Raw genomic sequence first — 56,749 nt, 5'->3', positions numbered from 1 at the left:
GTGCGGGCCGTGTTCGGGCGCTACGGGTACAGCCCGGCGGACGACTCCCCGTTCGCCAACCAGATCTTCGACCCCGACGCCGTCGACGCGTACTACGTGGCGCCCGAGCACGTCCGCCGCCGGCTGGACGACTACCACCGCAACACCAACTACGCGGTCGTGGACCTCGAACTGATCCAGGACCTGTACGCGCGGTCCTACCGCGAGCAGGTGCGGGGCGACCAGCCGCGGCTGGTCATGATGAACGTCAGTCGGATCGCCTCGCTGTCGCAGGAGGCCGACGCGGTACGGGTGGCCGTGGAGCACCTGCCCACCGGGGAGCGGACCGAGTTCGAGACGGACGCGGTCGTGTTCGGCACCGGGTACCGCCCCGCCGATCCGCTCGCCCTGCTCGGCCCGTTGGCCGACCAGCTCAAGCTGGACGACCAGTCCCGCCCGCACCTCGACCGCGACTACCGCCTCGTCACCACCGACCGGATCCGCGCCGGGATCTACCTACAGGGCCCGACGGAGCACACCCACGGCCTGGCCTCGACGCTGCTCTCGGTCACCGCGGTGCGCGCCGGCGAGATCCTCGCGGCCGTCACGGCCGCGGTTCCCGCCCAGGTCCTCACCGCGTCCGCCCGCTGAGCGGGATCCCGGAGGCTTCCGGGAGGCCGGGCGGGTGCCCAGGAGAATGGAGACGCACGAGATGTACGTTCCGAAGATCTACCAGTCCCCGGACGCCGACGCCGTGCGGCTGATCCGCGAGTACCCGCTGGCCCTGCTGCTGACCAACGGACCCGCGGCGCCGTTCGCCACCCACCTGCCCGTGATCTTCCCGCCCGCCTCCGAGCCCGAGAAGATCGTGTCACTGAGCGGCGGCACGCTCTACGGCCACCTCAACCGGGCCAACCCGCACTGGGAGACGCTGTACGAGGAGCAGCACGCGACCCTGGTCTTCCAGGGCGCGAACGCCTACGTCTCCGCCGCCGTCTACGAGCGCACCCCGGCCGCCCCCACCTGGAACTTCGCCACCACCCACGTCCACGGCCGCATCCACCCGATGCCCGCCCGGGAGGACGCGCTCGACGTGGTGCGCTGGACGGTGGCGGCCTTCGAGGCCAAGCACGGCCTCGGCTGGGACCCGGGCCCGTCGCTCGACTACTTCGACAAGATCGTCGACGGTGTCGGCGCCTTCCGCTTCACCGTCGACTCGGTCGACACGATGCTCAAGCTCAGCCAGGAACAGGCCGCCTGCACCAGGGACAAGGTGGCCGCGCACTTCGCCGCCAGCCCGGTCGGACTGCAACGGGAGGTCAGCCACCTGATGAGGACCGCCGCCCCGACCGCCACCACCGGAGAGTGAGTGAGAACGTGACCGAAACCGCTGATGTCCTCATAGTCGGCCTGGGTGGGCTCGGCAGCGCCGCGGCCTACCACCTGGCCGCGCGCGGCAGCCGGGTGATCGGCATCGACCGGTTCGGGCCCGCGCACGCGCGCGGTGCGAGCCACGGCGAGAGCCGCGGGGTGTGGAAGGCGTACTTCATGGGCGCCGGGTACGTCCCGCTGCTCGACCGCGCCTACGACCTCTGGGACGAGCTGGCCGAGATCCGCGGCGAGACGCTGTTCCACCGCACCGGCGGGATCTGCGTCGGCCCGGCCGACGGTGCGCTCGTGCCCGCCGCGCTCGCCTCGGCCCGGGAGGCGGGCCTGGAGTTCGAGCACCTGGAGAGCGACGAGATCCGCTCGCGCTTCCCGCAGTTCAACCCCGGACCGGGTGACGTCGCCGTGTGGGACCCGTCCTCGGGATACGTGCGTCCCGAGCAGGTCGTCACCGCGCACCTCGACCTCGCCCGCAAGCACGGCGCCGACCTGCGGTTCGACGAGAAGGTGCTGGACTTCTCGGAGACCGGCAGCGGTGTGCGGGTGCGCACGGAGACCGGCGTGTACGAGGCCGACCGCCTGGTCGTCGCCGCCGGTGCCTGGGCCCCGCAGCTGCTCCCCGAACTGCGGCCGCACATCAAGGTCCTGCGGAAGGTGATGCTCTGGTTCGATCCGGTCTCGCGGACCGAGGACTTCTACGCCGGCCGTCAGCCGTACTGGGTCTGGGAGGGCGAGAACGGCACGGTCGGCTACGGCCACCCGGCCGTCGACGGCCCCTCCGGCGGCGTCAAGGCCGGGATCCACAGCGGCGGCGAGCCCGCGGACCCCGACTCCCTCGACCGCCACGTCAGCACGCGGGACGTCGAGGCCGTACGGGAGTTCCTGGCCAAGCGGATCCCGGCGCTGCCCGGCCGCTACCTGCGCAGCCGCGTCTGCATGTACGACAACTCGCCCGACATGGGCTTCATCATCGGCCCGTCGGCCCAGAGCGACCGGATCACCGTCGCCGCCGGCACCTCGGGCCACGCCTTCAAGTTCGCCCCCGCGCTCGGCGAGGTGATCGCGCAGCTGGCCACGGAGGGTGCCAGCACCCACGACATCTCCCTGTTCGACCCGCGCCGCCTGACCGACGCGAAGGCGTGACCGGCGCGGCCCGCACCGTGCACCGGGGCCTGACGATCGCCATCACCGGCACGCGTCAGGTCGAGTCGCGACGAGACGCCCTGGCAGAGCTGTTCGAACGGGTGCTCGCGCCGTTCGCCGACGGACCGGCCGCGGACCGCGGCTGGCTGCTCGGCGGCGCCGCGGGCGTCGACACCTCGGCGCTGCGCTTCCTGGCCGGTCGCGACGCCGGCCGGCTGGTCGTGGCCGTCCCCGCGCGGTGTGCCGACCAGCCGGCGGACGCACGGGAGGCGATCGAGCAGGCGCACGCCGCGGGCCGCGTCGAACGGATCGTCGAGCTGGACCACCCCGAGGGCATCGGCCCGGCCGCGTTCACCAGACGCAATCGCTGGCTCGTCGACCACAGCGACCTCGTCATCGGCTTCCCGCTGACCGGCACCGATGACGGGTCGGGCACCTGGGAGACGCTCACGTACGCGGCCGGACTCGGCAGGCCCTACCTCGTCGCCCCGCTCACCTGACCCACCCAATCCCCAACCCCTTGAGGAGAACCACATGCCCATGATCCGCGTACAGATGTTCCCCGGCCGTACCGCCGACCAGAAGGAGGCCCTCGTCAAGGAGGTGACCGAGGCGATCCAGGGGAGACCCCATCACTGCGGCGTTGTCGTCGGTTGACAACTCCCCCAAGCTCTCGGCTTCGCTCGAGCAGGGGGCGCCCCCATCGCGTTGCCGCCCCCCTCCGCCTTGCATCTCGACGCACCAGACCCCACTCACCTGCACAGAAAGGTGACCGCCACCCAAGTACGGCCTGATCCGCCGGACAGGCCCTAGGCCCGACCTGTCACACGGTCAGCCGCCGCCGGGGCACGCAGAGTCGCCCCGGCCGGCGTGGGGCCGGGGGGGTCAGCGGCCCTTCTCAGCAGGCTCCAGAATCGCCACACACTCCACATGATGCGTCATAGGAAAGAGATCAAACGCCCGCAAAGACCGCACCCTGTACCCGCCCTCCCGGAAGTACCCGAGATCCCGCGCCAGCGCCGCCGGATCGCAGGCCACGTACGCGATGCGGCGCGCGCCCAGTCCCGACAGGTGGCGTACCGTCTGCTTGCCCGCGCCCGCGCGGGGCGGGTCAAGGACGATCAGGTCCGCTTCGGTGATGCCCGTGCGCGGGAGGACCGATTCGACCTTGCCCTGTTCGATGCGGACGCGGTCGAACGCCGCGAGGTTGTGGCGGGCGTCCTCCACCGCGCGCTTGCCGGACTCGATGCCGAGGACCGCGCCCGCCTCGCCGACCCGGTCCGCGAGGGCGCCCGCGAACAGGCCGACCCCGCAGTAGAGGTCGAGGGCCGTGTCGCCCTTGCGGGGCAGCAGGCCCTGCATGACGGCGAGCATCAGCGTCTCGGCGGCCTTCGGGTGGACCTGCCAGAAGCCGCCGCTGCCGACGCGGTAGGTGCGGCCGTCGGCCCGCTCCCTGACGAAGGCGCGGCCGTGGACGCGGTGGACGCCGCCGTCCTTCTCCCCCACCCGCATCACGGAGACCGGCTTGTCCAGCTCCACGATGGGCAGGCGCGCGCCCGGCTTCGGGGCGAGGATCACCTGGCGGTCCTGGGAGCCCGTCGCCGCGATCGCCTCGATGGACGCCATGCCTGACCAGTCGCGCTTCTCGATGCCGAGTTCGGAGACTCCCTCCGCCGCGATCATGCAGTGTTCGATCGGCTCGACCTCGTGCGAGCGGTGGCGGCGCAGGCCCGCGTTGCCGTCCTCGTCCACCGCGTACTGCACGCGCGTACGCCAGGACGGGACCTCGCCGGGCGGCAGCTTGTCGCCCTCGGCCGGCATGACCGTGCCGTCCCAGCCGGCCTCCTCGGGGGTCAGGCCCGCGAGGCGCTTGAGCTGTTCGGCGATGACCTCGCCCTTGAGGCGGCGCTGCGCGCCCGGCTTCGCGTGCTGCCAGTCGCAGCCACCGCAGCGGCCGGGGCCGGCGTAGGGGCAGGGCGCTTCGACGCGGTCCTTGGAGGGCTCCAGGATGGTGACCGCGTCGGCCCTGAGGAAGCGCGCGCCCTCCTCGCCCTCGGTCACCCGTGCGATGACCTTCTCGCCGGGCAGCGTGTGCCGCACGAAGAGCACCTGGCCCTCGGCGGTACGGGCGATGCAGTGGCCGCCGTGCGCGACGGGCCCGATCTCGACCTCGTACTCCTGGCCGACCAGCGACGCGGCCGCCTGAGCGTTCCCCGCCTGCGGATTCTTCGGTTCTGCCTGCATGGCGGGGTGACTCCACAACGTAAAAGTGAGAGGGGAACGGCCGGACTACTACAGCCCACCAGTCTACGTGGGCGTCGTCCGGCCGTTCACCACAAGCGGCGCGGGAACGCGTGACGTGTCACGCCTTCTTGCTCGGCTCCCGCTCCTTCATACGCCTCGGCTTCTCCACCGGGCCCCGGCGCACCGCGCCCGGCGCGTTCCACTCCTGGCGCTTGCGGGCCCGCTTCTTCGCGGCCTCGGAGGAGTCGAGCTGGTAGGGGACCGACGTCACCATCACGCCCGGCGTGAACAGGAGGCGGCCCTTGAGGCGCAGCGCGCTCTGGTTGTGCAGCAGGTGCTCGTACCAGTGGCCGACCACGTACTCGGGGATGATCACGCTGACCACGTCGCGCGGGCTCTCCCTGCGCAGGTTCTTCACGTACTCGATGATCGGCCGGGTGATCTCGCGGTAGGGCGAGTCGAGGACCTTCAGCGGCACGGTGATGCCGCGGTGCTCCCACTCGTCCTTGAGCGCCTTGGTCTCGGCCGGGTCGACGTTGACGCTGAGCGCTTCGAGGGTGTGCGAGCGCATCAGCTTCGCGTACGACAGGGCGCGCAGCGTCGGGCGGTGGATCTTGGAGACCAGGACGATCGAGTGCACGCGGGAGGGACGCATGTTGTCGTCGGAGGGGGTCTCCGGGGCGGCGATCTCCTCGGCCACGCGGTCGTAGTGGCGGCGGATCGCCGTCATCGTCACGTAGAAGATGCACATGCCGAGCAGTGCGACCCAGGCGCCGTGCGTGAACTTGGTGACGAGTACGACCACCAGCACGAGGCCCGTGAAGAAGGCGCCGAAGGTGTTGATCGCGCGGGAGCGGATCATGTGGCGGCGCTTGTTCTGGTCCTTCTCGGTCGCCAGGTGGCGGTTCCAGTGCCGGACCATGCCGATCTGGCTGAGCGTGAAGGAGACGAAGACACCGACGATGTAGAGCTGGATGAGGCGGGTGGAGTCGGCGCCGTAGATGACGACGAGCAGGGCCGCCGCGCCCGCGAGGAGCACGATGCCGTTGGAGAACGCGAGGCGGTCGCCGCGGGTGTGCAGCTGGCGCGGCAGGTAGCGGTCCTGCGCGAGGATCGAACCGAGCAGCGGGAAGCCGTTGTACGCGGTGTTGGCCGCGAGGAAGAGGACCAGCGCGGTGGCGGCGGCCAGGATCATGAACAGGAAGCTGCCGTGGCCGAAGACGGCCTCGGCGACCTGGGAGATCACCGGGTTCTGGACGTAGTCCGCGCCGACCGGGACTCCGTTGTGGATGAGGTCCTTGCCCGGGTATTCCGCCATGCGGACCTCGGTCACCATGGCGAGGCCGATGATGCCGCAGAACATGGTGACGGCGAGGCCGCCCATGAGCGCGAGGGTCGTCGCGGCGTTCTTGGACTTCGGCTTGCGGAAGGCCGGGACGCCGTTGCTGATCGCCTCGACGCCGGTGAGGGCGGCACAGCCCGAGGAGAAGGCCCTCAGGAGCAGGAAGACCAGCGCGAAACCGGCGAGGCCCTGGTGTTCGGGCTTGATCTCGTAGTCGGCGGTGGGGGCCTTCATGGTCTCGTCCAGGACGATGCCGCGGAAGGCGCCCCACGCGATCATGATGAAGACGCCCGCCACGAAGACGTACGTCGGGATGGCGAAGAGCTTCCCGGACTCCTTCACGCCGCGCAGGTTCATCAGCGTGAGCAGGACGATGACGGCGACCGCGCAGAGCACCTTGTGCTCCACGACGAACGGGACGGCCGAGCCGAGGTTCTCGATGCCCGAGGAGATCGACACGGCCACGGTCAGGACGTAGTCGACGAGCAGGGCGCTCGCGACGGTGAGTCCCGCCTTGGGTCCGAGGTTGGTGGTGGCGACCTCGTAGTCACCACCACCGCTCGGATAGGCGTGCACGTTCTGTCTGTACGACGCGACGACGGTGAACATCAGCACCACGACCGCGACGGCGATCCACGGGCTGAAGTGGTACGCCGACACACCCGCGATGGAGAGGACGAGAAGGACCTCTCCCGGTGCGTACGCAACGGAGGAGAGCGGGTCGGACGCGAATACGGGGAGTGCGATGCGCTTCGGCAGGAGCGTTTCTCCGAGCCGGTCACTGCGCAGTGCGCGCCCGATGAGGATCCGTTTGGGCACGTCGGTCAGTTTGGACACGCAGAGGATCGTAAGCGTTCGAATGGGCGCCCGCCCACCCACCACCCCCATCTGCCCCGGTTATCTGTCCTGTGCGATCCTGCGCCGCGGCCCGCGCCTCCGCTCGCCGGATCGCCCCGGACGGCCACCAGGTGGCGCGGCCGAGCAGCAGCAGCGCGGCCGGAAGGATCATGACGCGGATCACGAACGCGTCGAGCAGCACGGCCGCCGCGAGGACGAACCCCATCTGCTTCATCTCCAGGATGTGCAGCATCACGAAGCTCGCGAAGACGGTGACCATGACGATCGCCGCGCTGGTGACGACCTTGGCGGAGGACGCGATGCCGTCGAGGACCGCCTGCCGGGTGGGTACGCCGTTCAGGGCGGCCTCGCGGATCCGGCTGACCACGAAGACCTGGTAGTCCATCGAGAGCCCGAAGAGGATCACGAAGAGGAAGAGCGGTACGCGCGAGGAGATCCCGCCGAGCGACTCGAAGGAGAGCAGGTCCTCGGCCCAGGTGCCCTGGAAGACGAGGACGAGCAGTCCGAGCGCGGAGGCCGCGGAGAGCAGGTTGAGTCCTACGCCCAGCAGTCCGAGGACGACCGAGCGGAACGCGTAGACCGTCATGCCGAAGGTCATCAGGAGCAGGAAGCCGAGGACGAGCGGCAGCTTCTCGTTCTGGTGCTGCACGTAGTCCACACCGCGCGCCACCTCGCCGGTGACGGCCGTCTCGACGCCGGGCAGCTTGCCGACGGTCGCGGGCAGATAGGTCTCGCGCACGTGGGCGAGCGAGTCCTCGGCCTTCTTGGAGTACGTGGGGTGCGCCGCGTTGAGTTCCAGGGTCGTGGTCCTGCCGTCCTCGGAGGAGCGCAGGAGCGGAGCACCTGAGGGGCGCGAGAAGAGCGGGTCGGCCTGCGCCGCGCGGTCCAGCGCCGTCAGGGCCCGGCGTACGTCGGCGGCCCGTGAGGCCTCGGCCCGCACCACGACGAGGTGCCGGACCCGCTGCTCGGGGAAGTCGTCGAGCAGCCGGTCGTATCCCTTCATCGCCGGTATCTCCCGCGAGAAGCTGTCGCGCGCCGGGTTCTTGAGGTTCATGGTCAGGGCGGGCAGCGCGAGCCCCAGCATCACGAGGACCGAGAGGCACAGGGTGAGCGCGGGGCGCTTGCGGGCGGGCGCGAGCAGGGCGCTCCAGGCGCGGCCGGGCCCCTTCTCCCCGTACGCGCGCACCGGCTTGCCCTGTGCCAGGCGCTTGGCCTCCCGGCGTTCCGTGCGCCGCCCGAGCATGACGAGCAGCGCCGGCAGCACTGTCACCGAGCTGGCCACGGCGACGGCGACGACCAGGATGGTGCCGGTGGCGAGCGAGTCGAAGATGACGTCACGGGCCAGGTAGAGCGCGGTGGTGGAGACGATCACGGCGAGTCCGGAGACGACGATCGCGCGCCCCGCCGTCGCGGCGGCGGCCTCGACCAGCGCCTCCGAGGTGAGGCGGCCGCCCGCGCGGGCCCGCTCGTCACGTTCGCGCTTGAGGTAGAAGAGCGTGTAGTCGACGCCGACGGCCATGCCGATGAGCAGGATCATGCTCATTCCGACGCCGGTGTCGGGCAGGAGGTGCGAGGCCAGCATCGCCAGCCCCATGGTCGCCGCGATCGAGGTGATCGCGAGCAGCAGCGGTACGCCGACCATGACGACCGAGCCGAAGACCACGGCGAGCGTGATCAGCGTGATGGGCAGTGTGATCGCCTCGGAGAACTTCAGGTCCTCGTTGCGCTGGTCGTCGACGCCCTTGCTGACGGAGGCGTCGCCGGTCTCCTCGATCACCAGGTCCGGGTGGGCCTTGGCCACCTGCGCGGTCTGTTCCCGCAGCGGGGGTACGTGCTCCTGATCCTCCTGCTCGGAGCCGTTCAGCTCCACCTGGATCCGCAGTACGCGGCCGTCGGCCGAGCGCACCGGGGCGGCCACGGAGGCGACCTCGGGCAGGGCCTTCATACGGGCGGTGATGTCCCGCACGGCGGCTTCGGCCTGTGCCTTGTCCAGCCGCCCCGGCTGTCCGGTCTGTCCCGGCCGTCCCTGCCGTCCCGAAGCGGCCCGGATCAGCACCTGCTCGGTGGGCCTCAGCTGGACACCGCCCTCGGCCGCCAGGGCCTCGGCCCGGCCGGCCTCGCCGACACGGAAGTCCTCCGTCGTGGCGCTGTTCATCCCCGCGGCGATCCCGCCGCCCAGACACAGCACCACGAAGACGAACCAGCCGATCACCGCCCGCCACGGGTGCAGCGCGCTCCATCGGGCCACGCGCACCGTGGCCGATCGCTTCCTCATGTCCATCCCCGCCCGCTCTCTCCGTCTGCCATGTGTAAGTGGAGACTGACAGGTGAAGGAATGAGCCGTCAACTGTCATTCGAGAGTTCGCTGACCCGGATTGACAGCGGAACCCGTCATACGTAAGCCTTGACTGACAGGTATCGGGACCAGCGCGAAGGCGGACCATGGACAGCGAGGAGCTACTGGCTTTTCTCGCGGCGGTCGGCCACGCGCAGCGCATCCGGATCATCAGCGAGCTAGCCGCCGGCCAGCTGTACGTCAGCGAACTGGCCCGGCGGCTCGGGGTGTCCCGCCCCCTGCTCTACATGCACCTCGAACGCATGGAGAAGGCGGGCCTCGTCGTCGGCCGCCTGGAGCTGTCCGACGACGGCAAGGCGCTCAAGTACTTCGAACTGGCGCCGTTCGACGTGCGGTTGAACGTGGATACGATCGTCGCGGCCGTCCAGCGAGGCCGGACGGGCGACGAAGGACAGCAATCGGACAGAGGGACGCCCTAGTGGACGACGTGATCATCCCGGTCGCATTTTTCCTGATACTCGCCGGCGCGATCGTCGCCGTCGCCTACTTCCAGACGCAGCGCAACCGCGAGCGCGACCGGCAGTACGCCGAGGCCATGCACGAGTACCGCGAGGCGGTCGAACGCGCCAGGTCGGAGCAGGAGGCGACCCGCTTGCAGCTCGTCGATCTTGGCCACCGGCTGCGGAGCGTCGAGGGGCTGCTGCGCAGCGTGGACTGAGCGCCGGGCCACCCGTCCGGGACGTGCACGGGGGTGCCCTCGGCGGACCGCGCGTGTGTAGCTTGGGCTCCGGTCTGAGACGCTTTTACCGTTCAACCTGAGCACAAAGTATTGACACAGCCGGAAGGACGGTCGTGCACATCGTCATCATGGGCTGCGGGAGAGTCGGTTCCGCTCTCGCGCAGACCCTGGAACAACAGGGGCACACGGTCGCCGTGGTCGACCAGGACCCCACGGCCTTCCGCCGTCTGGGCTCCGGATTCGGCGGCCGCCGCGTCACCGGCGTCGGCTTCGACCAGGACACCCTGCGCGAAGCCGGCATCGAGGAGGCGGGCGCCTTCGCCGCCGTCAGCAGCGGCGACAACTCGAACATCATCGCCGCGCGCGTCGCCCGCGAGATGTTCGGCATCGAGAACGTCGCGGCCCGCATCTACGACCCGCGCCGCGCCGAGGTCTACCAGCGCCTCGGCATCCCCACGGTCGCCACGGTCCGCTGGACCGCCGACCAGATGCTGCGCCGTCTGCTCCCCTCGGGGGCCGAACCGCTGTGGCGCGACCCCACCGGCGGCGTCCAGCTCGCCGAGGTGCACGCCTCACCGGCCTGGATCGGGCACAAGATCAGCCGGCTCCAGGAGGAGACCGGCGTCCGCGTGGCCTTCCTCACCCGGCTGGGCGAGGCGGTCCTGCCGTCCTCGCAGACGGTCCTCCAGGAGGGCGACCTGGTGCACGTGATGATGCGCACCGATCAGGTCGACAAGGTCGAAGCGGCGTTCGCCGAAGGCCCCGAGGAGGGCGGTCACTGATGAGGGTCGCCATTGCCGGAGCCGGCGCGGTGGGCCGCTCCATCGCCGGTGAGCTTTTGGAGAACGGCCACGAGGTCCTTCTCGTCGACAAGGCGCCGACGGCCATCTCCGTCGAGCGCGTCCCGCAGGCCGAGTGGCTGCTCGCCGACGCCTGCGAGATCACCTCCCTGGACGAGGCGGCGCTCCAGCGCTGCAACGTCGTGATCGCCGCGACCGGCGACGACAAGGTCAACCTCGTCGTCTCCCTGCTCGCCAAGACGGAGTACGGCGTCCCGCGGGTCGTCGCCCGCGTGAACAACCCCAAGAACGAGTGGCTCTTCAACGAGTCCTGGGGCGTCGACGTCGCGGTCTCCACGCCGCGGCTGATGTCCGCGCTCGTCGAGGAGGCGGTGAGCGTCGGCGATCTCGTCCGGCTGTTGCGCTTCAGCCACGGCGACGCGAACCTCGTCGAGCTGACGCTGCCGCCCGAGTCGGCCCTCGCGGGCACGCGCGTCGGCGACGTCGAATGGCCCGAGGACACCTCGCTGGTGACGATCATCCGCGGTACGCGCGTCCTCGCGCCGACGCCGGACGACTCCCTGGAGGCGGGGGACGAGCTTCTCTTCGTGGCCGCGCAGGCGCGTGAGGAGCAGCTGGAGGATCTTCTTTCGGTGCGTCGCGAGAGCTAGCCCCGGGGCTCTGTACGTGGATGGGGGCGCCCGGTGATTCATACCGGGCGCCCCCATCTCGTGTGTTTTTCTGCGGGTCCGTCGGGGCCGGGCGCGCAGTTCCCCGCGCCCCTTACGGGGCGCTTTCCTGGCCCCGCGCCGCGGTCTTGCGCTCCTTCTCCGCCTTCTCGGCGGCCTCCATCTCGGCGAACACGTCGATCGGCGGCGGGGCCTTCGACAGGAAGACCCAGGTGAGGTAGACGGCGAGCAGGAACGGCGGGATCTTCAGGGCGACCAGGACCCAGCCGAACTGCGTGGTGTCCGCCCACCAGTACAGCGGGAAGAGGATCGCGCACTTGGCGAGCAGGATCAGGCCCCAGGCCCAGCTCGCCTTCGCGTACGCCTTCTTGCGGCCGGGGTTGCGGGTGCGCCAGGAGAGGTTCTCCTTGAAGACCGGGCCGAGGATCAGGCCGATCAGCGGGACGCCCGCGAGGGTCGTGATGATGTAGGCCAGGGCGAGGCCCAGGGTGTAGAGCATGCCCGGCAGGTAGAAGTCCTTGGCGTTGCCGGTCATCATCGCGAAGACCACGCCGAAGGCGACCCCGAAGACGCCGCTGAAGGCGTGCTTGACGGTGTCCTTCATGACCAGGCGGACCACCACGAGCACCACGGACACGGCGAGGGCCGCGATGGCCGCCATGTGCAGGTCCTTGTTGATCGTGAAGATGGTCACGAAGAGCAGGCCGGGAACGACCGTCTCCACCATGCCCCGCACGCCGCCGAAGGCCTCGAAGAGCGCTGCCTCGGTCACGGCCCTGGAGTCGGCGTCCTCCTGCTCCGCTTTCCCTTGGTCCGTCGGCTTGTCGAGGGACGTCACCGGCTACTCCCGTCCGAGCGGTCTGAGTTCGTACTTGGGGTTGAAGAGCACCCGGCGGCCCCGGCTCATCGAGATCCGGCCCGATGCGATCAGCTTGCGCCCCGGCTCTATCCCGACGATGGAGCGCCTGCCGAGCCACACCACGTCCAGCGCCGCGGAGCCGTCGAACAGCTCGGCCTCCAGCGCGGGGACCCCGGCTCGTGGACGCAGGGTGACCGTGCGCAAGGTACCAGTAACGGTGACTATCTGGCGGTCCTGGCAGTCACAGATGCGGACGCAACCCGCCGTCTCGGAGTCCTCACGCAGCTCCTCCGACTCCAGATCCTCCTGGGAGGAGGACAGCCGGTCGAGCATGCGCCGGAAACGGCCTGCCGGCTTTTCGGAACCAGGAACAGCACTCATACAGAAAGCGTACCGGGGGGCACCGACACGCCGGAAAGGGGTGCGCTCATCTGTGCTTGTGCCCGCTCACGGCTTATGCCCGCTCACGGCTGACTTCAACGCTCGAAGCGGTATCCCATCCCCGGCTCCGTGATGAAGTGCCGGGGATGCGCCGGGTCCGCCTCCAGCTTGCGGCGCAGCTGCGCCATGTAGACCCGCAGGTAGTTGGTCTCCGTGCCGTAGGAGGGCCCCCACACCTCCTGGAGCAGCTGCTTCTGGCTGACCAGGCGGCCGGTGTTGCGCACAAGCACCTCCAGGAGGTGCCACTCGGTGGGGGTCAGGCGCACGTCACGGCCGCCGCGGTTGACCTTCTTGGCCGCCAGGTCGACGGAGAAGTCCTCGGTGTCGACCATGATGTCGTCCTCGCCCGCGCCGGTGGGCTCGGCCCTGCGGACGGCGGCGCGCAGGCGGGCCAGCAGCTCGTCCATGCCGAACGGCTTGGTCACGTAGTCGTCGGCGCCCGCGTCCAGGGCCTCGACCTTCTCGTCCGAGCTGTGCCGCGCGGACAGCACGAGGATCGGGACGCGCGTCCAGCCGCGCAGGCCCCTGATGACCTCCACGCCGTCCATGTCGGGCAGACCGAGGTCGAGCACGATCACGTCGGGGTGGCGGGCGGCGGCCAGCTGGAGCGCCGTCGCGCCGTCGGGGGCCGCGTCCACCTCGTACTTGCGCGCCTTCAGGTTGATCACGAGGGCACGTACGATCTGCGGCTCGTCGTCGACCACGAGCACCCGGGTCATGCCGGCCTGCCTTTCTGGCTTCTGGTTCGCGGTCACTGGGTGACCTGGGCGGAGGGATCGGGGAGGTCCGCGCGGTCCGGCGGCCGCCCGGCCACCGCTCGCAGGGTGAGGACCATGGTGAGGCCGCCGCCGGGGGTGTCCTCGGCGGCGAGGGTGCCGCCCATGGCCTCGGCGAAGCCGCGGGCCACGGCGAGACCGAGGCCCACGCCCGCGCCGCGCGGAGCGTCACCGTAACGCTGGAAGGGCGCGAAGATGCGGTCCTTGGCGGCATCGGGGACGCCGGGGCCGCGGTCGACCACGCGGACCTCCACGCGCTCGCCCAGGGTGCTGGCCGACACTTTGACGGGCTCGCCCTCGGGGGCGTATTTGACGGCGTTCTCGACGATGTTCGCGACCGCCCGCTCCAGCAGGCCCTTGTCCACGGCGACCATCGGCAGCGTCTCGGGGACGTCCAGCTCCGCGCTGCCGTCGGGGACGCCGCCGAGCGCCATGGGGACGACCTCGTCGAGGTCGATCTCGCGGATCAGCGGGGTGACCGTGCCGGTCTGGAGCCGCGACATGTCGAGCAGATTGCCCACGAGGTGTTCCAGGCGGTCGGCGCCGTCCTCGATGCCGGCGAGGAGTTCGGCCTCGTCCTCGTCGGACCACTCGACGTCGTCGGAGCGCAGCGAGGTCACGGCCGCCTTGATGCCGGCCAAGGGCGTACGCAGGTCATGGCTGACGGCGGCGAGCAGCGCGGTGCGGATGCGGTTGCCCTCGGCGAGGGTGCGGGCCTGGTCGGCCTCGGACTTCAGGCGCTGGCGGTCCAGGACGACGGCGGCCTGCGCGGCGAACGCGGCGAGCACCCGGCGGTCCTCGGCGGGCAGGACACGGCCGGAGAGGGCGAGGGCCAGATGGTCGCCGACCGGCATGTCCACGTCGGCGTCCTCGGGGCGGAGCAGCGGGCGGCCGTCGCCGACGCTGCCCGCGCAGGTCCAGGGCGCGGTGTCGCCCGCGCGTTCCAGGAGCGCCACGGACTCCATGGCGAACGTCTCGCGGACCCGCTCCAGGAGGGCTTCCAGGCTGGTCTCGCCGCGCAGGACGCTGCCCGCGAGGAAGGAGAGTATCTCCGACTCCGCGCGCAGCCTGGCGGCCTGGTGGGTGCGGCGGGCGGCGAGGTCCACCACCGAGGCCACGGACACCGCGACACCCACGAAGACGGCGATGGCGACGATGTTCTTGTTGTTGGAGACCGTCCACAGGTGCAGCGGCGGCGTGAAGTAGTAGTTGAGGAGCAGGGAACCCACAGCCGCGGAGGCGAGCGCGGGCAGCAGTCCGCCGAGCAGGGCGGCGGCGACCGTCAGCGTCAGGAACAGCAGCATGTCGTTGGCGAGGCCGAGGTCGGCGTCGACGTGGGTGAGCAGCAGCGTCAGGAGCGCGGGGCCGCCGACACCCACGAGCCAGCCCCAGATGATCCGGGAACGGCCGAGGCGCGCGCCGCGGGCGACCGGCAGGCCGCGCCCCTTGGCGACCTCGCCGTGCGTGACGATGTGCACGTCCAGGTCGGGCCCCGAGTCGCGGGCGACGGTCGCGCCGACGCCCGGCCCGAAGACGTACTGCCAGGTCTTGCGGCGGGACGAGCCGAGGACGATCTGGGTGGCGTTGACCCCCCGGGCGAAGTCGAGCAGCGCGGCCGGTATGTCATCGCCGATGACGTGGTGGAAGGTGCCGCCGAGGTCCTCGACCAGGGTGCGCTGGACGGCCAGTTCCTTCGGGGAGGCGGCGGTCAGGCCGTCGCTGCGGGCTATGTAGACGGCGAGGATCTCGCTGCCCGAGCCCTTGGCGGCCATCCGGGAGGCGCGCCGGATCAGCGTGCGCCCCTCGGGTCCGCCCGTCAGTCCTACGACGATGCGCTCGCGGGCCTGCCAGGTGGAGCGGATGTTGTGCTCGCCCCGGTACTGCTGGAGGTACTCGTCGACACGGTCGGCGACCCACAGCAGCGCCAGCTCGCGCAGGGCGGTGAGGTTGCCGGGCCGGAAGTAGTTGGAGAGGGAGGCGTCGATGCGGTCGGGCTTGTAGATGTTGCCGTGGGCCATGCGGCGGCGTAGCGCCTGGGGCGACATGTCGACCAGCTCGATCTGGTCGGCGCGGCGCACCACTTCGTCGGGCACCGTCTCGCGCTGGCGTACGCCGGTGATCGACTCGACGACGTCGCCGAGGGACTCCAGGTGCTGGATGTTCACCGTCGAGACGACGTCGATGCCCGCCGCGAGCAGTTCCTCGACGTCCTGCCAGCGCTTGGCGTTGCGGGAGCCGGGGACGTTGGTGTGGGCGAGTTCGTCGACCAGGGCGACGGCGGGGGCGCGGTCGAGGACCGCGTCGACGTCCATCTCGGTGAAGGCCGTGCCGCGGTACTCCAGGTCCTTGCGGGGCACCTGTTCGAGGCCGTGCAGCATGACCTCGGTGCGCGGACGGTCGTGGTGCTCCACGAAGCCGACGACACAGTCGGTGCCGCGCTCCACGCGCCGGTGCGCCTCGGAGAGCATGGCGTACGTCTTGCCGACGCCCGGTGCCGCACCGAGGTATATCCGAAGCTTGCCGCGTGCCATGGCCCCATTGTCTTCCCGAAACAACTGTGTACGCAGCGTCGACCTTACGGCCAACAATTCCGGCATCGCGGACAAGGGGGTGCGGGGCCGGCGTCCTTGACAGAACCCTGATGCCCGCCGGGGTCAGTGCTCTCAGCGCTCTCAGCGCTCCACAATCTCCCCGTCGCGCAGTTCGAGGACCCGGTCGGCCAGATCGAGCAGCGCCGCGTCGTGCGTGGCCACCAGGGCGGTGACGCCCTCGCCGCGGACGACCGCGCGCAGCAGTTCCATCACGGTGAGCCCGGTCTCCGCGTCGAGCTGCCCGGTGGGCTCGTCGGCGATCAGCAGGGAGGGCTTGTTGGCGAGGGCGCGGGCGATCGCCACGCGCTGCTGCTGCCCTCCGGAGAGTTCGCCGGGCCGCTGCCGGGCGTGGTCCGCGAGGCCGACGAGCGCCAGGAGCAGGGCGACGCGTTCCTCCCGCGCGCGTGGGTCGGTCCTTTTCAGCCGCAGCGGGACGCCGACGTTCTCGGCGGCGGTCAGGATGGGGATGAGGCCGAAGGACTGGAAGACGAAGCCGAGACGGTCGCGGCGCAGCTCAAGGAGGCCGCTCTCGGCGAGGCCCGCGAGCCGCACGCCGTCCACGGTGATCTCCCCCCGGTCGGGGGTGTCGAGTCCGCCCACGAGGTTGAGCAGGGTCGTCTTGCCGGACCCGGAGCGGCCCTTCAGGGCGACGAGTTCGCCGTGCGGGACGGCGAAGGAGACGCCGCGCAGGGCGTGCACGGCGGCGGCCCCGGCGCCGTACGTACGGTGGAGGTCCTCGACGAGGACCATGGCCTCTGGCACGGAATGCTCCCCCTCAACGCCGCTTTCGCCGGTCGGTCCCGCTCGTCCCTGTCTCGCATGTCCCTTTCGGTGTCCCGTCGTCCGGTCGCTCCGTCCCGTCCGGCCACACCCCCACATGGTCGGGCTCCGCCGTCAGCCGCACCCGTCCCCGCAGCCCGTACCGCTCGACGTACTCCTCCGGCAGCTGCAACCGCCCCGCCCGGTCGAGGACCGTGAACTCCTCTCCCCTGCCGTCTCGTTCACGGAGCGTCTCCGTAGAGGTACGGCCGTCGCGGATGCGTACGGTGCGACGGACCTGGCCGGAGACGAGCGGGTCGTGGGTGACGACCAGCACGGTCGCGCCCAGGTGTTCGTTGGCGCGGCGCAGGGCCGCGAAGACGCTCTCCCCGCCGGCGGTGTCCAGCTCCCCGGTGGGTTCGTCGGCGAGCAGGACGCGCGGGGAGTTGGCGGTGGCGACCGCGACGGCGACGCGCTGCTGTTCGCCGCCGGAGAGTTCGGTGGGCCGCCGGTCGCGGCAGTGCGCGACGCCGAGGACGCCGAGCAGTTCGGCGGCCTTCTCCTGGCGTGCACGACGCGGCACGCGCGCGTACTTCATCGGCAGTGCCACGTTCTCCAGCGCGCTCAGATAGGGCAGGAGGTTGCGCCCGGTCTGCTGCCAGACGAAGCCGACGGTGTGCCTGCGGTAGCCGAGGCGTTCGCGGCGCCCCATGGCGAGCAGGTCGTGGCCCGCGACCTTCGCGCGGCCCGCGGTGGGCAGGTCGAGTCCCGAAAGGATCGACAGGAGGGTGGACTTGCCCGACCCCGAGGCGCCGACCAGGGCCACGCACTCGCCTTCGGCCACGCTCAGGTCGAGGCCCTGGAGCGCCTGCACCTCGACCTCTTCGGTGCGGTAGACGCGGACGAGGTTGTCGCAGACGATCAGGCCCTCGTCGCCCGCGGGGCGGCGTGCGGCGCGGGCCCGTGCCTCCAGGGCGGCCAGCTCGGACGCGGTTCCTTCGTAGGACGACGGTTCAGTCATCGGCTCTCCCGAGTCTCAGGACGGCACCGAGCCCCCGGCGCCGCCCGAACCAGGTCTCCACGCCCACCGCCAGAGCGACCAGGGCGACGAGCCCCGCCCCCAGGGCCGCGGTGAACAGGGCGTCGACGTGCGGGTCGGGCGCGGTGGGCCCGCCGGTGAACTCCCGCAGGTCCAGGGCGGGGCCGAGCAGTGAGGGCAGCGCGAGGCCGAGCGTGACGCCGCCCACGACGGCCGCGAGCACCATGGGCAGCAGTTGCAGCAGGTGCAGCGCGGACGTGGCACGCCCGCCGAGGCCGAGGGTGCGCAGATAGGCGGCGGTGCGCCCGCGCGCGGGAGCGGACAGCAGCAGTTCGAGGACGAGGGCGAGCAGCGCGAGGAGCACGGCGAGGGCGGTGCAGGCGGTGTGCGCGGTGGTCACGGCGGCGATCAGCCCGTCGTCGTCGGCCTCGGCCTGCTCCTCGGCACGGATGCGGAGTTCGCCGGTGGCGGCCCCGGGGGCGGCGCGCGGCACGAGCGAGCGCAGGGCTACGGGGTCCAGGCGCTCGCCGTACAGCAGCAGCGCGGTCTCCTCGAACTCCGGGGCGGCGAAGGCCTTGAGGTCCCTGTTGTCGGCGAGGAGCAGGTGCTGCCGCGCCTGCGTGGCACCGCGTACGGGCCCCAGCGCGGGGTCACGCTCCACGGCCCCGGGCAACGGCCCCATCACCCTCAGCCGTATCTCCTTGCCGTGCCGGGTGAAGGTGAGCAGACCTCCCGCGTGCCCCTCGGAGGCAAGCACCGGAATCTCCCCGTCCGCGCCGCCCCGCCGACCGCCCCCGCCCGCGCCCGCGTCGCCACGCCGACCGTCCCCACCGGCGAGCCCCGCCCCCTCCAGCGCCCGGGCCGCCGCCGAATCCTCCGCCGCCTCCCGCAGCTTCGCGCCGTCCACGCCGATCAGGCTGGAGATCCCGTACCGCCCGCCGTCCGTACCGCTGACGGGATCCACCCGCAGCTGCCGCACCGCCACCGTTTCCCGCACGCCACGCGCGCGTGCCAGCCGCGCGGCCATGCCGGGATCGCGTCCGGCCCCCAGGAAGGAGGCGTCGGCGCCCACCTGCCAGGCCACCGCGGAGCGCCGCCCCTCCGTCAGCGTCCCGGAGACAAGACCGCCGAAGACGGCGCCGGCGAGCGTCACCACGAGGACGAGCAGCGCGAGCCCGCGCGCGGGGGCCTCCTTCGCGGCGCGGGACAGCGCGACAAGCGCCACGACCCCGCGCCCCCTGGCCGCCGTCCGCGCCATCAGCCGCACCGGCCAGGGGTAGCACCGCACCAGCACGGCGACCGCCACGAGGCCGAGCAGCACGGGTACGGCGGCGAGCAGCGGATCGGGCCCCGCGGCGCCCTCGGTGCCCCGCGCCCGCAGCGCGGACACGCCTCCCGCGGCGAGCAGCAGCACGACCGCCTCGGCGACCAGCCGCCGCCCGCCCCGGCGCGGCGCCCGGTCCCGCAGCACGGCCCGGTCCCGCACCGCCCACCACGTGAGGCAGGGCAGCAGCACCCAGCACAGCACCGCGACCCCCGCCCCCGCGCCGTACGCGGGTGAACTCCCGGGCCCCAGCGCGGCGAGCGCGCAGCCGCCGCCGAACCCGAGCAGCACCGCGGGCGCACTCCACACGGCGCGTGCCAGAGCGACGCCCGAGGCGGAGGCGCCCCGCGCCCGCAGCAGCCGATCCGTGTCGAGCCGTCGCCGCACCACCAGCAACGACGTCACGACGACGGCGGAGAGCCCCACCCCGAGCAGGGAGGCCGAGGCGAAGGCGATGACGACGGTGGCCTGCCGCCAGCGCCGCTGGAACTCCTCGACGACGTCCGGCAGTTCGGTGTCGGTCTCCAGTTCGGTGGCGGGGTGGGCGCCGATGAGGCACAGCTTCCCGCCGTACGCCCCGAATGGGCAGTACGACTCCCGTGCGGCGAGGGGGTACCGGGCCATGGCCCGCTGGAAGTCCCGCTCCCCGCGCCCCACGAAGCGGGCGGCCGCCCCGCCGTCGAGCACCAGCCGCATGTTCCAGTGGACGGTCAGCTCGGCGCCCGCCTGGTTCTGAAGCAGCTCGACACCGCGGGGCGCGATCAGCGCAGCGGCCTCAGGCCCCCCTCCCGCCACCGCGGGCAACGGCCGCGCCAGCAACGGCTGTTCACTCCAGAGGCGGCGCCCGCCCTCGGCCCGGAAGACCCCGACGACGCGGCCCACGGCGTTGACGTTCTCCAGGGCGCCGGCCTTCAGCCGCACCCGCTGCCCGACCCGCAGCCTCAGCGCGTCGCGCGTACGCGTGGACACGGCGATTTCGACGACCTCGCCCCGCTCGCGGGGCCCGCGCCCGGCCACGTACGCCGTGCGCCCCGGCGCATCGGAGGCGTAGATCAGGGAGAGCGTGCTTCCCGCGCCCCTCACCGTGGGCAACCGGATCCGAGTCGAGTCGTGCACGAGCCCGCGTCGCAGCGCTCGGGGTGAGGAGTTCTCAATGACCTGCGCGTACCGTGCGAGGTCCCCGCCGAGGTCGCTCTCGGCCCCGATCCGCACCTCCTCCGGATCGAACCGCGCGCTGTGCACCACCCCCGGCGCGTCCCGCTGCGCCTGCTGGAGCCGGGCGCCGAGCGCCGCCCCGCCCAGCCGCTCCAGCGCTCCCGGCCCACCGGCGGCGACAGCCACCAGCAGCCCGGCCAGCAGGGCGAGCCCCACCCGCAGCCACGCGCGCGTCACGGCCCCTCCCCCACCCGGAGCACCCGCGCCAGATCCACCCGCCCCAAGATGCGCGCGGCCCCCGTCACCACCCCGCAGATCACCCCCGCGGCCACCCCGGCCGTAACCGCCACCCGCACCCACGGCACCTGGGTGACCAGCGGGGGAAAGACCGGCTCCCCGGACGCGTCCACCGTCACCACCGGCATGATCACCGAGGCGAGCGCGACCCCCAGGGCCGTACCGAGCACCGCCGCCACCCCCGCGAGCGCCACCTGCTCCGTCCACAGGTACGCCGCCAACTGCCGCCGCCGCATCCCGAGCGCCCGCAGCAGCGCGAACTCCCGCTCCCTGGACCGCGCCGAGACCACCGTATGCAGCGCGAACGCGATGACGGCGAAGGCAGGCGCGAGCACCAGGCACAGCGTGAGCGCGCCCCGCGCCCCCCTGCGCAGCGGATCGGCCGCCAACTCCGCCCGGACCTGCGCCACATCGACGGCCTTCCCCAGCCGCGGCGCCTCGCGCACCGCCCCCAGAGCCCCGCCCGTATCCGCTCCGCGCACATCCACCCACCACGCGCTCTCCGCGTCGGGCAGCACCCCGCTCAGGGCCCACTGGGCGGCCATGGCACGGGAGTCGGCGAGCAGCCGCGGCCGGTCGTGCGGCACTCCCGGCACCGCCGCGATCCGCCCGACGATCGCGATCCGCGCGCTCCCGCCCGTGCTCCGCCGTACCGTCACGGTGTCCCCGACCCGCACCACACCCGACGCGAGCAGCGCGTCGTCGGCGAGCGCGGGCGCGGCCGGCCGGCCTTTCGCGCGGTCCGTGCCGAGCCGCACGCCCCAGGTGGGGTACTTCAGCCGCCCGTCGGGGCCGCGCAGCACCGCGTCGAGGAGCGTGCCCCGACCGGGTCCGTCCCGGCACAGCACGGGCCCCGGCGCCTGACCCGAGGCGTCCCGCTCCCGCTCCGCCCCCGGGCAGCCGGCCGCATGCCGGTCCGGCGCGTCGGTCCGCAGGTCACGCCACCGCGCCTGCCGCGCGAGCCCCGGCACCTGGTCGACGGTCAGCCGGTACGTCCGCCGCACCCGCTCGCCGACCATGCTCAGATCGATCTGGAGGACGCGTACGTCCCCTGCGCGCACCGGCACCTCCAGCGGCACGGTCCGGGCGCGGCCCTCCTTGATCACCACGGAACTCGACCGCGTGAGCCCGTCCCCGTCCTCGAAGTGGACGGTGAGCCGCACGGGTACGACCTCACCGTCCCCGTCGGCGGACATCCGCACCCGAAGCGGCAGCCCCCGCCCCACACCGCGCACCGGCAGGCCGTGCGCGGGAACCTCCCTGCCGAGCGGCGCCACCAGCTCACGCACGGGTGCGTCCGCGAGGTCGCCGCGCAGCGCGGGAACCGGCCCCCGCGCCGTGTTGACGGCGGTGACGGCCACCGCGTCCTGCCCGACGTACCCCTCCGAGGTGATCACGGGCGTGGCGGCCTCGGCGCCCGGCAGCCCCTCGTAGGCGGCACGCCGCTCCCGTGGCGCCACCCCGTCCCCCGGCTCGACGCGCAGGTCCGCGCCGACCTGGAACGCCGCCTGGTCGCGGTCGCCGCGGTCGAGGACGGCCAGCGCCGTACTGCTGAGCGCGGCGACCGCGAGGGCGAGCGTCACCACCAGCGCGGGCCCCGCCTGCCGCGCCGCGCGCCGCCCGATCTGCCAGCCGCCGAGCGGCAGGACGAGCCCTCTGCCGCGCCGCGCGAGGGGGTCGATCAGGCGGGCGAGCAACGGCAGGAACCGCAGGGCGAGCAGCGCGGCCGCCACGGTCATCGCGACAGGCGCGAGCACCAGCACGGGGTCGACGCCGTTGCCGCCGGTCACGGGCGAGCGGTACCGGCGCAGTTGCAGCCAGCCGAGGACGGCGACCGCCGCCAGCGCCAGGTCCGCCCCGAGCCGCTGGGCGCCCGCGAGCCGCGCGGCCCGCAGCCCGAGCCGGGCCACCGCCCGCCGGTCCCGCACCGCCCACACCGTCGGCAGCAGCACCGCGGCGCCGTGCGCGGCGACGGCGGTGAGCGCTGTCGCCCACCCCGCGCCGGTCGCCGCCGAGCCGGGCACCTCGCCCTCGATGAGCCCGGCCGCCGCGAGCCCGCGCAGCAGCGGGCCCGCGAGGCAGGGCGCGGCCAGCCCCGCGGGCACGGCGACGCAGGCCCACTGCCCGGCCGTCGACAGGGTGAGCCGCCGGGTGCCCGCCCCGCGCGCGGCCAGCAACGCCAGCTCCGGGCGCCGGTGTTCGGCGAACTGGCGTGCGGTGAGGACGAGGGCGGCCACGGCGAGCGCGGCGAGGAGCGTCGCGGGGACGTAGAGCCCGGCGCGGGCCACGGCGATCGGCGTGGTGAGCCGGTCCAGCGCGCGTCGCAGCCCGGCCGACACGGTGATGTCGTCCCCCGGGCCACCGCCGCGCACGACGGAGAGCGAGGCATCGCTGCCCGCGAACCGCCTCGCGCGCTCCTGGAGCCCCCCGATGTCCCCGAGCCGCAGTCCGCCCGCGTCCGGCACCCCGAGCCACAGCCGCGCCGCGTCCCGGGCGAGCCCCGGGCTGCGCGCGAACGCCTCGCGCGGAACGACCGCGATCGAGTCGGGGGTCCCGAACGTACTGCTCAACGACGCCCACACGGCCGGCGTCCGCTCCTCGGCGGCGTACAGTCCCACGACCCTCAGCGCCACGGGCCGTCCGTCCGCGCCCCGCACGCTGATGCCGTCCCCGGGCCGTACGGCCAGTTCGGCGGCGGCGGTCTCGGTCAGCGCGGCCTCGACCGGTCCGGCACCGGTGCGCGGCCATCGCCCGGCCCGCAGGGCGGCGTGCCGTCCGGCGCCCTGCACGGCGGCCACGGTGACGGAGGCGTCCCGGCGCGGGTGGCCGGCGGCCTCGGTGACGGTGAGTTCGCCGTTGCGGGCCGCGGGCGCCCGCAGCGCCGACCAGGTGTGATGGGGTACGTCGCCGTAGGCGCGGCCGACGGCGGCGCGGACGTCACGGTCCAGCTTCCGCGCACTGCCCGTCCGGTGGGGTCCCGCGACCTCGACGACGGCCTCGCGGTCCGCGGCGAGCCGCCGCTGCATCCCGCCCTCCACGGCCTTCTCGGAGAGCGCGGCGAGGGCGGCGAGGACGGTGGCCGCGAGCAGCACCGCGAGCCCCGCGGCCCCCAGGACCACCCCGTGATGCCGACTCCCCCGCACCGCGGCGGGCACGCGCCGTCCACTCACCGCACCGGTCTCCCCCCGGGTGACCGGCACAGTATGGGCGTACGCGAAGATGGCCCGCAATGGCCCGGACGAACCGGAACCACTGCGGGCCACAAGGCACTTGACTCGCCGTCAGGCGCGGGACGCGCACCCCGCCGTCAGACGGCGGGGGCGCCTGTCGCGCCGACGCGCGGCGGTGTCAGCGCACCTCGGTGATCTCGGGGCCGCGCTGAAGCTGCCCCATTCCGCCCGAGAAGCGCGAGCCTTCCTGCTGCTCCTGCTGGACGCTGCCTTCGGCGACCATCTGCGCGTCGTCCGGCAGCTTCAGGACGATCGGGTCGCGGGGCGCCATCGGACCCTCGCCGCGCACGACCACGGTGTCCCGGAAGATCTGCTCAAGGAGCCCGGCGGCCTGCGGCTGCACCGCGCCCTGCCCGGAGATCACCCCGCGCAGGAACCAGCGCGGCCCGTCGACGCCGACGAAGCGCACGACCTGCACGCCGCCCGTGCCGTCCGGCAGCTGCACGGGGACCTGCGCGCGCAGCTCCCAGCCGAGGGGGCCCTCGACCTCGTCGATGACACCGCCCTGCTGGGTGATGCCGGTCGCGATCTCCTCGCGGACCTCGCCCCAGATGCCCTCCTTCTTCGGGGCGGCGAAGCCCTGGAGCTGGATGGCGCTGTCCTGGAGCACGACGGTGGCCGCGACGATCGCGTCGCCCGCGACCTCCACCCGCAGCTCCATGCCCTCGACCCCCGGCACGAAGAGCCCGCCGAGGTCCACCCGGCCCTCGCCGGGCTCACGGACCTCGGAGATGTCCCAGGGACCGTCGGGACGGGGCTCCGGCTCCAGCCTCACGCGCGAGCGCGCGACGTCGGCCTGGTCATTGCTGTCCACGCCGTCGACGACCTGCTCGTCCGCGCCCGCCGCGTCCTCGGCGGCACTGTCCTTCTTGCGACGTCCGAACACGTCACTGTCCTTCCCGGTCGGATACGACCGATGCGTATCGATTCCCACCCGTTTGTTCGCCCGCGCTTCCGCCCGAGCCGACGTCCACGGCGGCATGGCCGCCGGTGGACCCGAAGCCCCCCTCGGCCCGTGCCGACGCGGGAAGCTCCGCCACCTCCTGGAAGCGCACCTTCTCGACCTGCTGGACGACCAGTTGGGCGATCCGGTCGAAGCGCTCGAACCGCACGGCCTCGCGCGGGTCGAGATTCACGACGATCACCTTGATCTCTCCACGGTACCCGGCATCCACCGTCCCCGGGGCATTCACCAGAGCGACACCGCAGCGGGCGGCGAGCCCCGAACGGGGGTGCACGAAGGCCGCGTACCCCTCGGGGAGCGCGATGGACACCCCGGTGGGCAGCACGACCCGCTCGCCGGGCGCGAGTTCACAGGATTCCGTCGTCCGCAGATCGGCGCCTGCGTCGCCGGGCCGCGCGTACGACGGCAGCGGTACATCGGGGTCGACGCGCCTGATCAGCACGTCCAGTGGGGGGCGGGATGTCACGGGTTCACCTCGAAGGCGCGGGCGCGCCGGATCTGGTCCGGGTTGTTCATGGCGGCCTGGATCTCCTCCGGGCGGCCGTTGTCGATGAAGTGCTCGACCTTCACCTCGATGAAGAGGGCGTCGGCACGGACCGCGACGGGTCCTTCGGGGCCGCCGATCCGGCCGGTGGCGGTCGAGTAGATCTTCCGTCCCGCGACGGCGGTGACCTCGGCTTCCAGGAACAGCACGGTGCCCAGCGGCACGGGCCGTACGAAGTCGGTCTCCAGGCGGCCGGTCACCGCGATCACCCGCAGCAGCCAGTTCAGCGAGCCCAGCGTCTCGTCGAGCGCGGTGGCGAGCACGCCGCCGTGGGCGAGGCCCGGGGCGCCCTGGTGCGCCTCGCGGACGGTGAACTCCGCGGTGACGGTCACACCCTCCCCGGCGCGCGCCGCCAGGTGCAGTCCGTGCGCCTGCCCTTCGCCACAGCCGAAACAGTGTTCGTAGTGGGCGCCGATCAACTCGCCGGGAGCGGGCGCGTCGGGGTGCCGGACGGGCGCTATGGCGTCGGCCGGGGGCTTCAAGGCTGAAGATGTACCACTCACAGGCGCAGACCTTACCTCCGCGTCAGGGCTCCCAGCTCCCCGTGCCAAGCTTGGTTCCATGCAGCCTTACGAAGAACGCCTGACCGCGCCCCGTTCGTGGTGGTTCGCCTCGATACTGGTCGGTGTCGCGATGGCCCTGATCATGCTGCCGTTCGGCACCCTCCCGCTCCTCGGCGGCCTGGTCGGCGGTACGGCTGTGGCCGCGGTCGTCACCAGCGCGTACGGCTCGGTGCGGATCCGCGTGGTGGCCGACTCGCTGGTCGCGGGCGACGCGAGGATCCCGGTGTCCGCCCTGGGCGAGGCAGAGGTCCTGACGGGCGAGGAGACCCGCGCCTGGCGCTCCTACAAGGCCGACCCGCGCGCGTTCATGCTGCTGCGCGCCTACATCCCCACGGCCCTGCGCGTGAAGATCACGGACCCGGCCGACCCGACGCCGTACGCGTACCTCTCGACGAGGCACCCGGAGGCTCTGGCGGAAGCACTGAACGCGGTACGCCAGAACACCCCGTAAACCAAGGCGCCCCGTAAGGGGCGCGGGGAACTGCGCGACCAGCCACAGCCGGGCCCGCAGACCTCACCGGCCTCAGCCGCCCAGCTCCTTGGGAGAGCCCCCCACCCGCAGTGGATCGTCCGGCGTCTCCAGAGGCGGAAGCTCCGGGAGCGCGTCCCACGGCACCTGCCGCGTCCGCAGGTCCTCCCTGATCTTCGCGGCGAGCTTCTTGGTGTCCCGGCGGTTCATCACCGCCCCGACCGCGGCGCCCACCATGAAGGGCATGAGGTTCGGGAGGTTGCGGACCATCCGCTTCATGATCTGCTGGCGCAGCTCCCGCTTCATCTGGCCGCCCAGGGCGGCGTTGAGCGTCGTGGGCTTGGATACGTCGACGCCGCGCTCCTGCGTCCACGAGGTCAGATACGCCGTGCTGCGCTGCTTGAGACTGCCGCCCGGCCGCTGGCCGTAGACCTCGTGCAGCTCGGCGATGAGCTTCAGTTCGACGGCGGCGACGCCGGTGATCTCGGCCGCCAGCTCGGCGGGCATCGCGGGCGGCACGGGCATCATCGCCGCGGCGCCCACTCCCGCGCCCACCGTGGACGAGGCGTTGGCCGCGCCGGAGACGAGCTTGTCCGCCAGCTGCTCGGGGCCAAGGCCCGGAAACTGCTTGCGGAGGGTCGCCAGATCGCGGACCGGGATCCGCGGGGCGTTCTCGATGAGCCGGTCGGCGAGATAGCCGATGCCGGCCTTGGCGCCGCGCCCGCCCTTGCGCACGCCTTCTCTCATTCCGACCGCGACGGCGGCAACGCGGCTCCGGGACCCGGCTGTCCGAGTGGTCCTGGAGGCCTTGTCGTCCGCCGCCTCGCCCGGCGCCACCTCGAGGGCGCTCGCCGGTTCGAGCGAGGCTGTTCCGGCTGTGGAAGAGCCCCGCTCGTCGTCACGCACGCCGTCGCCCGAGGCGCCGGCTTCGTCCGCTCCGCGCTTGCGGAAACGGCGCTTCCTGGACGGGGTCGAGCCAGTCACGGCCGACCCCGCCTCAGTCGCAGTCGCGACAGATCGGCTGGCCGTTCTTCTCCCTGGCCAGCTGGCTGCGGTGGTGCACCAGGAAGCAGCTCATGCAGGTGAACTCGTCCTGCTGCTTCGGGAGCACCCGGACGGCGAGCTCCTCGTTGGAAAGGTCCGCGCCGGGGAGTTCGAGGCCCTCGGCGGCCTCGAACTCGTCGACGTCGACCGATGAGGTCGACTTGTCGTTCCGCCGCGCCTTCAGTTCCTCGATGCTGTCCTCATTGACGTCATCGTCGGTCTTGCGTGGGGTGTCGTAGTCCGTTGCCATGTCGCTCTCCCCCTCTGGGTGTCTGCGGTGTCTCCAGCGCACGTAACGCGTGAGAGGCCGGACTTGTGCCCGACCCGAGGCGGAGATTTTGCCTCACATCAAGGTCTGTTACTCAATCGACACCCAACCGCACCCCTGAAGAGGTGATCGGCTTGGATGGCGATCGGGACCGTACACGGTCCGAATGTCGCACTTCACGGGCGTCACCCCGTGTACTTCCCGTGATCAAGACCCCTGAAAACCCGGATTTTCCCGGCTTTCCGACGACTTTCACGATCACGGAGAGTAGATACCCATGAAATCGCCGCTGTGATCGATCACACACGATTTTCCCGGGATCGAGTCCCGAAAATTCCGCGCAAAGCGAACACGCCGACGCCCTCGCGGCAGCATCTCAGATGGGGAGCGTGACTCGCATCACGAGCCCTCCCCCCTCACGCGGCTCCGCGATGATACGGCCCCCGTGGGCCCGCGCCACCGACCGGGCGATCGACAGGCCGAGACCGACGCCCTTGTCGCTGCCCGTCCGCTCGGTCCGCAGCCTCCGAAACGGCTCGAAAAGGTTGTCGATCTCATACGCGGGCACCACCGGGCCCGTGTTCGACACCACCAGGACCGCCTGGCCGTGCTGAGCCTCCGTGGTGACCTCGACCCACCCCTCGTCCGGCACGTTGTACCTGACGGCGTTCTGGACGAGGTTCAGGGCGATCCGCTCCAGGAGAACGCCGTTGCCCTGTACGACGGCCGGGCCGCGCTCCCCGCGGATCTCCACGGCCTTCGCGTCGGCCTCGGCCCGCACCTGGTCGACGGCGCGGTCGGCGACCTCGGCCAGGTCGACGGGCTTGCGCTCGACGATCTGGTTGTCGCTGCGGGCGAGCAGCAGCAGGCCTTCCACGAGCTGCTCGCTGCGTTCGTTGGTGGCCAGGAGCGTCTTGCCGAGCTGCTGGAGTTCAGGGGGCGCACCGGGGTCGGAGAGGTGCACCTCCAGGAGCGTGCGGTTGATCGCCAGCGGGGTGCGCAGCTCGTGCGACGCGTTGCCGACGAAGCGCTGCTGGGCGGTGAAGGCCCGCTCCAGGCGGTCCAGCATCTCGTCGAAGGTGTCGGACAGCTCCTTCAGCTCGTCGTCCGGGCCGTCCAGCTCGATGCGCCGGGTCAGGTCCGTGCCGGCCACCCTGCGGGCGGTGCGGGTGATGCGGCCCAGCGGCGCGAGCACGCGGCCCGCCATCGCGTAGCCGAAGGCGAAGGCGATGACGGCGAGGCCCAGGAGGGCGAGAAGTGACCGGCTGAGGAGGTTGTCCAGGGCGTTCTGGCGCATCGTGTTGACGCACTCGTTCAGGGCGGCGTTGAGCTGTGTCTCCGTGGGGCGCTCGGGGAGCAGCCGGAAGTTGGCACAGCTGTCGCTCGTCACCGAGGACTTGCCCGTGACCCTGAACGGCAGGTCACTTCCCACGTTCAACGCCTGCGCGGCGAGCAGATAGATGATCGAGAGCAGCAGGATGCCCGCGATGAGGAACATGCCGCCGTAGAGCAGCGTGAGGCGTATGCGGATGGTGGGGCGCAGCCACGGGAAGGGTGCTTCGACCTTCCTCGGGTCCCACGTGGGCTTGGGCGGCGCGGCTGGCGGCGCCGGGGTCGCGGCCACCGGGGATCAGATCCGGTAGCCGGAGCCCGGGACCGTCACGATGACGGCGGGCTCACCGAGCTTGCGGCGCAGGGTCATGACGGTGACCCGGACGACGTTCGTGAACGGGTCGGTGTTCTCGTCCCAGGCCTTCTCCAGCAGCTGCTCCGCGGAGACGACCGCGCCCTCGCTGCGCAGCAGTACTTCGAGGACGGCGAACTCCTTGGGCGCGAGCTGGATCTCCCTGCCGTCGCGGAAGACCTCGCGGCGGTTGGGGTCGAGCTTGATCCCGGCCCGCTCCAGGACGGGCGGCAGCGGCACGCTCGTACGCCGTCCGAGGGCGCGCACGCGTGCCGTCAGCTCGCTGAACGCGAAGGGCTTGGGGAGGTAGTCGTCGGCGCCGATCTCCAGGCCCTCGACCCGGTCGCTGACGTCGCCCGAGGCGGTGAGCATGAGGACGCGGGTCGGCATGCCCAGCTCGACGATCTTGCGGCAGACGTCGTCGCCGTGCACGAGCGGGAGGTCCCGGTCGAGCACCACCACGTCGTAGTCGTTGACGCCGATGCGCTCCAGGGCGGCCGCCCCGTCGTACACGACGTCGACGGCCATGGCCTCCCGGCGCAGTCCGGTGGCCACCGCATCGGCGAGCAGCTGCTCGTCCTCGACGACGAGTACGCGCACGTCGTTGTCCTTCCTCTGTGCCCCTGCGGGCAGGTTTGTCTCGGGGTAGGCCTCCATCCTGCCCCTTTCGGCCATAAACCGGCTGTAAGGCGGTCTCAGGGCCCGGGAATGCGGGTTTTTCTCCCGCTGTTGAGGTTTCTGCGGAACGGAGCCAGGGGAGGACGGCCTTACACCCGCGATCACGCTTTGTATGTGGTGCGCCACAAACCGCTTTCTCCAGGGCGGCTCACGATGTGATCGAACCCTTCTTGAGGGCACACCCCCGTGCCATCGACCCACGACCAAGCCGAGGGGGCGCAACCATGGACGCATTCACCGCAGGGCTCCTACAGCGCATAAAGGCCACGGAGTCCGACCTCACGATGGCCCGTGAGACGGGAGACGACTTCCTCGCCGAGGTCGAGCAGGCGGAGCTGGAGGACCTGCACCGCCTGGCCGCCGAGCACGGAGTCGAGGTAGCCGCCTTGCAGGTCTGAGCAGTCCGAGCGCATGCGCACGGAAGGGCCCCGGCGGGCTGGAGCAGCCGCCGGGGCCCTTCCGTGTGCCCGTCAGTCGTGCCAGGCGCCGAGGTCCTCCAGGAGGCCCTGAAGGGGCTCGAAGAGGCCGGGTGGGGCCGCGACGGCCAGCTCGCCCGAGAGGGGCTCTCCGGGGCGGCCACCGGTCAGCGCGCCCGCCTCCCGGGCGACGAGGTCACCGGCCGCGAAGTCCCAGGGGTTGAGTCCACGCTCGTAGTACGCGTCCAGGCGGCCCACCGCGACGTCGCACAGGTCGATCGCGGCCGACCCGCCGCGGCGGATGTCCCGCACCTTCGGGACGAGGTGCCGGGCGACCTCCGCCTGCCGGACGCGACGCTCGGTGAGGTAGCCGAAGCCGGTGCCCACCAGGGCCTGTCCGAACGGCGGCGCGGGGCGGACGCGCGCGGGCGTCTCGCCGAGGAAGGCGCCCTCCCCGAGGACCGCGCGGTAGGTCTCACCGCGCATCGGGGCGTGTACCACCCCGACCAGGGTCTCGCCGTCCTTGCGGGCGGCGATGGACACGCACCAGTCCGGGCGGCCGTACAGGTAGTTGACGGTGCCGTCGATCGGGTCGACGACCCACTGCACGCCGCTGCTGCCCTCGAAGCTCGCGCCCTCCTCGCCGAGCACGCCGTCGTCCGGCCTGTGCTCGCCGAGGAAGCCGGTGATCAGCTTCTCGGAGGCGATGTCCATCTCGGTGACGACGTCCACGGCGCTCGACTTGGTGGCCGCCACCGCCAGATCATCGGGTCGGCCTTCGCGCAGGAAGGCTCCGGCGCGGTGCGCGGCCTCCAGGGCGACGCCGAGCAGTTCGGCCTTGAGCGCCTTCAGTGGGTCCGTCATGGTGCTGGCTCCAGCTCGGGGATCGGGGGTCACGCGTACGGGCTGTCGGCGCCGGCGGCCGCGGGCTTCGGGGCGCGGGCCGGGCAGCAGCCCACCGGGCACAGGTCGTGGCTCGGGCCCAGGGCTCCCAGCGCGCACGGGGTGACGGCCGTGCCGCTCTCCTTCGCCGCCCGCTCCAGGACCAGCTCCCTGATCGCCGCGGCGAACCGGGGATCGGCGCCGACCGTCGCCGAGCGGCGGACCGGGAGGCCCAGCTCCGCGGCCTTGGCCTCGGCCTCGGTGTCGAGGTCGTACAGCACCTCCATGTGGTCCGAGACGAAGCCGATGGGGACCATGACCACCGCGGGCGCCCCCGCGCCGTGCCGCTCCTCCAGGTGGTCGCAGATGTCGGGCTCCAGCCACGGGATGTGCGGGGCGCCGCTGCGCGACTGGTAGACGAGCTGCCAGGGGTGCTCGACGCCGGTCTCCTCACGCACCGCGTCGACGATGAGGCGGGCCACGTCCAGGTGCTCCTTGACGTAGGCACCGCCGTCGCCGTGGTCCTCGGGCGGACCGGAGGTGTCGGCCGCGGCGTTCGGGATCGAGTGCGTCGTGAAGGCGAGGTGCGCGCCCCGGCGTACGTCCTCGGGCAGCTCGGCGAGGGACTTCAGGACGCCGTCGGTCATCGGGCGTACGAAGCCGGGGTGGTTGAAGTAGTGCCGGAGCTTGTCGACCCGCGGCACCGGGAGTCCCTCGGCCTCCAGGGCGGCGAGGGAGTCCGCGAGGTTCTCGCGGTACTGGCGGCAGCCCGAGTACGAGGCGTAGGCGCTGGTGGCCAGGACCAGGACGCGGCGACGGCCGTCGGTGACCATCTCGCGCAGGGTGTCGGTGAGGTAGGGCGCCCAGTTGCGATTGCCCCAGTAGACCGGCAGGTCGAGGCCGTGCTCCGCGAAGTCCTTGCGCAGGGCGTCGAGCAGGGCGCGGTTCTGGTCGTTGATCGGGCTGACCCCGCCGAACAGGAAGTAGTGCCGCCCCACCTCCTTGAGCCGCTCCTTGGGGATGCCGCGTCCGCGTGTCACGTTCTCCAGGAACGGGACGACGTCGTCGGGGCCCTCCGGGCCGCCGAACGAGAGCAGCAGCAGGGCGTCGTAGGGCGTGGCATCGAGCACATCGGACATGCTCCCGATCCTGCCACCAGGCACTGACAGCCGGAAAATCACGGTGCGTCCGGCACCCCGGGAGCCGTAAGCTGTATCAGCCACCTTTACGCCTTACCGGAGGCCACGTGCCCAGCCCCTACCGCGCTCTCTTCGCCGCCCCCGGCACCAAGGCGTTCTCCACCGCCGGGTTCCTCGGCCGCATGCCGATATCGATGATGGGCATCGGCATCGTGACGATGGTGTCCCAGCTGACCGGGCGCTACGGCCTCGCGGGCGCGCTGTCGGCGACCGTCGCGCTGTCCGCCGCCGCGATGGGGCCGCAGATATCGCGGCTCGTGGACCGGCACGGCCAGCGCCGGGTGCTCAGGCCCGCGACGCTGGTCTCCCTGGCCGCGGTGTCGGGTCTGCTGCTCTGCGCGAAGTTCGAGGCGCCGGACTGGACGCTGTTCGTCTTCGCCGCGCTGGTCGGCTGTGTGCCGAGCGTGGGTTCGATGATCAGGGCGCGCTGGGCCGTCCTCTACCGCGACACCCCGCAGCTGCACACCGCGTACTCCTTCGAGTCGGTGGTGGACGAGGTCTGCTTCATCTTCGGGCCGATCATCTCGATCGGGCTCTCCACGGTGTGGTTCCCCGAGGCCGGGCCGCTGCTCGCCGGGGCCTTTCTCGCCGTGGGCGTCTTCTGGCTGACGGCCCAGCGGGACACCGAGCCGGTGCCGCACCCTCGCGAACACCACACCGGGGGTTCGGCGTTGCGCTCGGGCGGCCTCCAGGTGCTCGTCGCCACCTTCGTCGCGACCGGCACGATCTTCGGGGCGATCGACGTGGTCACCGTGGCGTACGCGGAGGACCAGGGCCACAAGTCCGCGGCGAGCCTGGTGCTCGCGGTCTACGCCCTCGGCTCCTGCCTCGCCGGGGCCGTCTTCGGGCTGCTGCGCTTCAAGGGGGCGCCGGCCCCCAGGTGGCTGCTGGGTGTCTGTGCGATGGCCGTGAGTATGATCCCGCTTCAACTGGTCGGGAACCTGCTGTTTCTGGCCGTGGCGCTGTTCGTCGCGGGGCTCTCCATCGCACCGACAATGATCACGACGATGGCCCTCGTCGAGCAGCACGTACCACGCGCGAAACTGACCGAGGGCATGACCTGGGTGAGCACCGGGCTCGCGGTCGGCGTCGCGCTCGGCTCCTCCGCGGCCGGCTGGGTGATCGACGCCGCGGGACCGGACGCCGGGTATGCGGTTCCGGGGATCTCGGGAGCGGCCGCGGTCGTGGTCGGGTTCCTGGGGTATCGCCGGCTGAACGGGCCGGTTCCGCGACGGGGAGGGACCCATGAGCACGGGAACGGGCACGGGAAGCGGGAAGAGCACAGCGACGTGGCGTAACTGGGCGGGGAACGTCACCACGCGGCCCGCCAGGGAGGTCACCCCCGCGACGGTGGACGAACTGGCCGGGGCGCTGCGCGAGGCCAGGGCCGACGGCCTCAGGGCGAAGCCCGTCGGCGCGGGCCACTCCTTCACGGCGGCCGCCGCGACCGACGGCCTCCTCATACGCCCCGGCCTGCTCACCGGCATCCGCGGCATCGACCGCGCGGCGGGCACGGTCACCGTCGAGGCGGGCACCCCGCTGAAGCGCCTGAACACGGCGCTCGCCCGTGAGGGCCTGTCGCTCACGAACATGGGCGACATCATGGAGCAGACCGTCTCCGGAGCCGTCAGCACCGGCACCCACGGCACGGGCCGCGACTCGGCCTCGATCGCCGCGCAGATCACCGGCCTTGAGCTGGTCACCGCGGACGGCACGGTCCTGACCTGCTCCGCCGACGAGAACGCCGATGTCTTCGCCGCCGCTCGCGTCGGGCTCGGCGCGCTCGGCGTCATCACCGCGATCACCTTCGCCGTGGAGCCGCTCTTCTTCCTCACGGCCCGCGAGGAGCCGATGACCTTCGAGAGGGTCACCAGCGACTTCGATGCCCTCTTCACCGAGAACGAGCACTTCGAGTTCTACTGGTTCCCGCACACCGGCAACTGCAACACCAAGCGCAACAACCGCAGCCTGGGCCCGGTGGCCCCACCCGGCAGGATCAGCGCCTTCGTAGAGGACGAACTGCTCTCCAACGGCCTCTTCCAGGTGGTCAACTCCCTCGGCCGGGCCGTGCCCGCGACCATCCCGGGCATCGCCAAGGTCTCCAGCAAGGCGCTCTCCGCCCGCACGTACACGGACATCCCCTACAAGGTCTTCACCAGCCCGCGCAGGGTGCGCTTCATGGAGATGGAGTACGCCGTTCCGCGCGAGGCCCTCGTGGAGACCCTGCGCGAGCTGAAGGCCATGGTGGACCGCTCGCGGCTGCGGATCAGCTTCCCCGTGGAGGTCCGCACGGCGCCCGCGGACGACATCGCGCTCTCCACGGCCTCGGGCCGGGAGAGCGCGTACATCGCCGTCCACATGTACAAGGGCACGCCGTACCAGGCGTACTTCGCGGCGGCCGAGCGGATCTTCACCGCGCACGAGGGGCGGCCGCACTGGGGCAAGCTGCACACGCGCGACGCGGAGTACTTCGCCGAGGCGTACCCCCGCTTCGGCGAGTTCACGGCCCTGCGCGACCGCCTGGACCCCGACCGCGTGTTCGGCAACGCCTATCTGCGGCGGGTCCTCGGCGACTGACGCCGGCTACGGGCTGGTGGTCTCGCCCTGCTGCGCGTCGCCGCCCGGACCGGTGCCGCTGCCGGGCCCCGTGCCGCTGGACGGCGTGGGGGCCGGAGGCGGCGTCGGCGTCGGGTCCGTCTTGGAACCGTCGTCTCCGGAGTCGTCGCCCGTGTCCTTGCCGGGATCGGTGCCGGTGCCGTTGTCGGGCTCGTTGTCCGAACCGGAGTCGTGGCCTGTGCCGTTGCCGTTGCCGTCGCCCTGGCCCGGCGTCCGACCGCCGGTCCCGTCCGGGTCCGGCGTCGCGGTGCCGCCGCCCTCCTGGGAACCGTCATCGGTCCCCGAAGTGCCGTTGTCCGAGGGCTGCACTGACGGCTCGGAAGGAGTGGACGGCCTCTTCGGAGAGGAGTTGTGCCCCGAGAAGCCGTTGCTGATCGTCGTGCCCTTGCCTCCGCTGAGATCCTCCCCGGACACCAGCTCGTACGTGGTGATCCCGGCCATCGCGACACCGAAGACGACTGCCCCCGCGATCAACGGCCGCTTCCAGCTGCGGATCCGCGCGCGGTGTGTGGTCCCGTCGGTGAACTCGTCCGACGACTCGTCCGACGGGAGCGGCCGTTCGACCGGTGTCCCCGGAGGCGGCACCTGAGTCCCCGCGCGGAGCACGCGCGTGGCGTCGTCGCGGGGCAGGAGCTGGGTGGCGTCCTCGCGTGGCATCGACTGCGTGGCGTCGACCGAGCCGAGCAGTTGCGTCTGCTCGGCGTCGAGGTCGGCGGCCACCGACGGCAGTACGGTCGTCGGGTCGGCGTCGGCCGCGGCCGCCGGCGCCCCGGTCGCGTCCGGCTCGGCTCCGGCTTCCTGACGGCGGCCCCACGTGGTGGTCACGGGCCCGGTGGTGGACGCGGCGCCCGGGTAGGCGGTGGTTCTGAACGTGTCCGGCACCGATGTGGCGGTGGTCACCGGCACTTGGTGCGCCTTCGGCTTGGCCTGCACCGCGACGACGCGTATCTGCTCGCCCGTGCGCTTGAAGAAGTGCTGGAAGATCGTGCCGCCGCAGGTGGCGATGCCGCTCACGACGCCGGCGCCGAGGATCGTTCCGTAGACGCCGAGGTTCGAGGCCAGCTTCGCCGCCACGACCGCGGCGATGGCGCTCCCCGCCACCTGCGGCACGCTGAGATCGAGGCGCCGCGTCTCCTCCGGCTCCTCCTGGTCCTTCGCGGCCGTGCCCTTCGAGTCCGTACCCTTCGACCCCTTGCCGGAATCCGGCTTTATTCGCATCTCCGACCCTTGCCTGCCTTTCTCACCTTTTCGACTGACCACACGAGAAGGGGACGTACGGGCGAAGCCATTAGTTCCGTTTCGGGGGTTTCCGTGAAGTGCGCCACCTGCGCGCGGGGTTGTGAGCCCGAAAACGCCACCAACTCCCTTCCCCCATGAGAAGTTCGGCGGCGCGGCGGTCCACCCGCGTGGCCCGAATGGAGTACTGTTGCGAGCCCTGGGTCCGGTCTCCCGCCAGGGTGCCCGGGGCCTTCCAGAACCACCGGGTGGGAGGCTCGCTGCACAGGGTGACGAACGTCGTCACTTAGCGTTGCGAAACGGTAACCGTGCCATAACGGCGATCCAGGGCCCCTGCCCGACACGCCGGGCAACTCGGCAAGGTTGTGGCAGGCTGCACCCGGGCAGGCCACACTCGACTAGCGGAAGCAGCGACGCACGTGACGTCGGCAGGCACCACCCGGGAGGTCCCCATGCCCGAACTGCGTGTCGTGGCCGTCAGCAACGACGGCACACGGCTGGTGCTGAAGGCTGCGGACAGCACGGAGTACACGCTTCCGATCGACGAACGGCTGCGCGCGGCCGTCCGCGGCGACCGGCCCCGCCTCGGCCAGATCGAGATCGAGGTGGAGAGCCACCTCCGCCCGCGTGACATCCAGGCACGGATACGTGCCGGTGCCAGCGCGGAAGAAGTGGCCCAGCTCGCCGGAATCCCCGTTGATCGCGTCCGCCGCTTCGAAGGACCCGTGCTCGCCGAGCGCGCCTTCATGGCGGAGCGCGCCAGGAAGACCCCCGTACGCCGTCCCGGCGAGAACACCGGCCCCCAGCTCGGCGAGGCCGTCCAGGAACGGCTGCTGCTGCGCGGCGCCGACAAGGAATCCGTCCAGTGGGACTCCTGGCGCCGTGACGACGGCACCTGGGAGGTCCTGCTCGTCTACCGCGTCGCGACCGAGCCGCACTCCGCGAGCTGGACGTACGACCCGCCCCGGCGGCTCGTCCAGGCCGTGGACGACGAGGCGCGCTCGCTGATCGGCGAGACGGACGACATCGCGGCACCGGAGCCCAGCTTCCCGTTCGTGCCGCGCATCGCCCGGCTCCCCCGGGACCGGCCGTCGGACCGGCCGCTCGACCGCGCCCTGGACCGGCAGCTGGACCGCCCGAGCATCCCCGCCTCCCCCGGCGACCCCGCGGAGGAGGGCGAGGGCGCGGGCTCCGCGGTCGCCGAGCAGGAGCGCGACTCGCTGACGAGCCTCCTGGAGGCGGTGCCCAGCTTCCGCGGCGACATGGTCGTGCCCGAGCGCCCCGCGGTCACGACCACCGCCGAACTGCCGCCGCCCGCTCAGGAGGAGTCCGAGCAGGAGACGGAGGCCGAGGAGGCCCCCGCGGCATCGGCCGGCGCCGGTGCGGCCTACGCGGACGTGCTCATGCCGCGCTCGGTGGCCAGCCACCGCGACCGGCTCGTCGGCTCCACGGACCGTCAGGCCGAGGCCGACGGAGTGCGCCCCGGGCGCCGCGCCGCGGTGCCCAGCTGGGACGAGATCGTCTTCGGCACGCGGCGCAAGAAGCAGGAGTAGCCCCGCCCCCGGACACCCCTGACGTACGACACCACAGGCCCCGCACCGGCAGGTGCGGGGCCCGTGTGCGTTCATCCGTGGCCTACTGCGGGTCAGGGCCCGTCGCGACCGGACGGGAGCCGTCCGCCGACCACTCCGACCACGAGCCGACGTACAGCGCCGCCGGAATCCCCGCTACCGCGAGCGCCAGCACCTCGTGGGCGCCCGAGACGCCCGAGCCGCAGTAGACGCCGACCTCCGAAGTGCCGGACGCGCCCAGTGCCTTGAAGCGGTCCGCAAGCTCGGCGGCCGGCTTGAAGCGGCCGTCCTCCTCGACGTTCTCGGTGGTCGGCGCCGACACCGCGCCCGGGATGTGGCCGGCCACCCGGTCGATCGGCTCGACCTCGCCGCGGTAGCGCTCGGCCGCGCGGGCGTCCAGGAGCAGGCCCGAGCGGGCCAGGGCCGCGGCCGAGTCCGCGTCGAGGAAGTCCGTGCTGTTCGGGGCGGGCTCGAAGGAACCCTCGGCCGGGGCCGTCCCCGCGCCCGACTCCAGGGAGCCGGTCCACAGGGCGAGGCCGCCGTCGAGGACGCGTACGGACGTGTGTCCCGTCCAGCGGAGCATCCACCACAGGCGCGCGGCCGCCCAGCTCTGGCCACCGTCGTACACCACGACATCACGGTCGGGCGTAACGCCCGCCGCTCGCATCACGGCGCCGAAGTGCTCCAGGTCGGGGAGCGGGTGGCGGCCGCCGGGACCGGCGGGTCCTGCCAGGTCGGCGTCCAGGTCCACGAAGACGGCCGAGGGAATGTGGCCCTCTTCGTAGGCGTCGCGCATCGAGCCCAGATGCTGCCAGCGGACGTCGAGCAGGACCGGCGGATTCTCGCCCGCCAGGTCGCTCGCGAGTTCGGATGCGGAGATGATGGCGTTCATGGGGCCCATCCTTGCGCATGGGGTGGCCGTATGGGCGAGGTCCGGCTACCCTGCTCGGTCGACCCTCGCCCGACCACAGGGCGTATGGGACCCTGCACGCCCTGTACAGCAGATGGACCCCGTTCGGCCTTCTCGCGGCAAGGGGTGAGACACCGTAAAGCGGGCATCCTCCGCGGGAAGCCGGGCAGCGCGGCGCGGCCGGGACGCGCCACGCGACAGGTGGTGCGAGCATCTGCGAGGGCGCGCAAGCGCGCGGCGCGGGCGCGCGCGTTCGACGGAGAGCGGAAGCGAAGCGGCCACCACGTAGGCCGAGGAGAGGGTGACGATGACCGAGGCACAGGCGTCCGCAGGGCGGCGCGACGGCGCGGGAACCGGTCGCAGCGCACCCGGCACACCCTGCTGGGTGAGTCTGATGGCGCATGGCCTGACAGCGACCCAGGAGTTCTACGGAGCGCTCTTCGGCTGGGAGTTCCGGCCGGGCCCCGAGCAGCTCGGCCCCTATGTGCGGGCGCTGCTCGACGGCCGGGAAGTGGCCGGCATCGGCCAGCTGCCGTCCGACCGGCATCTGCCGATCGCGTGGACGCCCTATCTGGCGACGGACGACGCGGACGCGACGGCCGAGGCGGTGCGACACTGCGGCGGCACGATCGGCGTGGGCCCGATCACCGCGGGCAAGGCGGGCCGGATGGCCATCGCGTCGGACCCCACGGGCGCCGTGTTCGGGCTCTGGCAGCCCGCGCGGCACCTGGGCAGCGCCGTGATCGGGGAGCCGGGCGCACCGGCCTGGAACGAGCTGGTGACGCGGGAGACCGCGAGCGTCGTCCCGTTCTACCGAGCCGTGTTCGGCTACACGGAAGAGGCCGTCGTCTCCGCCGACTTCGACTATCTGACCCTTCAGCTCGACGGCCGGCCGGTGGCTGCCATGCACGGGGTCGGGGAGGCGCTGCCGCGCGACCGGGGCCCGCACTGGATGACGTACTTCGAGGTCGCCGATGTGAAGGAGGCGGTGGACCGGGTGACCGAGCTGGGCGGGCAGGTCGTCAGAGCGCCGTGGGACGGGTCCCGGGGCCGGATGGCGACGGTCGCCGACCCGGAGGGCGCGGTCTTCACCGTCGTACGCTCACACGCCCGCGCCTGATCCGGCGCGGGCGGCGTTGTCCGCGTCAGGCGCGGGTGACGGCGGCGTCCACCGGCAGGACGTCGGGCGACAGGGCGCCCGCGCGGGCGGTCGCCGCCGTCGCCCTGCGCCGGTGGTGGCGGCGGCACAGGACCTCGTAACCGACCTCGCCCGAGGACTGGTTGACGTCGCCGACGACGACCTGGGCGCCCTCGACGACCATCTCGCCGCCTATGGTGCGGGCGTTGTGCGTGGCGCGGGCGCCGCACCAGCACAGGGCCTCGACCTGGAGCACCTCGACGCGGTCGGCCAGCTCGACCAGGCGCTGCGAGCCCGGGAAGAGCTTGGAGCGGAAGTCCGTCGTGATACCGAAGGCGAAGACGTCCAGACCGAGGTCGTCGACGATCCGTGCGAGCTGGTCGATCTGGCCGGGGGCCAGGAACTGCGCCTCGTCCGCGATCACGTAGTCCGCGCGGCCGCCCTGGGAGAGGTGGTCGACGAGATGGGCGTAGAAGTCGAAGTCGTCCGCGGCCTCGATCGCGTCGGTGACGAGGCCGAGCCGTGAGGAGAGCTTGCCCTCACCCGCGCGGTCGTCCCTCGTGAAGATCATCCCCTGGAGTCCGCGGGCCGAGCGGTTGTGCTCGATCTGGAGAGCCAGCGTGCTCTTTCCGCAGTCCATCGTTCCGGAGAAGAACACCAGCTCGGGCATGGGGAGTTGCGAACCTTTCGGGGGCGTGCGGAGTCGGGGCGCCGTCAACGGCGCATCAGGGGGGTGCGGCTAGGAGCGTACTTCGAGGAGGGGGACGAGCTGCTCTACGGGGGTCATCGAGCCGTGCATGCCGACGAGCGAGGACTCCTTGGGCTCGCGCTCCGAGGCGATGATCGCGACATCGTCGTGCGCGGCCGCGATGACGTCGCCAAGACGGTCGTACACACGTTGATCAATGTGTGGACCGAACCATCCCGCGGCGATCGCCTCGTCGCGGGAGGCCACCCAGAACTGCTCGCCGAGTACCTCGCGCCACACCGTCAATACGTCATTGACGGCGCCCTGTACCGCGTAGACGTGGCGGGCGCGGCCCTCGCCGCCGAGGTGGGCGACGCCGGCGCGCAGCTCCCAGTCCTCGTCGAAGTCGATGCGGGAGGCGTCGTCGAAGGGGATGTCGATCATGCCGTGGTCCGCGGTGACGTAGAGGGCGCTGCGCGGGGGCAGCTGCTCGGCGAGGCGCTGGGCGAGCCGGTCGACGTACATGAGTTGGCCGCGCCAGGCGTCGGAGTCGATGCCGAAGCGGTGTCCCTTGCCGTCCACTTCCGCGTAGTACGTGTAGACCAGGGACCGGTCCCCCGCCGCCAGTTGCTCGGCGGCGAGGTCCATGCGGTCCTCTCCGGAGAGCTTGCCGCGGAAGGTGCCGCCGCTCAGGGCGACCTTCGTGAGCGGGGTGCTCTCGAAGGTCGGGGAGGACACCTGGGCGGTGTGCACGCCCGCGTCGTGGGCCCGCTGGAAGACCGTCGGGTACGGCTGCCACGCGCGCGGGTCGGTCCACGGATTCCAGCGCAGCTGGTTCATCAGCTCGCCGGTGGCGGGGTTGCGCACGGTGTAGCCGGGCAGGCCGTGCGCGCCGGGCGGCAGGCCCGTGCCGACCGAGGCGAGCGAGGTCGCGGTGGTCGCGGGGAAGCCGGCGGTGATCGGCTGTCCGGTGCCGCCCCGCGAACCGGCGAGCAGCGACGTCAGGAAGGGGGCCTCGCCGGGGTGGGCCTTGAGCTGCTCCCAGCCGAGGCCGTCGATCAGGAAGACGCAGTTCCGGTCGGCGGGGGCGAGTTCGGCGATGGGCGGTGTCTCGTAGCCGGGCACGCCCTGGTGGGAGACGAGCGTGGGCAGCAGGTCGGCGAGCGACCCGGAGCCGTACGCCGGCACGGGGGCCGTGTCGAGGGCGAGCGGTTCCACGTCGTCCCAGGCGGGCAGGGACATCAGCGGGCGGTGTCCGCGGTCGCCTCGGACAGGGCCTGGGCGAAGGCGAGGGTCTGCCGCACGGCGTCGGGGCCGTCGCCCGCCTCGCTGACGCGCAGGCTCAGGTCGTCGGCGGTCGAGCTTCCCGTGTAGCCGTGGTCCGCGTCGCAGTTGGGGTCGCCGCAGGCCGCGGGCTCCAGGTCGATGCGGGAGACGGCGCCCCAGCCGATGGTCAGGACGACCTCGCGGGGCGGCGTGCCCGGCACGTACTTCTCCGGGTTGCCGACGACGCGGCTGAGGACGACCGAGGAGATCCGGCCAATCTTGACCGACTCCGTGGAGGTCGTCGCGTACGGCGTCGGGGACGTGCTGTCCGCCGCCTGCTCGTCGGTGTGGCTGACGATGAAGCGCGTGCCGGTCAGGACGAGGACGGTGACGTGCCGGCGCACTTCGTTGGCGTCGAACGTCGTCTCCTGGTGGACCAGGTAGGACCCGATGGCCTCGCCGCCGATCGCGGCCTCCACCGCCTCGGCCACGAGGGCCGGGTAGTAGCCGCTGCGCTCGATCGCCGCGCGCAGCCCCTGGGTCGTCGTACCGGTCTTTGCCATGCCGCCCATCCTACGGCCCGGTGCGGGGCGCACGGGCCCCCGTGGCCGCCCCGGTGCCCGGATAGCGCGGTTCAGTAGCCGGGGAGCGTGCGCGGGCCGAGGTCGTCGCGGGCGGGCGGGGGCGCGAGGCGGACGGAGGCGCCGAGTACGGAGAGGCCGCGCCGGGCGACGACCACCGGCTCCAGGGAGACGCCGACGACCTCGGGGTGATCGTCGACGAGCCGGGAGACCCGCTGGAGCAGCTCTTCGAGGGCCGGGGTGTCCACGGGGGCGGAGCCGCGCCAGCCGAACAGGAGGGGCGCGGTCCTGATGGATCTGATCAGGGAGCCGGCCTCGCGGTCGGTGACCGGGATGAGGCGGTGGGCGGTGTCGCCGAGCAGTTCGGACGCGGCGCCCGCGAGCCCGAAGGAGAGCACCGCGCCGGCCGCCGGGTCGATGACGGCGCGCACGACGGTGTCGACGCCGCGCGGCGCCATGCCCTGGACGACGGGCCGCAGCTCGGCGGGCTTGCCGAAGGTGTCGATCAACTCTTGATACGTCCTGCGCAGTTGCTCCTCGTCGGCGAGGTCGAGCCGCACGCCTCCGAGGTCGGCGCGGTGGCGCAGGTGCGGGGCCGTGGTCTTCAGGGCCACGGGGTAGCCGATCGTGCGCGCGGCTTCCGCGGCGGCGTCCGGGTCGGGGGCGGGCAGGGCCTGTCGTACGCGGATGCCGTACCGCCCGAGCAGCTCGTGGGCGTCGGCGGGGGCGAGGGTGGCGCCGCGGGGGTCGTCATCCTTGGCCAGCAGCTCCGCGATGCGCTCGGCGGTGCCGCTCTCGTCGATGTCGTCGTACGCGTGGACCTTCCCCGGCTCGGCGGCGTCGCGGCGCCACTGGGCGTACTTGACGGCCTCGGCGAGGGCACGGACGGCTCGCTCGGCGGCGGGGTAGGCGGGGATGCGGTACTGCTCCGCGGGGGGTTCGGCGGGCTCCGCGGCGGCTGTGGGGGCCGGGTCCGGTCCGGCCGGCGCCACGGCGGGCACGCGGGGCTGGGGGCCCGTGGCTCCCGTGGGCGTCTTCGGCCGGGCGTCGGGCCGGGTGCTGGTGGCCGCGGACAGCGCATCGGCGAGGCCGCCGAGTTCGACGTGGACCACGGCGACGGGCTTGGCGGGGCACCCCGCCGCGGCGGCCCGCAGCTCCGTGGCCAGTGTCTCGGGGTCGGCGGAGACCCCGTCCTCCCGCACCCAGGGAATGGCGTTGACGATCACCGCGTCGCACCCGTCGTCCGACAGCGCCTCGGCGAGCGCGGCCCGGAAGTCGGCCGGTGTGGCGCCGGTCGTGAGGTCGCGGGGCGGCAGCGGGCGCAGCCCGTCGGCGACACACGCGTCGTACGTGAGGAGCCCCAGCGACTCGGAGTTGCCGAGGATGCCCACCCGGGGGCCGGACGGCAGCGGCTGCCCCGCGAGCAGCAGGCCCGCGTCGACCATCTCCGTGACGGTGTCCACGCGGATGACTCCGGCCTGGCGCAGCAGCGCGGACACCGTGGCGTGCGGCAGCCGCGTGGCCTGTACCGCGTGCCCCGTGGGCGTGATCCCGCTGTGCCGGGCGCCCTGCACCACGACGAGCGGCTTCGCGGTCGCGGCGCGGCGCGCGAGGCGGGTGAACTTGCGGGGGTTGCCGATGGTCTCCAGGTACATCAGGGCGATGTCGGTGTCCGGGTCCTCGTACCAGTACTGGAGCACGTCGTTGCCGGACACGTCGGCGCGGTTCCCGGAGCCGACGAACGTGGACAGGCCGGCGCCCCGGCGGTGCAGCCCGGACAGCAGCGCGATGCCGATGGCGCCGGACTGGGTGAACAGACCGATGCGCCCGCGCGCGGGGGGCTCGGGAGCGAGCGAGGCGTTGAGCCGCGCCTGGGGCGAGGTGTTGATGACACCGAAGGCGTTGGGGCCGATGAGGCGCATGCCGTACGAGCGTGCCTGGCGCACCAGTTCGCGCTGGCGTCCGCGTCCTTCGGCGCCGCTCTCGCCGTACCCGGCGGAGAGCACCACCAGGCCCTGCACCCCGCGCTCACCGCACTCGGTGACGACCTGGGGCACGCGGTGGGCGGGCACGGCGATCACGGCGAGGTCGACCGGCTCCTCAATGGCCGCCACGGAGCGGTGCGCGGGCACCCCGTCGAGTTCGATGTTTTCGCTGCCCTCGGTGCCCTCGGCGTCCTTGGCGCCCTCGGTGCCCTTGGCGTCCTTGGCGTCATTGGCGAACGCGCTGTTCACCGCGTACAGGCGTCCGGTGAACCCGGCCTCCTTGAGGTTGCGCAATACGCTGCGGCCCACGCCTCCGGGAGTACGGCCCACGCCGATCACCGCGACCGAGCCCGGTGTCAGCAGCCGCTGCACGGAGCGTCCCTCGGCGCGCTGCTCGCGGGCGCGCTGCACGGCGAGCGAGCGGTCGGTGGGCTCCAGGTCGAACTCCAGGCGTACGACGCCGTCCTCGAAGCTGCGCTTCTGCTGGTAGCCGGCGTCCGTGAACACCTTGATCATCTTGGTGTTGGCGGGCAGCACCTCGGCGACGAAGCGCCGGATGCCGCGCTCCCTGGCGACCGCCGCGATGTGTTCGAGGAGCGTGGAGGCCACGCCACGGCCCTGGTGGGCGTCCTGCACGAGGAAGGCGACCTCGGCCTCGTCGGCGGGCGCGCTGGCGGCCATGCCGCGCTCGTCGATGCGGTCGTAGCGGACGGTGGCGATGAACTCGCCGCCCACCGTGGCCGCGAGCCCCACCCGGTCCACCTGGTCGTGGTGGGTGAAGCGGCGCACGTCCTTGGCGGACAGGCGGGGGTAGGGGGCGAAGAAGCGGTAGTACTTCGATTCGTCCGAGACCTGCTCGTAGAAGCTGACCAGGCGGTCCGCGTCCTCGGTGGTGATGGGCCTGATCCGGGCGGTGCCTCCGTCACGCAGCACCACATCGGCTTCCCAGTGGGAGGGATAGTCGTGCCGATCCTGCTGATCCGACGGGGTCTGCATGGGGCCAGGGTACGGGTCGCGGGGCCGTCCGGACCGGGGCAGGCTGGGAGGGGCCGTCGGGCCGGCGGAGCACTCGCGACGGCATGAGACACTGGTCTAGACAAGTGTGAAACACCTGGAAGGGCAGCAACACATGGCTGAGCGCCGCGTCAACGTCGGCTGGGCCGAGGGCCTCCACGCCCGACCCGCCTCCATCTTCGTCCGCGCGGCCACGGCCGCCGGCGTCCCCGTGACGATCGCCAAGGCCGACGGCAACCCGGTCAACGCCGCCTCGATGCTCGCGGTGCTCGGCCTGGGCGCCCAGGGCGGCGAGGAGATCGTGCTCGCCTCCGACGCCGAGGGTGCGGACGCCGCCCTCGACCGTCTGGCGAAGGTGGTCGCGGAGGGCCTTGAGGAGCTTCCCGAGACGGTCTGAACCACGCAGTTCCCTTCGAAGGGCCCACCCTGGAATACGGGGTGGGCCCTTCGTCGATTTGCGGGGCGCCCTTCATTTTCCCGAGAAAGGCAGCGGGCGGACTGATTCGGAAAGCGCGAATAACCGTCTCGGGCAGCATGAATAACCGCGCCCATAAATTTTCGCAGCGACGCTGTGGTCGCACCCTCTTTGTATACGGCGTGGGCGTTAACTCGGGAAACCCGCGGTGTTTACGTCATGTTGCATATCCCTCACGCGGCCGCCCCGCGGTGTCTCACGCCCGCCCCGGGGTGAATGGCGCAATCGGTGCGCGGACGTCGCCCGCTCCGCGTGGCCGGCGGTGAGCGCCCTGGCCCGGTCCGCGTCCCCGCGGGCCACCGCGTCGACGATCGCCGCGTGCTCGGCCCAGGACTCGACCGGCGTGGCCGGGGGCTCGACGACGTACATCCAGGCGATCTTGTGCCGGAGCTGGGTGAGCAGCGTGATGAGGCCGGGGCTGCCGGACGCCTGGGCGAGCGTCTCGTGGAACCAGCCGTCCAGCGAGCGCAGATCCTCCCCCTGACCCTTCCGCGACCGCTGCTGGCCCAGCCGGACGAGGCCGCGCAGGACCTTGAGGTGCGCGTCGGTGCGGCGCTGGGCGGCGCGGGCCGCGGCGAGGGGTTCGAGCAGGGTGCGCAGCTCCAGGAGGTCGGCGGCCTCCTGCTCCGTGGGCTCGGCGACGCAGGCGCCCGCGTGCCGCCGCGTGACGACGAAGCCCTCGGCCTCCAGGGTGCGCAGGGCCTCGCGCACAGGGACGCGCGAGACGCCGTACCGGCGCGCGAGAAGCTCCTCGGCGAGCCGACCGCCCCTTTCGTAGACACCGGAGACAATGTCGTCCCGGATGGCCGTGCATACCGAGTGCGCGGGAATGCGCATGACCGGACCTCCGCCTTAATCCCCGCGAAACGCGGTCGACCGACGCTCGTTCAGCGACTCTATTGCAGGGCATCGGATTTTCCGATGGCGGGTCGGAATCCATGGATATCTTTTGGCCAAAGGCGAACGGGCCGGGAAACGGTCGGTCCGGAAACGACGAAGGCCCCGGCTCGGGAGAGCCGGGGCCTTCGGTGAAGTGCGGGGCGGTCAGACGTTGACGCCGTGCGAGCGGAGGTACGCCACGGGGTCGATGTCCGAGCCGTACTCGGCGCCGGTGCGGGCCTCGAAGTGGAGGTGCGGGCCACTGGAGTTGCCGGTGGAGCCCGAGAGGCCTATCTGCTGGCCCGGGGTGACCGTCTGGCCGACGGTGACGCTGAGGGACGACATGTGGCCGTACTGGGTGTACGTACCGTCGTTCATCTTGATCACGACGTTGTTGCCGTAGGCGCCGCCCCAGCCCGCCTCGACGACGGTGCCGCCGCCGACGGCGTGGACCGTGGTGCCGGACGCGGCGTGGAAGTCGACGCCCGTGTGGCTGCCGGAGGACCACATGGCGCCACCGGTCTGGTAGCCCGTGGAGACGTACGAGCCGGCGATCGGGGAGACGTAGGTGTTCAGGCGCTTGCGCTCGGCCTCGCGGGCGGCGCGCTCCTTGGCCTCGCGCTCCTTCTTGGCCTTCACCTTGGCCTCGGCCTCGGCCTTGCGCTTGTCCTCCGCGGCCTTCTTCTTGGCGGCCGCTTCGGCCAGCTTGGCGGCGGCCGCGTCGTCGGCGGCCTGCCGCTGGGCGGCGGCCTGCGCGTCGATCGTCTCGGCGAGTGAACCGCCGACGGATATCGCCTGGGTGAGCCCGGTGTGCTCGACGGCCGCGTCGTCGGCGGCGGCGAGCGCGGGAGCGGCCATGCCTCCGATGACGCCGGTGGTGGTGAGCGCGGCGACGCCCGCGACGTTCGCAGTGGTGCGGGTGAGGCGGCTGGGACGACGGTGCTTCCCGGTGGCACGGGTGAACGCCATGAAGCGGCTGATCCTTTCCTTCCTTCTCGCCTACCGGGTTAGCTGACGGGTTCGGAGCAGGAAGGTCTCCTACGAGTCCCTCGCCTGACGGCAAGGTGCCCGATTCACCCCAGGGGACATGTGGGTCCCCGGCTCCCCTGGCTCGCGCCGTACGGGGACTCGGCGATGACTGTCCGGTGCCGCGGGTGCGACGTACTGCGTGACGAACAGACGGACTGACGCTAAACGTGCCCTCTGTCAATCGACAAACAGAACGCGACTTTTGTAGCGCACGCCACACGGCAGACAGGCAACCTCCATATGAATTCGGACATATGAGAACCCCGGCGGCCGAAAAGGTCGCCGGGGTCCCGATATGTCCTGCCTGTCACTCAGCCCGTGACCACACTCACTTCGCCGATGCCGAGCGCCTTGACGGGCTCCTCGATCCGTGCGGCGTCCCCGACGAGGACCGTCACCAAGTGGTCCTCCGGGAAGGCGCTCACGACGGCCGCGGTGGCCTCCACGGTGCCGGTCGCCGCCAACTGCCGGTAGAGCTGCGCCTGGAAGTCGTCCGGGAGGTTCTGCTCGACCTGGTCGGCCAGCGTGGCGGCCACGGAGGCGGCCATCTCGAACTTGAGCGGGGCCACACCCACCAGGTTCTGCACCGCCACGTCGCGCTCGGCGTCGGTCAGGCCCTCCGCGGCGAGCGTGCGCAGGACCTTCCAGAGGTCGTCGAGCGCGGGCCCCGTGGACTCCGTGTCCACCGATCCGCTGATGGCGAGCATCGCGGCGCCCGTGCCGTCCGGGGCGGAGCGCAGGACCTGGCTGAACGCCCGTACGCCGTAGGTGTATCCCTTCTCCTCGCGCAGGACGCGGTCCAGACGGGAGGTGAGGGTGCCGCCCAGGCAGTACGTGCCGAGGACCTGGGCGGGCCAGACCCTGTCGTGCCGGTCCGGCCCGATGCGGCCGATGAGGAGCTGCGTCTGGACGGCTCCGGGGCGGTCCACGATGACGACGCGGCCCGTGTCGTCGGCGGTGATCGGCGGCATCGGGCGGGCCTCGGCGGTGCCACCCGTCCAGGTGCCCACGGTGTCCGCGAGGACGGCGTCCGGGTCGGTGCCCGCGAGGTCGCCGACGACCACCAGGGTGGCCGTGGCGGGGCGGACGTGCTTCTCGTAGAAGGCGCGCACCGCGGCCGAGTCGATGGCCGCGACCGTCTCCTCGCTGCCCTGGCGGGGGCGGGACATGCGCGAGGTCGCCGGGAACAGCTGCCTGGACAGCTCCTTGGCGGCGCGGCGCGCGGGGTTGGCGGCCTCGTGCGGGATCTCGTCCAGGCGGTTGCGTACGAGGCGCTCGATCTCGCTGTCCGCGAAGGCGGGGGCGCGCAGGGCGTCGGAGAGCAGGCCGAGCGCCTTCGGGAGGCGGGAGACCGGGACTTCGAGGGAGACCCGGACGCCGGGGTGGTCGGCGTGCGCGTCCATCGTGGCGCCGCAGCGGTCCAGCTCGGCGGCGAACTCCTCCGCGGAGTGCTTGTCGGTGCCTTCGTTGAAGGCCCTCGCCATGATGGTGGCGACGCCGTCGAGGCCCTCCGGCTCGGCGTCCAAAGGCGCCTCGAGGTTGACCTCGACGGCGACGACCTGCTGGCCGGGGCGGTCGCAGCGCAGCACCGTGAGGCCGTTGGCCAGGGTGGAGCGCTCGGGGGCGGGGAAGGCCCACGGCTTGGCCTGGCCGGCCTGGGGCTGCGGGTGGAACTGCATCGTCGCGGCCTCGCTCACTTCGCCGCCTCCTCTTCCTCGTCGGTCTCGTCGGCGCCGTCGGTGGCCGTCACGGGCTCGTACACGAGGACCGCGCGGTTGTCGGGACGCAGGCGGGCCTTGGCGACCTCCTGGACCTCCTCCGCGGTGACGTCCAGGACGCGCTGGACGGCGGTGAGGGCGAGCTGCGGGTCGCCGAACAGGACCGCGTACCGGCAGAGTTCGTCCGCGCGGCCCGCGACCGTGCCGAGCCGGTCGAGCCACTCGCGCTCCAGCTGCGCCTGGGCGCGTTCCATCTCCTCCGGAGTGGGGCCCTCCGCGGCGAACCGGGCGAGTTCCTCGTCGACGGCGGCCTCGATGACCGGGACCTCGACATCGCCGGAGGTCTTCACGTCCAGCCAGCCGAGCGAGGGGGCGCCCGCGAGACGGAGCAGACCGAAACCGGCCGCGACGGCGGTACGGTCGCGGCGCACGAGCCGGTTGTAGAGCCGGGAGGAGTCGCCGCTGCCGAGGACGGTCAGCGCCAGGTCGGCCGCGTCGCACGCGCGCGTGCCGTCCTCGGGGAGGCGGTAGGCGGCCATCAGGGCGCGCGCCGGGACGTCCTCCTCGACGACCTCGCGCAGCTCCTCGCCGATGCGCTCCGGGAGGGAGCCGTCCCGCGGGGGCTGCTTGCCGTCGTGCGAGGGGATCGACCCGAAGTACTTCTCGACCCAGGCGAGCGTCTGCTCCGGGTCGATGTCGCCGACGACCGAAAGCACCGCGTTGTTCGGCGCGTAGTACGTGCGGAAGAACGCGCGGGCGTCCTCCAGGGTGGCCGCGTCCAGGTCGGCCATGGAGCCGATCGGCGTGTGGTGGTAGGGGTGACCCTCCGGATACGAGAGCGCGGTCAGCTTCTCGAAGGCGGTGCCGTACGGGACGTTGTCGTAGCGCTGGCGGCGTTCGTTCTTGACGACGTCGCGCTGGTTCTCCATGGACTCCTCGTCGAGCGCGGAGAGCAGCGAGCCCATCCGGTCGGCCTCGAGCCACAGGGCCAGCTCCAACTGGTGGGCGGGCATCGTCTCGAAGTAGTTGGTGCGCTCGAAGCTCGTCGTGCCGTTGAGCGAGCCGCCCGCGCCCTGGACCAACTCGAAGTGGCCGTTGCCGGGCACCTGCTTCGATCCCTGGAACATCAGGTGTTCGAAGAGGTGAGCGAGGCCGGTTCGCCCCTTGACCTCGTGGCGGGAGCCGACGTCGTACCAGAGGCAGACCGCGGCGACCGGGGTCAGGTGGTCCTCGGAGAGCACCACGCGCAGGCCATTGGCCAGCCGGTGCTCGGTCGCTGTCAGGCCGCCGGAACCGGCCTCGGCTGTGGCCGTGTGACCCATGGGCATGTACGTCCCTTCGATCGCTGGATCGTCGTGATCATCGCTGGGTTCAGAACAATTGCTGCCAGTCCTGCCACTGTATGCAAGCGTGCGGACACCTGACGAAGTTCCCGGTCCGCCCTCGGCGTAGTCAGGAGTGGAGCCGCCGACGCACGGGTCGTGGTCGGCGTTGTCAGTGGGACAGTCCACAATGGTCGGCGTCAGAACCCGCACTTGTTGGTGAAGGAGCCGCAGCAGCGATGGCCCGCCGCAGCACGAAGACCCCGCCGCCCGACGACTCGTTCGAGGAGAAGATCCTCGACATCGACGTCGTCGACGAGATGCAGGGCTCCTTCCTCGAGTACGCGTATTCGGTCATCTACTCCCGGGCCCTGCCTGATGCCCGCGACGGCATGAAGCCGGTGCACCGCAGGATCGTCTATCAGATGAACGAGATGGGCCTGCGCCCCGACCGCGGCTATGTGAAGTGCGCCCGCGTCGTCGGCGAGGTCATGGGTAAGTTGCACCCCCACGGCGACGCGTCGATCTACGACGCGCTGGTGCGCATGGCCCAGCCCTTCTCGATGCGCCTCCCCCTGGTGGACGGCCACGGCAACTTCGGCTCGCTCGGCAACGACGACCCGCCGGCCGCCATGCGGTACACCGAGTGCAAGATGGCCGACGCCACCTCCCTGATGACGGAGTCGATCGACGAGAACACCGTCGACTTCGAGCCGAACTACGACGGCCAGGAGATGGAGCCGTCCGCCCTCCCGGCGGCGTACCCGAACCTCCTGGTCAACGGCGCGTCGGGCATCGCGGTAGGCATGGCGACGAACATGCCGCCGCACAACCTCGGCGAGGTCATCGCCGCGGCCCGCCATCTCATCAAGCACCCGGGGGCCGACCTCGAGACGCTGATGAAGTTCGTCCCGGGCCCCGACCTGCCCACGGGTGGCAAGATCGTCGGCCTGACGGGCATCAAGGACGCGTACGAATCGGGCCGCGGCTCCTTCAAGATCCGCGCGACGGTGGCCGTGGAGAACGTGACAGCGCGCCGCAAGGGCCTCGTCGTCACGGAACTGCCCTTCTCCGTAGGCCCCGAAAAGGTCATCTCGAAGATCAAGGACCTGGTCGGCGCGAAGAAGCTCCAGGGCATCGCCGACGTCAAGGACCTCACCGACCGCTCCCACGGTCTGCGCCTGGTCATCGAGATCAAGAACGGCTTCGTCCCGGAGGCCGTCCTGGAGCAGCTGTACAAGCTGACGCCGATGGAGGAGTCCTTCGGCATCAACAACGTGGCGCTGGTGGACGGCCAGCCCCTCACCCTCGGCCTCAAGGAACTCCTGGAGGTCTACCTCGACCACCGGTTCAACGTGGTGCGCCGCCGCAGCGAGTTCCGCCGCGGCAAGAAGCGCGACCGCCTGCACCTGGTCGAGGGGCTGCTGGTCGCCCTCCTGGACATCGACGAGGTCATCCGCCTCATCCGCTCCAGCGAGAACTCCGCGCAGGCCAAGGAGCGCCTGATCGAGCACTTCTCGCTCAGTGACATCCAGACGCAGTACATCCTGGACACCCCGCTGCGCCGCCTGACCAAGTACGACCGCATCGAGCTGGAGTCCGAGCGCGACAAGCTCAACGGCGAGATCGACGAGCTGACCGGCATCCTGGAGTCGGACGCCGAACTGCGCAAGCTGGTCTCCTCCGAACTGGCCTCGGTCGCCAAGAAGTTCGGCACGGACCGGCGCACGGTTCTCCTGGAGTCCGCGGGCTCCCCGGCCGCCACGGTCTCGCTCCAGGTGGCGGACGACCCGTGCCGCGTGCTCCTGTCGTCGACGGGCCTGCTGGCCCGCACGGCCAACGGCGAGCCCTTCACGGAAGGCGAGACCAAGCGCGTCAAGCACGACGCGATCGTCTCCGCGGTGCCGGCCACGGCGCGCGGCGAGGTGGGCGCGGTCACCTCCGAGGGACGGCTGCTGCGCCTCTCCGTAGTGGACCTCCCGCAGCTGCCGGAGACCATGGGCGCGCCGAATCTCTCCGGAGGGGCGCCCGTTTCGGAGCTGCTTCCCCTGTCGGGGGACGAGAAGCTGATCTGCCTGATGACGCTCGACGAGTCCTCGCCGGGCTTGGCGCTCGGCACCGAGCAGGGCGTGGTCAAGCGCGTGGTGCCCGACTATCCCTCCAACAAGGAGGAGCTGGAGGTCATCACCCTCAAGGACGGCGACCGGATCGTCGGCGCGGCCGAGCTGCGCACCGGCGAGGAGGACCTGGTCTTCATCACGGACGACGCCCAGCTGCTGCGCTACCAAGCCTCCCAGGTGCGCCCCCAGGGCCGCCCCGCGGGCGGCATGACAGGCATCAAGCTCGCCGGGAACGCGAAGGTCATCTCCTTCACGGCCGTGGACCCCGCGGCGGAAGCCGTCGTCTTCACGGTGGCGGGCTCGCGCGGCACGCTCGACGACTCGGTACAGACCACGGCCAAGCTCACTCCGTTCGACCAGTACCCCCGCAAGGGCCGTGCCACGGGCGGTGTGCGCGTCCAGCGGTTCCTGAAGGGCGAGGACTGCCTGAGCTTCGCCTGGGCGGGCCCGACGCCGCTGCACGCGGCCCAGCGCAACGGCACACCGGCCGAGCTGCCCGAGATCGACCCGCGTCGTGACGGCTCGGGCGTCTCTCTCGCGAAGCCGGTGGCCGCGGTGGCGGGCCCGGTGTAGTGACGACGTCCGTCTAGGGCTGCGCGTCCGGCTGGGCGTCCGGCTCCTGGACGTAGCGCAGTACGCCCCACATGCCGTGCTCATCGGCCTGTGGGGCGTACGTGCGACAGGCCTCCAGCTCCTTCTCCAGCGTGCGTACGTCGATGCCGGCCCCGATGAGGACGAGCTGGGTCAGCCGGGGCTCGGCCGGGGCCCAGGGCTGCGGGTAGAAGCGCAGGAACCGGCCGACGGCGTGCACCAGGTAGCGGTTTCGCGGGTCGGCCGCGCCGAAATCGACGTATCCCTTGATGCGGTAGAGCCCCTCGGGCCTGCTGTCGAGCAGGGCCATCAAGGAGCGCGGCTCCATGGGCGCTTCGGAGGTGAAGGAAAGGCTTTCGTAGGCGGAGTGCAGGTGGTCGTGGTGATCGCCGCCCGCCTCGTGGTCGTGCGGAGCGTTCTCGTGGTCGTGCGGAGCGTCGAGATCGCGTAGATCATCGAAGGAGAGCTGCCCGATCCGCTCCCCCACGGGCGCGCGGTCGAAGAACAGCTCCACGTCGACCCGGCCGAACGAGGCGGCGACGACGGCCGCGCGCCCCGCGAGCCCGCGGACGACCCCGAGAACCCGCTCGCGCTCCTCTTCGGGCACCCGGTCGGCCTTGTTGACGACGACGAGGTCGGCCAGGCCCAGATGTCGGTCAAGCTCCGGGTGCCGCCCCCTGGTGGCGTCGAACTCGGCGGCGTCGACGACCTCGACGAGCCCGCCGTACACGATGTGCGGGTTCTCGCTGGCGAGCAGCATCTTCACGAGTTCCTGCGGCTCGGCGAGCCCGCTCGCCTCGATGACGACGACGTCGATCCCGGCGGAGGGCCTGGCGAGCCGGTCCAGGTACTCGTCGAGTTCGCTGGCGTCCACGGCGCAGCACAGGCAGCCGTTGCCGAGCGAGACGGTGGAGTCGCCGAGCTGTCCCGCCACGGACATCGCGTCGATCTCGATCGACCCGAAGTCGTTGACGATCGCCCCGATCCGGCTGCCGCCGCTGCGGTGCAGTAGATGGTTGAGCAGGGTGGTCTTGCCGGAACCCAGGAATCCGGCGAGGACGATGACCGGGATCTGCTGCTTGTTCAACCGTGGGCCCCTCGTACCGACGTTCGCACGGGCCGCGGTGGAACCCGTACGAAGAATGAAGACCGCCCCAGGATAGGCACGCCCCGACGAGCCGCGAAGTGAACGATTGTTAGCGGCGCTCGCGGGGCACACATTGGGCACGGCGCCGGGATGTGCGACCACCACTTCCTTCCGTGCGCCTCCTCTCCGCCTCCCCGCCGATCAGAGCCGCTCGGCACCCTGGGAGACGGCAAGCGCACCGCCCACCGCTCGCCGGTCCGCTCCCTGTCGACCCGCACCCGACGACCGGCGGACGGTCGCCGATTCGGGGGTTGACATGGCCACACGGAATTTTCGGGTACGGGGGGTGGGCTCGGCCGTGGTGGCGGGCCTGGTCTTCGCCACGGGGGCGCTGGCAGTCCTGGCCGCCCAGCAGCGCCGGTACGAGGCTCTATGCCGGTACGAGGCTCTGCGCCGGGAGGCCGAACGGGAGGAGCGGTCCGAGCATCACCGCCACGCGGCCCTGGCCGCCCAGCAACGGCTCCAGTTCGACATGTTGAGCACCGCCATGAGCGACCCTGATCTGGCAGCGGTCCTCGACACCTTCGGGACGCCGCTGGACGCTCGCACGCAGCGGCAGTACCTGTTCGCCAACGCGGTGTACACCAATGCGCTGCTGGCCTGGCGCGTCGGCAATCTCGAGTGGGACGAACTGCATGGCCATCTGCGGCTGATCTGCCAGAACGCCATCTTCCGCAACTACTGGGCGGCCACACGACCGCACCGCGCCAGCCTCCTGGAGTCCTCGGACGAAGCACGCCTGGGCCGAATGGTCGACAAACTCATCCGAGACCTTGAGGCCGCGGACACCGATGAGTGGTGGGTGGTCGGTGAACCCCCGCCCGAATAGGGCGACTTGGCCGCTAGCCGAGGGGCCGGAGGCAGCCCCACCGGAGGAACCTGCTCAGTTTGTCTGCGGTAACTCCTGTCCCTAAGGTAGGCGCGCGCGTCTTACCCCATGTCGCCAACTGCCAAACCTCGCCTGCCACAACCAAGGCGGTTTCCCCCGATCCCCCGCTCCCAGACTGGAATACCTTGAAGATCGTGCGCCGCGTCGGTGTCCCTCCTCAGCAGCGAGGAAGCACATCAGGGCAGTCGTGCCCCGACGTGTTCGAATTGAGTGACGGGAACTTCGCCGTCATCGGGACAGAAGCAACCGCGGCACTTGAACAGGAACTCCCCCCGGACGCCTCGCGCGCCAGCTACGAACGCATCGTGATCGTGAGCCGCGAGACACTCGTACGCGCCAAGAGTGACATCCCTGACGTCTAGCGCCGGCTGACGCAGCCGACGAGCCCCGCGCTCTGTCGGCCCGTCACCTATGGGGGTACTCGCTCATCTCCTGAGCGGGTCCCCCCCCGGGGCCTCTCGCCTGTCGCGTAGTTCGCGTAGTGAGACGTCAGACGTCAGACGTCAGTCGTCGTCAGTCGTCACCCGGAACCGCCTGGGGCGCTGCCGGGCCCACGTACCGTGCGGCCGGCCGAATGATCTTCGAATCCCGGGCCTGCTCCAGGATGTTGGCGCTCCAGCCGACCACCCGGGCGGACGCGAACGTCGGCGTGAACATCTCGCGAGGCAGCCCGCACAGCTCCATGACGACCCCGGCGTAGAACTCCACGTTCGTGTGCAACTCACGCCCGGGCTTCAGCTCCGCCAGGATCGCCTCGACGTGCCGCTCGACCTCGACGGCGAACTCCACCATCTCGCCGCCGAATTGCCGTGCGATGCCGCGCAGCATCCGCGAGCGCGGATCCTCGGTGCGGTAGACGGGGTGCCCGAAGCCCATGATGCGGTCCCCCGCCAGGACGCGCTCGCGGATCCAGCTGTCGATACGGTCGCGGGTCCCG

At 71.8% G+C, this 56,749-nt stretch carries 51 protein-coding genes and 1 riboswitch (2 of these 52 cut by a window edge); of the genes, 19 read left to right on the top strand and 32 right to left on the bottom strand.

Features of this window, described 5'->3' with window-relative positions:
- The 5 genes in view from IG54_RS0107375 to IG54_RS43550 are tightly spaced (at most 46 nt apart) and all read left to right on the top strand, a layout consistent with a single transcriptional unit that may run on beyond the window.
- On the top strand, positions 1–630 hold the final stretch of the coding sequence (locus IG54_RS0107375; protein ID WP_030778752.1) for a lysine N(6)-hydroxylase/L-ornithine N(5)-oxygenase family protein. Its footprint begins 669 nt before the window's first position; the window shows 630 of its 1,299 coding nt (coding positions 670–1,299); its start codon lies beyond the left edge, outside the window; its stop codon occupies positions 628–630.
- 46 nt (positions 631–676) lie between these two features.
- Complete coding sequence (locus IG54_RS37725; RefSeq protein WP_234336040.1) at positions 677–1,348, top strand: FMN-binding negative transcriptional regulator; 672 nt, start codon at positions 677–679, stop codon at positions 1,346–1,348.
- On the top strand, positions 1,345–2,508 hold the full coding sequence (solA, locus tag IG54_RS0107365; RefSeq protein ID WP_234336039.1) for an N-methyl-L-tryptophan oxidase: 1,164 nt from the start codon (positions 1,345–1,347) through the stop codon (positions 2,506–2,508). Before IG54_RS37725 ends, solA begins: the two co-directional genes overlap by 4 nt.
- A complete protein-coding gene (locus IG54_RS0107360) occupies positions 2,505–3,008 on the top strand; it encodes a DNA-processing protein DprA (protein ID WP_051819325.1) in 504 nt (167 codons plus the stop codon). The genes solA and IG54_RS0107360 overlap by 4 nt, the downstream gene beginning before the upstream one ends.
- Positions 3,009–3,042: 34 nt before the next feature.
- Positions 3,043–3,165, top strand: coding sequence for a tautomerase family protein (locus IG54_RS43550; protein WP_106976962.1), 123 nt, complete (start codon positions 3,043–3,045; stop codon positions 3,163–3,165).
- 228 nt (positions 3,166–3,393) lie between these two features.
- Here the strand turns inward: IG54_RS43550 and IG54_RS0107350 are convergent, their stop codons facing one another.
- The 3 genes from IG54_RS0107350 to IG54_RS0107340 form a co-directional block, all read right to left on the bottom strand.
- Positions 3,394–4,752, bottom strand: coding sequence for a class I SAM-dependent RNA methyltransferase (locus tag IG54_RS0107350; RefSeq protein WP_030778744.1), 1,359 nt, complete (start codon positions 4,750–4,752; stop codon positions 3,394–3,396).
- 118 nt (positions 4,753–4,870) lie between these two features.
- Complete coding sequence (locus tag IG54_RS0107345) at positions 4,871–6,931, bottom strand: APC family permease (RefSeq protein WP_030778754.1); 2,061 nt, start codon at positions 6,929–6,931, stop codon at positions 4,871–4,873.
- On the bottom strand, positions 6,873–9,227 hold the full coding sequence (locus tag IG54_RS0107340) for an MMPL family transporter (protein ID WP_078593828.1): 2,355 nt from the start codon (positions 9,225–9,227) through the stop codon (positions 6,873–6,875). The genes IG54_RS0107345 and IG54_RS0107340 overlap by 59 nt, the downstream gene beginning before the upstream one ends.
- A 167-nt stretch (positions 9,228–9,394) precedes the next feature.
- Here IG54_RS0107340 and IG54_RS0107335 point away from each other — a divergent pair, with 167 nt between their 5' ends.
- From IG54_RS0107335 to IG54_RS0107320, 4 genes are all read left to right on the top strand, one after another.
- A complete protein-coding gene (locus tag IG54_RS0107335) occupies positions 9,395–9,727 on the top strand; it encodes an ArsR/SmtB family transcription factor (protein ID WP_030778740.1) in 333 nt (110 codons plus the stop codon).
- On the top strand, positions 9,727–9,966 hold the full coding sequence (locus IG54_RS0107330) for a hypothetical protein (RefSeq protein ID WP_030778738.1): 240 nt from the start codon (positions 9,727–9,729) through the stop codon (positions 9,964–9,966). Before IG54_RS0107335 ends, IG54_RS0107330 begins: the two co-directional genes overlap by 1 nt.
- A gap of 134 nt (positions 9,967–10,100) precedes the next feature.
- On the top strand, positions 10,101–10,769 hold the full coding sequence (locus tag IG54_RS0107325; protein ID WP_030778736.1) for a potassium channel family protein: 669 nt from the start codon (positions 10,101–10,103) through the stop codon (positions 10,767–10,769).
- Complete coding sequence (locus IG54_RS0107320) at positions 10,769–11,437, top strand: potassium channel family protein (RefSeq protein WP_030778734.1); 669 nt, start codon at positions 10,769–10,771, stop codon at positions 11,435–11,437. The genes IG54_RS0107325 and IG54_RS0107320 overlap by 1 nt, the downstream gene beginning before the upstream one ends.
- A gap of 112 nt (positions 11,438–11,549) precedes the next feature.
- Here the strand turns inward: IG54_RS0107320 and IG54_RS0107315 are convergent, their stop codons facing one another.
- The 11 genes from IG54_RS0107315 to IG54_RS0107265 form a co-directional block, all read right to left on the bottom strand.
- Positions 11,550–12,293 (bottom strand): DUF3159 domain-containing protein, encoded by a 744-nt coding sequence (locus tag IG54_RS0107315; protein ID WP_030778732.1) that lies wholly within the window; start codon positions 12,291–12,293, stop codon positions 11,550–11,552.
- Positions 12,294–12,296: 3 nt separating this feature from the next.
- The gene (locus IG54_RS0107310) at positions 12,297–12,695 is read right to left on the bottom strand and encodes an OB-fold nucleic acid binding domain-containing protein (RefSeq protein ID WP_078593814.1); all 399 of its coding nucleotides are present in this window, start codon (positions 12,693–12,695) and stop codon (positions 12,297–12,299) included.
- 95 nt (positions 12,696–12,790) lie between these two features.
- Entirely contained in the window at positions 12,791–13,474 is a 684-nt protein-coding gene (locus IG54_RS0107305) for a response regulator (protein ID WP_030778727.1), read from the bottom strand.
- A gap of 32 nt (positions 13,475–13,506) precedes the next feature.
- The gene (locus IG54_RS0107300) at positions 13,507–16,062 is read right to left on the bottom strand and encodes a sensor histidine kinase (RefSeq protein ID WP_030778725.1); all 2,556 of its coding nucleotides are present in this window, start codon (positions 16,060–16,062) and stop codon (positions 13,507–13,509) included.
- A gap of 141 nt (positions 16,063–16,203) precedes the next feature.
- Complete coding sequence (locus IG54_RS0107295) at positions 16,204–16,872, bottom strand: ABC transporter ATP-binding protein (RefSeq protein WP_030778723.1); 669 nt, start codon at positions 16,870–16,872, stop codon at positions 16,204–16,206.
- A gap of 25 nt (positions 16,873–16,897) precedes the next feature.
- On the bottom strand, positions 16,898–17,902 hold the full coding sequence (locus IG54_RS0107290) for an ABC transporter ATP-binding protein (protein WP_051819324.1): 1,005 nt from the start codon (positions 17,900–17,902) through the stop codon (positions 16,898–16,900).
- Positions 17,895–20,636 (bottom strand): hypothetical protein, encoded by a 2,742-nt coding sequence (locus tag IG54_RS41925; protein ID WP_030778719.1) that lies wholly within the window; start codon positions 20,634–20,636, stop codon positions 17,895–17,897. The genes IG54_RS0107290 and IG54_RS41925 overlap by 8 nt, the downstream gene beginning before the upstream one ends.
- Positions 20,633–23,866, bottom strand: coding sequence for an ABC transporter permease (locus IG54_RS0107280; protein ID WP_234336037.1), 3,234 nt, complete (start codon positions 23,864–23,866; stop codon positions 20,633–20,635). Before IG54_RS0107280 ends, IG54_RS41925 begins: the two co-directional genes overlap by 4 nt.
- Before the next feature lie 178 nt (positions 23,867–24,044).
- Positions 24,045–24,812 (bottom strand): DUF3710 domain-containing protein, encoded by a 768-nt coding sequence (locus tag IG54_RS0107275; protein WP_030778714.1) that lies wholly within the window; start codon positions 24,810–24,812, stop codon positions 24,045–24,047.
- 1 nt (position 24,813) lies between these two features.
- Positions 24,814–25,356, bottom strand: coding sequence for a dUTP diphosphatase (gene dut, locus IG54_RS0107270; RefSeq protein WP_030778712.1), 543 nt, complete (start codon positions 25,354–25,356; stop codon positions 24,814–24,816).
- A complete protein-coding gene (locus tag IG54_RS0107265; protein ID WP_030778710.1) occupies positions 25,353–25,937 on the bottom strand; it encodes a PaaI family thioesterase in 585 nt (194 codons plus the stop codon). The genes dut and IG54_RS0107265 overlap by 4 nt, the downstream gene beginning before the upstream one ends.
- A gap of 58 nt (positions 25,938–25,995) precedes the next feature.
- On the opposite strand from IG54_RS0107265, the gene IG54_RS0107260 reads away from it, so the two are divergent.
- Entirely contained in the window at positions 25,996–26,448 is a 453-nt protein-coding gene (locus IG54_RS0107260) for a DUF3093 domain-containing protein (RefSeq protein ID WP_030778708.1), read from the top strand.
- Positions 26,449–26,520: 72 nt separating this feature from the next.
- Here IG54_RS0107260 and IG54_RS37720 read toward each other — a convergent pair whose 3' ends face one another.
- From IG54_RS37720 to IG54_RS0107240, 4 genes are all read right to left on the bottom strand, one after another.
- Positions 26,521–27,450 carry a hypothetical protein gene (locus IG54_RS37720; protein ID WP_030778706.1) on the bottom strand — a complete coding sequence of 310 codons (930 nt, stop codon included), beginning with the start codon at positions 27,448–27,450 and terminating at the stop codon, positions 26,521–26,523.
- 13 nt (positions 27,451–27,463) lie between these two features.
- Positions 27,464–27,760, bottom strand: coding sequence for a DUF4193 domain-containing protein (locus IG54_RS0107250; RefSeq protein ID WP_030357326.1), 297 nt, complete (start codon positions 27,758–27,760; stop codon positions 27,464–27,466).
- 394 nt (positions 27,761–28,154) lie between these two features.
- Positions 28,155–29,402: a sensor histidine kinase gene (locus tag IG54_RS0107245; RefSeq protein WP_030778703.1), complete on the bottom strand. Its 1,248-nt coding sequence runs from the start codon at positions 29,400–29,402 to the stop codon at positions 28,155–28,157.
- Between the two features lie 6 nt (positions 29,403–29,408).
- The gene (locus IG54_RS0107240) at positions 29,409–30,062 is read right to left on the bottom strand and encodes a response regulator transcription factor (RefSeq protein ID WP_030778701.1); all 654 of its coding nucleotides are present in this window, start codon (positions 30,060–30,062) and stop codon (positions 29,409–29,411) included.
- 302 nt (positions 30,063–30,364) lie between these two features.
- Here IG54_RS0107240 and IG54_RS42465 point away from each other — a divergent pair, with 302 nt between their 5' ends.
- Entirely contained in the window at positions 30,365–30,538 is a 174-nt protein-coding gene (locus IG54_RS42465; protein ID WP_167532735.1) for a hypothetical protein, read from the top strand.
- Between the two features lie 72 nt (positions 30,539–30,610).
- Here IG54_RS42465 and IG54_RS0107230 read toward each other — a convergent pair whose 3' ends face one another.
- Positions 30,611–31,420, bottom strand: coding sequence for an inositol monophosphatase family protein (locus IG54_RS0107230; RefSeq protein WP_030778699.1), 810 nt, complete (start codon positions 31,418–31,420; stop codon positions 30,611–30,613).
- Positions 31,421–31,449: 29 nt separating this feature from the next.
- Entirely contained in the window at positions 31,450–32,577 is a 1,128-nt protein-coding gene (locus tag IG54_RS0107225; protein ID WP_030778697.1) for a ferrochelatase, read from the bottom strand.
- A 107-nt stretch (positions 32,578–32,684) separates the two neighbouring features.
- On the opposite strand from IG54_RS0107225, the gene IG54_RS0107220 reads away from it, so the two are divergent.
- On the top strand, positions 32,685–33,935 hold the full coding sequence (locus tag IG54_RS0107220; protein ID WP_030778695.1) for an MFS transporter: 1,251 nt from the start codon (positions 32,685–32,687) through the stop codon (positions 33,933–33,935).
- Positions 33,883–35,214, top strand: a complete 1,332-nt coding sequence (locus IG54_RS0107215) for a D-arabinono-1,4-lactone oxidase (protein ID WP_030778693.1) — start codon at positions 33,883–33,885, stop codon at positions 35,212–35,214. The genes IG54_RS0107220 and IG54_RS0107215 overlap by 53 nt, the downstream gene beginning before the upstream one ends.
- 6 nt (positions 35,215–35,220) lie before the next feature.
- Here the strand turns inward: IG54_RS0107215 and IG54_RS37715 are convergent, their stop codons facing one another.
- Positions 35,221–36,471 (bottom strand): hypothetical protein, encoded by a 1,251-nt coding sequence (locus IG54_RS37715; RefSeq protein WP_051819322.1) that lies wholly within the window; start codon positions 36,469–36,471, stop codon positions 35,221–35,223.
- 437 nt (positions 36,472–36,908) lie between these two features.
- On the opposite strand from IG54_RS37715, the gene sepH reads away from it, so the two are divergent.
- Complete coding sequence (gene sepH, locus IG54_RS0107205) at positions 36,909–38,042, top strand: septation protein SepH (RefSeq protein WP_078593812.1); 1,134 nt, start codon at positions 36,909–36,911, stop codon at positions 38,040–38,042.
- Positions 38,043–38,124: 82 nt separating this feature from the next.
- Here sepH and IG54_RS0107200 read toward each other — a convergent pair whose 3' ends face one another.
- Positions 38,125–38,952 (bottom strand): sulfurtransferase, encoded by an 828-nt coding sequence (locus IG54_RS0107200; RefSeq protein WP_030778687.1) that lies wholly within the window; start codon positions 38,950–38,952, stop codon positions 38,125–38,127.
- A 325-nt stretch (positions 38,953–39,277) separates the two neighbouring features.
- Between IG54_RS0107200 and IG54_RS0107195 the strand changes: the two genes are divergently transcribed.
- Positions 39,278–40,090, top strand: coding sequence for a VOC family protein (locus IG54_RS0107195; protein WP_078593810.1), 813 nt, complete (start codon positions 39,278–39,280; stop codon positions 40,088–40,090).
- A gap of 25 nt (positions 40,091–40,115) precedes the next feature.
- On the opposite strand, the gene IG54_RS0107190 is transcribed toward IG54_RS0107195, so the two are convergent.
- The 4 genes from IG54_RS0107190 to IG54_RS0107175 form a co-directional block, all read right to left on the bottom strand.
- A complete protein-coding gene (locus IG54_RS0107190) occupies positions 40,116–40,778 on the bottom strand; it encodes a thymidine kinase (protein WP_030778683.1) in 663 nt (220 codons plus the stop codon).
- A gap of 69 nt (positions 40,779–40,847) precedes the next feature.
- Positions 40,848–42,038: an alkaline phosphatase family protein gene (locus IG54_RS0107185; RefSeq protein ID WP_030778681.1), complete on the bottom strand. Its 1,191-nt coding sequence runs from the start codon at positions 42,036–42,038 to the stop codon at positions 40,848–40,850.
- Entirely contained in the window at positions 42,038–42,625 is a 588-nt protein-coding gene (locus tag IG54_RS0107180; protein ID WP_030778679.1) for a DUF5998 family protein, read from the bottom strand. The genes IG54_RS0107185 and IG54_RS0107180 overlap by 1 nt, the downstream gene beginning before the upstream one ends.
- Positions 42,626–42,696: 71 nt before the next feature.
- On the bottom strand, positions 42,697–45,624 hold the full coding sequence (locus tag IG54_RS0107175) for a bifunctional GNAT family N-acetyltransferase/acetate--CoA ligase family protein (RefSeq protein WP_030778676.1): 2,928 nt from the start codon (positions 45,622–45,624) through the stop codon (positions 42,697–42,699).
- A gap of 133 nt (positions 45,625–45,757) precedes the next feature.
- Between IG54_RS0107175 and IG54_RS0107170 the strand changes: the two genes are divergently transcribed.
- A complete protein-coding gene (locus IG54_RS0107170) occupies positions 45,758–46,039 on the top strand; it encodes an HPr family phosphocarrier protein (protein WP_030778674.1) in 282 nt (93 codons plus the stop codon).
- A gap of 207 nt (positions 46,040–46,246) precedes the next feature.
- Here IG54_RS0107170 and IG54_RS0107165 read toward each other — a convergent pair whose 3' ends face one another.
- From IG54_RS0107165 to IG54_RS0107150, 4 genes are all read right to left on the bottom strand, one after another.
- Entirely contained in the window at positions 46,247–46,954 is a 708-nt protein-coding gene (locus IG54_RS0107165) for a GntR family transcriptional regulator (protein WP_030778671.1), read from the bottom strand.
- Between the two features lie 207 nt (positions 46,955–47,161).
- The gene (locus IG54_RS0107160; protein ID WP_030778669.1) at positions 47,162–47,965 is read right to left on the bottom strand and encodes a M23 family metallopeptidase; all 804 of its coding nucleotides are present in this window, start codon (positions 47,963–47,965) and stop codon (positions 47,162–47,164) included.
- A gap of 12 nt (positions 47,966–47,977) precedes the next feature.
- Positions 47,978–48,140: riboswitch (cyclic di-AMP (ydaO/yuaA leader) on the bottom strand.
- Between the two features lie 196 nt (positions 48,141–48,336).
- Entirely contained in the window at positions 48,337–49,722 is a 1,386-nt protein-coding gene (locus IG54_RS0107155; protein WP_030778668.1) for a M16 family metallopeptidase, read from the bottom strand.
- Complete coding sequence (locus IG54_RS0107150; RefSeq protein WP_030778666.1) at positions 49,719–51,071, bottom strand: M16 family metallopeptidase; 1,353 nt, start codon at positions 51,069–51,071, stop codon at positions 49,719–49,721. Before IG54_RS0107150 ends, IG54_RS0107155 begins: the two co-directional genes overlap by 4 nt.
- Before the next feature lie 233 nt (positions 51,072–51,304).
- Between IG54_RS0107150 and IG54_RS0107145 the strand changes: the two genes are divergently transcribed.
- Entirely contained in the window at positions 51,305–53,758 is a 2,454-nt protein-coding gene (locus IG54_RS0107145) for a DNA gyrase/topoisomerase IV subunit A (RefSeq protein ID WP_030778664.1), read from the top strand.
- Positions 53,759–53,771: 13 nt separating this feature from the next.
- Here IG54_RS0107145 and IG54_RS0107140 read toward each other — a convergent pair whose 3' ends face one another.
- The gene (locus IG54_RS0107140) at positions 53,772–54,863 is read right to left on the bottom strand and encodes a CobW family GTP-binding protein (RefSeq protein ID WP_030778662.1); all 1,092 of its coding nucleotides are present in this window, start codon (positions 54,861–54,863) and stop codon (positions 53,772–53,774) included.
- A gap of 316 nt (positions 54,864–55,179) precedes the next feature.
- Between IG54_RS0107140 and IG54_RS0107135 the strand changes: the two genes are divergently transcribed.
- On the top strand, positions 55,180–55,752 hold the full coding sequence (locus IG54_RS0107135; RefSeq protein WP_030778660.1) for a DUF6082 family protein: 573 nt from the start codon (positions 55,180–55,182) through the stop codon (positions 55,750–55,752).
- Positions 55,753–55,937: 185 nt separating this feature from the next.
- Positions 55,938–56,174: a hypothetical protein gene (locus IG54_RS0107130; protein WP_030778658.1), complete on the top strand. Its 237-nt coding sequence runs from the start codon at positions 55,938–55,940 to the stop codon at positions 56,172–56,174.
- A 151-nt stretch (positions 56,175–56,325) separates the two neighbouring features.
- Here the strand turns inward: IG54_RS0107130 and IG54_RS0107125 are convergent, their stop codons facing one another.
- Positions 56,326–56,749: the 3' portion of a citrate synthase/methylcitrate synthase gene (locus IG54_RS0107125; protein ID WP_030778657.1), read on the bottom strand. The gene runs 761 nt beyond the window's last position; only the last 424 of its 1,185 coding nucleotides appear in the window; the start codon falls outside the window, past its right edge — the gene reads right to left on this strand; it ends in the stop codon at positions 56,326–56,328.

The organism is Streptomyces sp. NRRL S-920, from assembly GCF_000717945.1.
Lineage (GTDB): Bacteria > Actinomycetota > Actinomycetes > Streptomycetales > Streptomycetaceae > Streptomyces > Streptomyces alboniger.
The sequence above is the reverse complement of the archived record's forward strand: the minus strand, read 5'-3'. Positions and strand labels throughout refer to the sequence as shown.

What these genes read in the sequence shown, in the direction of transcription:
- IG54_RS37725 (WP_234336040.1), top strand. Translation starts at nt 677, where the DNA reads ATGGAGACGCACGAGATGTACGTTCCGAAGATCTACCAGTCCCCGGAC.
- IG54_RS43550 (WP_106976962.1), top strand. Translation starts at nt 3,043, where the DNA reads ATGCCCATGATCCGCGTACAGATGTTCCCCGGCCGTACCGCCGACCAG.
- IG54_RS0107350 (WP_030778744.1), bottom strand. Translation starts at nt 4,752, where the DNA reads ATGCAGGCAGAACCGAAGAATCCGCAGGCGGGGAACGCTCAGGCGGCC.
- IG54_RS0107340 (WP_078593828.1), bottom strand. Translation starts at nt 9,227, where the DNA reads ATGAGGAAGCGATCGGCCACGGTGCGCGTGGCCCGATGGAGCGCGCTG.
- IG54_RS0107335 (WP_030778740.1), top strand. Translation starts at nt 9,395, where the DNA reads ATGGACAGCGAGGAGCTACTGGCTTTTCTCGCGGCGGTCGGCCACGCG.
- IG54_RS0107320 (WP_030778734.1), top strand. Translation starts at nt 10,769, where the DNA reads ATGAGGGTCGCCATTGCCGGAGCCGGCGCGGTGGGCCGCTCCATCGCC.
- IG54_RS0107310 (WP_078593814.1), bottom strand. Translation starts at nt 12,695, where the DNA reads ATGAGTGCTGTTCCTGGTTCCGAAAAGCCGGCAGGCCGTTTCCGGCGC.
- IG54_RS0107305 (WP_030778727.1), bottom strand. Translation starts at nt 13,474, where the DNA reads ATGACCCGGGTGCTCGTGGTCGACGACGAGCCGCAGATCGTACGTGCC.
- IG54_RS0107300 (WP_030778725.1), bottom strand. Translation starts at nt 16,062, where the DNA reads ATGGCACGCGGCAAGCTTCGGATATACCTCGGTGCGGCACCGGGCGTC.
- IG54_RS0107295 (WP_030778723.1), bottom strand. Translation starts at nt 16,872, where the DNA reads ATGGTCCTCGTCGAGGACCTCCACCGTACGTACGGCGCCGGGGCCGCC.
- IG54_RS0107290 (WP_051819324.1), bottom strand. Translation starts at nt 17,902, where the DNA reads ATGACTGAACCGTCGTCCTACGAAGGAACCGCGTCCGAGCTGGCCGCC.
- IG54_RS0107260 (WP_030778708.1), top strand. Translation starts at nt 25,996, where the DNA reads ATGCAGCCTTACGAAGAACGCCTGACCGCGCCCCGTTCGTGGTGGTTC.
- IG54_RS0107250 (WP_030357326.1), bottom strand. Translation starts at nt 27,760, where the DNA reads ATGGCAACGGACTACGACACCCCACGCAAGACCGACGATGACGTCAAT.
- IG54_RS42465 (WP_167532735.1), top strand. Translation starts at nt 30,365, where the DNA reads ATGGACGCATTCACCGCAGGGCTCCTACAGCGCATAAAGGCCACGGAG.
- IG54_RS0107230 (WP_030778699.1), bottom strand. Translation starts at nt 31,420, where the DNA reads ATGACGGACCCACTGAAGGCGCTCAAGGCCGAACTGCTCGGCGTCGCC.
- IG54_RS0107225 (WP_030778697.1), bottom strand. Translation starts at nt 32,577, where the DNA reads ATGTCCGATGTGCTCGATGCCACGCCCTACGACGCCCTGCTGCTGCTC.
- IG54_RS0107215 (WP_030778693.1), top strand. Translation starts at nt 33,883, where the DNA reads ATGAGCACGGGAACGGGCACGGGAAGCGGGAAGAGCACAGCGACGTGG.
- IG54_RS37715 (WP_051819322.1), bottom strand. Translation starts at nt 36,471, where the DNA reads ATGCGAATAAAGCCGGATTCCGGCAAGGGGTCGAAGGGTACGGACTCG.
- IG54_RS0107200 (WP_030778687.1), bottom strand. Translation starts at nt 38,952, where the DNA reads ATGAACGCCATCATCTCCGCATCCGAACTCGCGAGCGACCTGGCGGGC.
- IG54_RS0107195 (WP_078593810.1), top strand. Translation starts at nt 39,278, where the DNA reads ATGACCGAGGCACAGGCGTCCGCAGGGCGGCGCGACGGCGCGGGAACC.
- IG54_RS0107190 (WP_030778683.1), bottom strand. Translation starts at nt 40,778, where the DNA reads ATGCCCGAGCTGGTGTTCTTCTCCGGAACGATGGACTGCGGAAAGAGC.
- IG54_RS0107185 (WP_030778681.1), bottom strand. Translation starts at nt 42,038, where the DNA reads ATGTCCCTGCCCGCCTGGGACGACGTGGAACCGCTCGCCCTCGACACG.
- IG54_RS0107180 (WP_030778679.1), bottom strand. Translation starts at nt 42,625, where the DNA reads ATGGCAAAGACCGGTACGACGACCCAGGGGCTGCGCGCGGCGATCGAG.
- IG54_RS0107175 (WP_030778676.1), bottom strand. Translation starts at nt 45,624, where the DNA reads ATGCAGACCCCGTCGGATCAGCAGGATCGGCACGACTATCCCTCCCAC.
- IG54_RS0107170 (WP_030778674.1), top strand. Translation starts at nt 45,758, where the DNA reads ATGGCTGAGCGCCGCGTCAACGTCGGCTGGGCCGAGGGCCTCCACGCC.
- IG54_RS0107165 (WP_030778671.1), bottom strand. Translation starts at nt 46,954, where the DNA reads ATGCGCATTCCCGCGCACTCGGTATGCACGGCCATCCGGGACGACATT.
- IG54_RS0107160 (WP_030778669.1), bottom strand. Translation starts at nt 47,965, where the DNA reads ATGGCGTTCACCCGTGCCACCGGGAAGCACCGTCGTCCCAGCCGCCTC.
- IG54_RS0107150 (WP_030778666.1), bottom strand. Translation starts at nt 51,071, where the DNA reads ATGCCCATGGGTCACACGGCCACAGCCGAGGCCGGTTCCGGCGGCCTG.
- IG54_RS0107145 (WP_030778664.1), top strand. Translation starts at nt 51,305, where the DNA reads ATGGCCCGCCGCAGCACGAAGACCCCGCCGCCCGACGACTCGTTCGAG.
- IG54_RS0107135 (WP_030778660.1), top strand. Translation starts at nt 55,180, where the DNA reads ATGGCCACACGGAATTTTCGGGTACGGGGGGTGGGCTCGGCCGTGGTG.